Consider the following 53,147-nt stretch of genomic DNA (forward strand, 5'->3'; position numbering starts at 1 on the left):
CTGGTTCAGTTTTCTCTAGAGGGTCAAGTTGCCCTTAGCTATTTCCCCAGGTGGGAGGCGTTGCCCGCTCTCGGTGGAGCCGAATCAGGTCGGCTACCGCGCCCTTGAGTTTCGCGACAAGGACCACTAGGTCGGCTGCTCCGGCGGTTGCGAGGTTGACCTCGTCAGCCTCGGTTAGGTCCTGTTCGGCGAGTGCGATGCGGGCTTCGATCATGTCGGGGGTTGGGGATCCGTGCTTGCTGCTGACGTCGGAGCCCTGCTTGCTGCCATGGTCCGGGCTGGTCACTGTCTTCCTGGTGCGCTGTTGGTGCCCGTGCGGGTGTGCGCTGACGCCGTCGGGGCGCGGTGGGGGTGGCCGCGCTGGTGTGGGGTGTGGTGGGCCGTCAGGTGTCCGATTCTGTCCCCGAGGACTGGGTAGCGGAATCTTGCTTCACCTTGGCAGATCGCCAGGTGGGACGGCTACGGACTTCGTCGAACTGTTGCCTGTTGTTCGAATATGAAGTGACTGGGTGCTACCTGTGGCCCAGTTTGCATCGACGGTAAGTGACGTCTCGGTTGCTTATTGACGCCATGTCTTGCTGATTTACCACCCGGCGGTAGGGACGTGCTCTGATACGTCACCTAAGCGTTAGGGGTGGCGAAAGATGATCAACCGGAGTGGGTCCGACAACACCGTCGAGAGGTCGGCGAGCGCATCGGCCAGGCCCGTCGGCGGCGCGGCCTGACCCAGGAACAACTGGCCGAGCAGCTCAGCGTCGACAGCAAAACCATCTCGCGGGCCGAGAATGGCTGGCACTCGATCGGCCTCGATCTCGTCGCCTGGATCGCCCACGCTCTCGAAGTCCCGTCAGGCGATCTCCTGCCGAGGGATAGGCCGCCCGGCCCTGCCGGGGGGTGAGCGGGGCCGGGCGGCGGTCAGCGGGCGTGACGGTAGAACTGGGGCGGCAGCGGGCCCGGGGCCGGCCACGGGTCGGGAGCCTCGTCCTCGAGGTCGTCCGGAGTGGGGTCGGTGCGTCCGATGACGGTGCGGCCGGCACGGTGTGCGGCGCCATGCTGCCAGGGCCGTGGCGGGTCAGCGTCGGCCACGGGACGTCTCCTGGTCGAGCTGGTGCTCGCGGTCGATCCACGCCTGGGCGGTGGCGCGGTCGGGGTAGAGGAGGGGGCGGCCGTCGGCGACGTGGACGGTGAGGGTGCCGTCGCTGCGGTCGCGGACGGCCCACTGCCCGTCGCGGAGTTCCTGGGGCTCGTACCGCTGGACCTGGCATGGGGTGCAGCGGTGGACGCGCTGGTCGCGGACGACGCCGTCGGCTACGCGGGTCGTCCGGATCTCCCCGCGGTGTGGGGCGTCGGGGCTGCCGCAGTTGATGCATGTGGCCGGCGTGGTGGTGATCTCTGCCATGGGCAGGACGGTAGGGCCGTCCCGGTCGGGCTGGACGAACTGTCAGCTCGGGTGAACTGTCAGTACGGCATTGCTCTCACAGGACACCGACCCTGCCGGCCAGCGCCTCTGCCTGTCGGGCGTGCATCGCCCGGGCCCGCCGGATCAGGCCGAGGAGCATGTCGCGGGCCATCGGCTGCCTGGCCAGGTCCTCGGGGGCCATCTGCTCCAGCTCCAGGAGGTGAAGGAGGACGGCGGAGTCCTCACGGCGCAGGTCGTAGCAGCGGGCGACTTCGAGGAGGAACGTGAATTCGCGCTCCATCGACGGCAGGCCGCTGGTGTCGACGGCATCGGCCATTCGCAGGGCCTCCCCTGCTTCGCCGGCCTCCATCTCAATCGAGACGCGGTGCAGCTCGACGTTGACGGGTCCGTAGACGGTCCAGGCGACGTTGCCTTCGCCGACGTGTTGGGCGGTCGTGCGGGCCTTGTTGAGTCGATCGCGGGCGGTCCACCAGTCGCGGCGGCGGGCCGCGGCGACGACGCTGACGAGCTGCAGGGCGCCGGCCATGGCGGCGCGCTTCTCCTCCTCGATCGCCTCCTGCTTGATGGCCTCCGCGGCTCGCAGGACGACCTGTTCGGCACCGTCGGGCTCATCAGCGGCGAGGAGGACATGGCCCAAATTCCACTGAGCGGCGGCGATCCGCAGCGGGTCGTCGGCATCCTCGGCGGCGCGGACGGCCCGGTCGGCGGCCATGAGGGAGAGGTCGACGCGTCCGGTGCGGCGGAGATAGGAGCGGAGAAGGAAGTAGAGGTCGGCGGAGATCCGTAGGGCGTTGCGGTGCTGTCCCGGGTCAGCGCGGTGGGCGCGGACGGCGTGTTCGGTGTCGGCGATGAGTGCGGGCAGCACGGTGGCGGCGTCAGTGAATCTGGTGCGCGAGGTCTGCCAGCTGCGCCAGGCTTGCTCGACGCGTTCGCGCAGGGCCGGGGTGGGAACGGGTTCGGCACTACGGGGCGGCCCGTAGCCCATGAGGGCCTGGGCGATGGCCGGTTCGGTGCTGTCGCGGGGCGTGCTGGCCAGCACGGGCGCCTCGGCTAGCAGGGCTGCTGTGGGCACTCCGAGCTCCTGGGCGATGGCATGCAGGACCTGGATGGTGGGGGTTTTGAGGCCGCGTTCGATCTGGCCGAGGTAGTCCGGGGTGATCCCGACGAGGCCGGCGATGACGTCCTGGCGGCGGCCGCCGCGGGTTTGCCGGTAGTGCCGGATGCGGTCACCGATGGGGAGATCTGGGGCGACCATCGCGGCTCCTGTCGTGGTGGTGGGTTCTCTAGGGTAGGGGCGGCCGGGGGTGGTTCGTGGCAGGCTGTTGAACTCGGGCCGGGCTGACTTGGGGAGCGGGTATGGTGCTGGTGCTTTGGGATGTTGACCACACGCTGATCGCGACGCGCGGGGTTGGACGCGACGCGTTCGCGGGTGCGTTCGAGCGGGCGACTGGGCGGCCGTTGGTGCATCAGGCGGAGATCACGGGCCGCAGCGAGTTGGTCATTTTCCGGGAGACGCTGGCGCTGCATGGCCTGCCTCGGGATCTGGTCGATTTCCCGACGTACACGGCGCTGCTCGCGGATGAGTACGGGCGGCGGGCGGCGGATTTGCGGGAGCGCGGGCATGCGCTGCCGGGGGCCGCGGCCGCGCTGGATGCGCTCGCGGCGGTGCCGGGGGTGGTGCAGACGGTGGGGACGGGGAATGTGCGGCCGGTTGCGGAGGTCAAGCTGGCTACGTTCGGCCTGGATCGGCACATTGACTTCGAGGTGGGCGGGTATGGGGAGGACGCGGAGGTGCGGGCGGACATGATCCGGGTCGTGCTCAGGCGGGGTGGCGTGAAGCCGTTCGAGGCGATCATTTTCGGGGACACGGTCGCGGACGTTGAGGCCGGCTGGGAGACGGGCGTGGGCGTCGTGGGGGTGGCCACCGGGCGGACGAGTGCGGAGGAGCTGGCGGCGGCCGGTGCCGACGTGGTGCTGCCCAGCCTGGAGGACACGGCGCGGGTCGTGGAGCTGGTCCAGGCGCGAGGCTGACCCCGGGCATGCAGAAGCGCCCCGCCTCCTTCGGGAGGCGGGGCGCACAACCCGCGAGCGCGGGGCCAACGTGCAGGTGAGACGGAGCTATGGGCCATCCCCGCAGATGCGGGGCCAAGCCGACCCCCGCTTGCGCGGGGCGTACGCACTGAACCTCTCCAACCGGTCAGCTAGAGGAGGCTCACCCCCGCTCGCGCGGGGAGGGCGTCATGCCGAATGAGATTCTTACACCCCACGCGGCTCACCCCCGGCTTCCCGGGGACGGCTTCACCGTAGCACCGGCCACCGTCAGTCGGTGGCCGGTTCACCCGAAAGGCGGAGTTCTGCCGCGACCCGCAGCCACTCCGCACGCGATGTGCTACCGCGCGCAGTGTCCACACGCTCGCGCAGGTCGTCCGGGAATTTGATGCTGAACGCCTTGCCGACCTCGGGCCGGCCGCCGAGGTTCGGGCCGGCCTCCTCGTCCGGCTCCCCGAAGTACTTCAGGAGTGCCTCTTCGGCTTCCTCGCTGTCTGCGGTCATCAGCCAGTGACGCGCCTCGTCGTCGGCCAGGAATTCCCATGTCTCGGGCCCGTTGAACTCGGAGCGGGCGTCGGTGTGCTGGACCCATCGGCCCTGCTTGGTGCGGATCAGCTCGCTGTAGCCGATCTGCAGGCCGGACTTGACGCCGCGGTGGTTGTTGCCGTCCCACCGCTTGCCCTCAGGAATCTCGGCGGTGGTGACGTTGGGGTTGAACCAGCCGAGGCTGCCGTCGGGCTGCTGGACGGTGATTCGGGCCATGGTGGCGCTCCGTTCCGGGGTCAGTTCGTTGCGGCGGCGCGGATGCCGGCCACGACGAGGGCGAACAGGTTGATGGTGTCGCGGTCGCCGTTGAGGTAGCGGATGGAGAGCTCGGTGGACCCGTTCTCGTAGGCGTAGAACTTGCCGTCGGCGACGTCGAACCAGACCTTGTCGATGCTGGCCAGGATGGCGCCGATGCGGCCGTTGGCGATGCCGCGGCCGCCGAGGCTGGCGCCGTTCACGCCGCCGCTCTGGTAGCGGCTGATGTCGAGCCCGGCGAACTGGGCCCAGTCGTTGAAGTAGATGCGGTCCTTGCCGTTCTTCTGCCAGCGGCTGCCGCCGATGGCGACGAGGCGCTCGGGGGTGAGGGTCACGGGCTTGGCCTTCCGGGTGCGGCGGATGCTGAGGGCGATCCGGTGGGTGAGGGAGGCGGTTTCGATGGCCCAGCGGCGGCCGACCTTGGCGGCGGTGACGGCTCCGTAGCGGCACCAGTGGCGGATGGTGGCGATGGTGACGCCGGCCTGGTGGGCTGCTTCGGTGGTGGTGATGGTGGCCATCGTGTCCCCTCCTCTGACGTTTCCGATACCGAAAACTATAGCCGCCCTGCCCGAGGTTTTCAATACCGACAACCCAGCTGGACGCACAGAAGCGCCCCCGCCCGGCCCGAAGGCCAGGCGGGGGCGTGGCTACTACTGGTGGGGTTCCTTCATCGGGTCGCGAATCGGCTCGACCTTGCCGCGGCGCCCGTCGGCGACCATGCGGGCCCGCTGGTGCATCAGCACGGCGAGGACCATCAGGACGACGACCCGGACAACCCGCAGCACAGTCGAGACCGGACCCGATGGCCACAGGGTCGCGGCGACGGTGTAGGCGCCGAGCAGCCCGATCGACACCGTGACCGTCATCATGTGCCGGCCGACCCTGCTGCTCCTCCACGGTGCCCGCCGGTACACGGCCACCGTGCGCGTGCACGCGATGGCGATTAAAGCCGACGCCGAGACGTTCGCGAGCTGCGACCAATCAAGGCGTGACAGATCCGCTAGCGCCAGCATCAGCGGCCTCCTTCCAACGCCCCCCGGATTGCGTCTGCGAAATGGTTGCGCTCGCGGAGCACCCGGAGGACACCCGCGACCTCCCCGACTTCGCTTGCCTGCCCTTCGCAGGCGATTCGCCCCGCCTCAGCCCGACGCAGGGCCGCCTCCGCATCCCTCTGACCCTGCGTCGTGCGCGGCACCATCCGCACCAGCGACACCGGGTCAGGGCGGCGACGCCACAGCCTGCGGATCCACTGCGGCACCGGCGGTCACCTCCCGAGTAGGGCGAGGCAGCGACGTCAGGACGTGCGCCGCGGTGCGGGACAGCTCCAGCAGCTCGCCAGTCTGAGACTGCGACAGATGCCGGCCGGCCTCACTGGTCTCGTACGCGGCCCGCCAGGTGTCCCGCTCCGCCATCAGCTCTTTTATCCTCGCGTCCCGGTCGGCGATCCGCGCGTCCCGGTCCGCCCTGAAGTCCCTCACGGTGGAGCGCGGCACGAGCGCGCCGCGCAGTACCAGCACAACGAACAGCGCAACCAGGCCGGCCGCGCCGCCCGGCCACAGGGATACAGCCATCACATCCGGAGCCCCCTCCGCAGCCAGAGCCCAGATCACAACCCCCAGCGGGTAGACAAGTGAGCGGTCACGAGCGGGCGGCTCACGTCACCGGATCCGCCCAGGCCGCCGCCCACGTGGCCGGGCCGACCACGCCGTCCACGGTGAGCCGCTTCTCCTGCTGGAACTGCCGGCACACCGCGGCGGACGCCGAGCCGTACCAGCCGTCCACGGTCAGCGACCAGCCGCGGTCAGCCATCTGCTGCTGCCAGGTCCGTACGTTCCCGTCGTGCAGCATCGGGGACTGCAGCCGCAGGTACTCGCCCGGCCACGCCGGGGCCGGAGCGAACGACCGGGCCCAAGCGCTCAGCGCCGCGGTGCTGCCCAGGTGGCAGTAGTCGTGGTCGACACCCGAGCTGGAGTACTGGTGGAACAGCCAGCTCGCGCTGATGCCCGGCTGCCCGGCGGGAAGACCCGAGGTGGCGATCCACAGGAAGTCCTGGAAGTACCCCGTGGTGTCGACGTGCTGCCAGTACTCCGTGTTGCAGTACAGGCCGACAGGGCTGTGCGGGGCAGCGCCCTTCAGGTGCCGGAGGAACGCCTCCTTGTAGGCGAGCTGCGTGGCGTGCGACACCGCGGTGTTCGCCGCGTCGTAGCCCTCCCAGTCCAGACACACCAGCTCGCCCACCTGCGGCTGCGCGAGCGAGAGGAAGTGATCGGCCTCCTGCTGCGGCGAGTTGGCCATGTCCGGGTAGTGGTAGTACCCCACCACCAGGCCGGCGGCGCGGGCGTGGTCCCGCTGCGCCGTCCACTCCGGGTTGGTGTAGGTCAGGCCCTGGCTCACCTTGATAAACGCGAAGCTCAAGCCGGTCGTATCCGGTGTCGCCGACTGGTAACTCGCCCAGTCCTGCCCGTAGATGCCCATGTCAGTGCTCCTTGTCGGTCTTCGCGGCGATCGTTGACGGGCGGGCCGCCCGAGCGGCGGCCAGCATGTGTGCATGGATCGCGTCTACCCGGGCCCGCGCACGCGTCGCGACCTTCTCGTTCCTGATCACGACCAAGTGGTTGTCCTGCAGCGTCTCGCCGGACGTCGACCAATTCGTTGAGCCGGTGACGACATCCTGACCGTCGACGATCAGCAGCTTGAGGTGCTGAATGGCGCCCTTCTCGGACCGGCCGACCGCGACACTGCTCGCCGGGTATGACTCGCGTGCCAGTAGGACGCGTTCGTGGACGCCGCCTGCCTGACTTGAGTCGAGCGTCAACTGGACGAAGACCTTCTCGTCGGCGAGCTTCTCGTGAAGAGCATCGGCGAGCTCGTCGTCGTCAAAGCCGTACTGGGCGAGAATCAGGCTCGTATCGGCCGACTTGATCAGGTCGAGGAGGACTCCGTGGACATCGTCAACCGGGGAGTAGAAGTCGCGCAGGCCTGGCTTGTAGCCGGGGAAGCCGCCGACCCGGTGGCCATCGAGCGCGCTCAGATCGGGGAGGGCCATCACAGGCCCTTCGCGGTGAGCCAGGTGTGCACCGCGGCGGCGAGCGTGGCGTCCACGGAGGCAGGGGCCGGCGTGGGTGCCGGGGTGGGGCTCGGGGTCGGCTGCGGGGTGGGGATCGGGTTGGGCTTGCCGGTCAGCGCCGCGAAGTCCTGGCCGAGCTGGTACAGGTTGATGCCCTGCGGGTCCAAGCCCTTCGCCGACAGCCAGTCCTGGGTGATGACGACCCACGCCTCGTCCACGTACGTGGACCAGAACGCCGCGGTCAACTTCTGTACCGCACCCCAGGTGACGCAGGTCAGGGTCCCGTCGGCGGCGTAGGCCCCGACCGGGACGCTGTGGCCGCCCTCGATCTTCGAGCCCTTGACGACGTCCCAGGGCTGCCCGGCGTTGAACTGGGTCATGGCGCTGGCTGGGAAGTTGAAGCCGACGTCAACGGATCCGAACAGGTCGATCGCAGCCCGGATCTCGGCGGGGTTGCCGACGTCAACGGACGCGTACGCCAGGATCTTGTGGCCCGCGATGCCGGTCTTCTGCCAGTAGGCGAGGACGTCCTGGATCACCGCGCCCTGATCGGTGGAGGGGTCAGCGGGGTTGTAGCCGCTGACCTTCTCGTAGGTGGTGAGGATGTCCTGGTCGGCGACGGTGACGGTGGTGCCCTGGCCGTAGGTGGTCTCGGCCTGGATCATGTGGCCGACCGCGGCACAGGTGCAGTCCCCGATCTGGTCGTTCAGGTACATGGGCCAGCTGGTGACGCGGGACTGCCAGTCGGCTGTGGTCGGTGCCGGCGGCACTGTGCCCGCGGTCAGGTAGTCGCGAAGCCGAAGTTGCGGTCGGGCAGGCTGGGCGGGGAGCCGGCCGCCACGGAATGTGAGGGTCATGCGATTGCCTCCGGGCATGCGAAAGCCCCGCGCGGTGGCGGGGCTTTGAGGGAGTCGGTGAGGTGGTTGTTAGGCGGGCTCGACCAGGAGCCACGCCACGACGCTCGTGTCACTGGCAGACGTCGACTTGATCGTGAACGAGGTGGAGGCCGTACGGGCGTTGACGTACGGGGCGCCCACCGTGCCGCCAGGGGACTGGATCGTCAATTGGATCCGGGTGTTGGCCGTCACGCTCGTGTTGGAGACCGTCACGGTCCCAGCAGCCAGGGTCGCTGTGCCGGAGCGGGCGTTGCTGCCCTCCGCGATTGCCAGTCCTGCGCCTGCCGAACCGCAGATGAGAGCCTTCGCGCTGCTCGACCACGAGGTCCAGGTCCCGTTGGACTGACCAGCACCCACCACGAAATACGAGTCGGTCTGCAGTTGGGCGCTGCTGGACCGGTACAGGTCGACGTCCTGGCCGGCGTTCCCAGGGCCCCACTGGAGTTTGCCGTCCGAGCCGACCGTGAACCGCTGCTGCGTGTCCCCGGTGACCTGGGCCTGCAGAAGCACCGTCGAGGTCGCCGCCCCGACGGGCGACGCCGTCCCTGACCATGACCAGGTGCTGATGCCCGTTCCGGTCAGCATCGCGCCGCGCCGGGCAACTGTGTTGCCGCCGCCGTCGTACCAGCCCGCCGTGACAGCGGTGAGGATCCCGGAGGACACGGTGACGTAGGCGGAGCTGGTGACGGACACGCCGTACTGCGGGGTGGTGAGGCCACTGCCGTCGTCGTTCGCGCCGGTGACGGTCTGGAAATTGTCGACGATCACCTTGCGGGTGGTGCTGGCGACTGCGAGGCCGGCGTATCCGGCGGAGGTGCTGGCGCTGCCGTCGCGGGTGGCGCGGCAGCCGACCATGGTGATCAGTCCAGTGTTGGTGGACGCGGTGACGGACCAGCCGTTGTGCGCGTTGCGGTCTGTCGAGCAGCTGATGTAGCTCTGGATGCCGTTGCCGCCGGCGAGTTGAAAGCCGTCGCTGCCGGACCACTCGGCGCGGCACCCGACGAACGTGGTGCTGTCGGCTCCGGAGATGTACCAGCCGGGCCCGGTACAGCCCAGAACGTACACATCGTTCAGGAAACTGTCGGTGGAGTTGTTGAGGACCACGCCGTAGCTCGCCGCCCACAGGACGGACACCCGGTCGAAGTGCAGGCAGTACGGGGCCTGCGGCCCCGACGAAACACCCATGTTGTAGGTGGTGTTGATGCCGACCCCGGTCGCACTGCGGACCTGCACTTCGCGCAGAACCAGATGCTGGATCTGCCCGGTGGCGCGAATACCGTCGACCGCGGTCGCCCCAGGGACCGCGGAGCCATCGATCGTCAGGTTGCGGATGGTGATCTCGCTGGCCAGCGTCGCGTAGCTGCCGAGCTGCTGGTCCAGGACCTGAATGGCCGCCACACCGCTGAACGTGGCGAGCGGCTTGATGCAGGACGGCGCGACCCAGGCCGTGGACTGGGCCTCGCCCCCGCCGTGACTGCCCTCCAGGGTGGTTCCCGGCAGGACCTTGATCGGTGCGCTGGTGCGGTAGATGCCCTTGGGCAGGTAGACGACGCCCCCCACCGGGCATGTGTTCAGCGCGCTCTGGATGGCCGCGGTGTCGTCGGTGGCACCATCCCCCAGGGCCCCGTATGCCTTGACGTTCAGGTAGTCCAGGCCGGACACAGCCCCCGGCGTCTGCCAGGAGGCGTTGCCGGCGGAGTCGGAGGTGAGGACGCTGCCGTTGGCCGGGCTGGTCGTCACTTTCAACGCCGGGAGGTTGAGCGGGCCGGTCATCGTGTCACCGGCTTTCGAAACTTTGTCGGTGGCGCCGTACATGGAGACCACGTGGGTCCTCCCAGGTCGAGGGTCAGACGAGTTTGCCGAGGACCACGTAGGTCCGGGACGCGCCTACCGGCACGACCAGGACGCTGTCGCCGGCCGCGGGCGTGTAGGGCGCGAGGCGCTGGTAGGGGCCGGTCAGGGTGGTTGCCCCGTTGAGGTAGGCCTTGGGGTCGCCGCTGCTGTAGCCCGGGTCGATGGTGGCGGGCAGCGCTGCGAGGGGCCAACCCGAGTCGATGGACGCCGTCCGCGTCTCCAACCTCGAGACGCGCTGCAAAAGGGCCCTGAACGTCGTCTCGAAACGCCGTTGCAGGTCCGTCGGATAGAGGGTCACGACAGCCTCCTAGGCGGCGATCACACTGGACGTTGTCAGCTGGTACGACTCCGCTTGCTGCGGGCCGGGCGGGTAGGCGGTCCAACCGGTGACCCGGACCGCCACCTGCAGGCCAGGGGAGCCGTCAGCCTTGGCCGGGTGCAGCGCGGACGTCGCGGTGAGGACCGTGGAGTCGCCGAGGGTGATGTCCCGCAGTCGCGGGAGGGAAGAGCCACCCACGGTGATGACGGGCAAGGTCATCGCCTGAGTCTTCAGGGCGACTTGGCCATCCGCCCAGGAGTCGATCTGGGCTTGCGTGGTGACAACTGAGCCCTGCCAGGACGCGGTGGACTCCATCAGCGGATACCCGCCGGCCAGGTCCGCGAGGTCAGCACCGTGCGGGTACACCGACTGCCACTGCTGCGCCGAGCCGTTGGGTGGTGCGGTGGCCCAGACGATGTTGCTGGACTGCGAGCCGGTGCGCTGGTAGCCGTAATCCAGGCAGTTGCCCGGGTAGCTGAGCGTGTACCCGGCTTGCGCGGCGGGGCGCCCCAGTTGCAGGTAGGCGAGCCGCAGGAACACCACGAGGTTGCCGCTGCTGTCCAGGCCGGGCACGAACGCGTACTCCAGTTGGCCGCTGGCGCACATGTCGGACCAGGCGCTGGATATCTGGGTGAGGTCTGACCACACGTATGACGCGGTCCATGGGACCCCTGCGATCGCCGCGGCCCCCGTCGGGAGCACCAGGCGTGCGACCGGCCCGTTGGTGGCAACCGTCTGCAGGTATGCGGCGGTGCGGGTGGCGGCCGGTGAGACGCCGGTGGCGATGTACGCCGACTGCTTGCTCTGCCCGTAGACGATCAGGTCGGTGAATGCGGTGCAGAGGTCGACCTGCTGGTACTCGATCGTGTCCGTGATCAGCCGGTGCGACCAGATGCTGTCGAAAGTGTGCGCCTGGATCGGCAGCGTGCCCTGGGCGCGGCTGGTGTCCGGCCAGTCCCACACCGGGCCGGCCCACACCGGGTAGCCGTCCTCGAGGACCCACAGGACGGCCCGTCGGCATTCCAATGCCCGGACAAACGGGGCGTTGACCGCGTAGATCTCGTCCAGGGTCAGCTGTCCGGACAGCGTGCCCGACCCGTTGAGTTGGGCGCTGAAACTCTGGACGTTCAGGGGGATGCTGTCGGCCAGGACCCGGCCGCTGATCAGGTCGGTCGCCTGATACGTGAAGACACCCATCAGGTCGACACTGGCTTTACGCGCAGGATGATGCTCGCCGCGGTGCTTGTTGTGGCGAACTGGCTGAACTGGATCGATGACAGCGTGTTGGTGATGCTCACCGATACGGTGTGCGTTCCGGCGGACGGGGTGTCGGCGGTCGACGGGGAGGTGTAGTAGCTCCAGGCCACCCCCGACTGGATGTAGGAGTCGGCTGTTGCCTCGGCAGCGTAGATGCTGTCCAGCAGGGTGCTGTCCAGATAGAGCCGGTAAAAGGGCCGGATCTTCGATGAGGATGTGGTGGCGGACTGCACGCCGGGGCTCTTGAAAAAACACTCGATGTCGGTGTAGCCGTCGGTGGTGACGGTGGTGCTGATGATGGTGTGCTCGGCCGAGTCACTGACCGTGTACGGGGTCGTCAACTTCGTCATCGCGGGCTGCCACGGCAACACCTTCAGCTGGGTGGCCGCCGTCAGATTGTTGTTGTGGTAGAACGCGCCGGACGTAGGATCGTAGGCCAACTGTCCGAGGTACCCGGAGGCGGACCCCTTGACGGCGACCAGGACACCACCCGCGGCCGTCGTGAAAACCCGTTTTTCCGTCAGCAGACCCGACGTGATGGTCGACGTCCCCGCCGGGACCGACAGCTGTGACAGCGTCAGCGAGTTCGCCGGTGCGGACGGGGCGGAGGGGGCCGGGCCGGGTGTTCCGGTGATAATCGCCACAGCCCCGAAAGACGCTGAGGTACCCACGTCGGAGACATAGGCGACGATCAGGTCGATTCGTGGATTCGTCGGGTCCGCGGTGGCCACCGACAGAGTCGCCTGCGAGGCGAGCGTCGAAGCGTACCCGCCGTACAGGACGTTCGAGGAATTCGCGACAACGAAACTGCCGGGCTGCACCAGCACGTTCATGCCCGTGCCGGGCTGCACGTACAGGCCGGCACCACCAACGACCCCGGAGCGTAGACCGATCGTGCTGCCGGTGGTAATGCCCGGGTCGAAGAAGAAAGCAGTGACCCCGCTGTTACGCAGGTCATTTCCGCCGCTGCCGTCGTAGGTGCAGCCGGTCAGCCACATCGGCAGGCTGGTGGTCACAGATGTCGCCATGCGGCCCTCCTAAAGGTACGCGTCATGCCAATACGCTGTCGCGGTGCTGCCACTGGAGATCGACGCGCCGCCGTACTGCAACGTGTTGGAGCCCGGAGCCAGTTGCCACCAGGACGAGGTCAGGTCGGCGGGCCAGTACGTGCCGCCGGTGGACGGAAAACCCGGACTGGTGGAAACCATCGTGGGATTCACATAACCCTGCCGGTTGAGGAAATCCACCACCAGCACATCACCCGAATTGAGCGTCACCGACGACCAGGACACGGTCTGACCGGTTGTCACGTTCGAGATTCGTGGCCCGCTTGCCGGCCCAGAAATGACAACGACCGGTGGTGAGAGGAAACTTCCGCCGTTGACCGCGTAACCCCCACCCGGTGGCGGTGACGAATGCAACGTCACGGGGACGGTGAAAGGTGTCACCATGGTGCCGCCGCCGCCGGACGGCAGCAGACCGACGGACAGGGACCGTTGAGCCACCGCGTATTTTCGCGGATCCGGTGCCACGAGACCGACGGTGAACGTCACATCAGTGAGCGTCGGATACGCCTCGGTCAACTTCCCCGACCGGCGCACCCATGCGTATTTCGGCACCGGCTCGTCATACCGGAGCATCGCGAGATCCGACACGGGAACCGCCTGCTGCAGCGTCGCACGGGCCACATCCCGCAGCGCCTGTGTCGGGGCCGACGCCGTCACGGTGAGAGTCATCGTGCGGGCCGCGACGTACTGGGGGGAGGCCCAGGCGCCGTGGTCACCGGCGCGGGCGACCAGCCCGCCGCCCTGCACGTCCGGGCCGTCCCAGCCCTCGATCTTTCGCCAGATCCAGGAAACCCCGCTGGCATCTGTCTGGCCGAACTCCACGTCCTGGGACCCGTAGAGCAGGCCGCCGGTCCAGTAGCCGACGTCACCGGCCGGCACCGCCGGTGTGACACCGCCGGTGACCGTGAAATCCTCGACGCCCAGGAACGTGCTAGTGCCGTACCCGCACGTCCAGTTGGCGACGTACACGCCTTGCGGGGAACCCGCCGGGATGATCCAGATGCACGAGTACTGGCCGACGCCAGTGCGCCAAACCTGCCCGTAGGTCGGGGAGGAGGCCCCCGAGTAGGTGAACGGGCCGGCGACGTCAGGGACGAAGCCGACTTGCTGGCCGTAGGTGATGTCCAGGGTGATGGTGGACGGGTCGGCCAGGACGCCGGCGGTCGCCGAGTAGAAATTCAGGTTGAGCTGGTACGGCTGCCCCGCCTGCGCTGTTGACACTCACTCGCCTCCTCCGTCGTGCTGGGCATTGGTCAGCCGAGTGCGAGAGCCATGTCCCGTTTGATCGCGGCGAGTTGCTCAGGATTCGGGTACTGGGTGCCGGTGAAATTGATGACGACGCCCTTCGATCCGAGGGCGGTGCCGGCCCCGCCCTGTTGGGTCAGTTGCCGCACGATCGCTACGAATGCTTGCGATTCGTCCGGGGTCAGGACTGCCTCGGGCCGGCCGAGCCCGTTGACGGGCATCCCGGACGGCATGAGCCAGCCCCCGGAGTCGTAGCCGACGTAAGGGCCACCGCGGGCGAGTGACTTGATGCCGGGCACGTTGGTGACGTCGTGGTAGCGGGCCTTGATGTAGTTGATCGCGGAGGCGATGTTTGCCGTCGGATCGAAAATGTTGTTGGCGGTCCCGGCCTGGTGATAGGCAAGAAACGTCGACATGATCGTCTGCATGATGCCGCGCGACGGGTCCCCGGCTGCGGCGTTGGAGTCCCAGTTGTTCGCCGCGTTGGGGTTGTTGCTCGACTCGTGCATCCCGATCGTCTCCAGGTCCGGGATCCACGACGTCGGAACGCCTGTTGCCTGCACGGCGGCTGCGAACCAGTCGGCGACGGTGCCGCTGATCGGCCCCGGGGACGAGGCGCTGCTGCTGCCCTTGCCCGATGAGCCGCCGCCGAAGAGGGACGCAACAGCCTGAACCGCGTCATGGATGAGTGTCGTCGGCATGCCGAGCATCAGCTTGCCGAGATTCCCGACCGCATTCGTCCCGACCAACTTCGTCAGTGCGTTGTCCAGCGCGGTGGTGTTTCCGGTCGTCACCGCTGCGACGATCTTGCCGAGGTCGACAGCTTTGCTGATACCCCCGGTGACGTCACCCCAAAGGTTGCTGATGATGCCGCCGCCCTTGTAATGGCCCGGGGTTGAGACCCGCCCACCGCCGTAAGCAGCGTTCAGAGCCAGGACCGTCTGCGGCCCGAGCGCCCGAACAGCCTCCGGCACAAGGACACCCTCACCCGGGCTGAGCATCGCCGGCACAGTGTCCTCACCCGGCGCATAACCGGGAACCACACCGCCAGTCGCGAACGGCTTGATGTCCGGCAGCTTCAGGGAGTCCTGCCCGATCGCCCCGACAACACCGTTCCACAGGGCCTCAATACCGTCGGTGTAGACCGTGGAGATCAGAAAGTTCACTGGCGACTTGAAGACGTCCTCCAGCTTTCCCCACGCCGTCCCGAAAGTGCTGACGAAGGACTCAGCCCCTTTCTGAATGTCCGAGAAAAACGGCGCGAAGACATGGTCCTTCAGCCAACCGGCGCCGGACTCGATCTTGTCGAAAGCTTCGGTGAAACCGGTGACTAGCGGCTGGATCCCGTGATCGTAAAGCCACATTGCCCCCCACTCGATCGCCTGCCAGAACGGGTCCAGCACGTTGTGCCACAACCACAGTGTCCAGCTCTCGATATCCGCGAAGACTTGCTTCCAGTGCGTCGCCAGATAGATAACCGCGGTGACAACCAGGGCGATCCCGGCAACGATGCCCATCGTCGCCAGGTTCTCCGCGATGAACGCTGTCGTCGCAGCCGCCGCCTCGGCGACGTTCTCCGCAATGAACGTCGCCGCAGCCACGGTCTGTTCGGCGATCCACGTGCCGGTAGCGACGGCGGCCGCAGCCAGTTTGGAGCCGAAGTCGGCGACAAAAGCCGCGGTGCTGGACGCCGCACTGCTCATGGCAGTGCCAACGGACGACCCCCAACCGGCGATGGTCTCGCCCGCGCTCGACGCGAACGTCCCCAGGGAACTCATCCCCGAGCGGGTCGCCGCCGGCAGGGTTGTCGTGAACCAGGTGCCGACCGAACTCGCCGCACTCATGAAACGCGACGCCAACTGCGAACCGGCGTCTTTCGCGGACTGCAGCAGGAGTTGCGCGTCCAGCTTGGTCGGCATGACGCCCTTCACCGCGTTGGCGATGTTCGAGCCCCACCCAGAGACGGCCTTGGAGACGTTCTCGCCGGCATACATGGCCTGCAGTCGGATCCCGTCCCACGGGCCCCCGGGAGCGGCGAATCCCTTGACGGACTGCACCAGGTAGTCCCAGCCGCCCCCAGGACCGAGCGAGTCCTTGAACAGGCCCGGTATCGACTTCAGGGTGCTCTTCAGCGGGCCGAGGAGCGCCTTGTCGCCGAGCTTCTCCAACGGCCCGAGCAAGACATCGGGGATGATCTTCTTCAGGCCCTGGAGGGCGAGCATCCCGGCGACGATGTCACCGATCACTTTGACGACCGTGCCGTTGGGGTGCTGGTTGAGGTATGTCGCGAGCGGGCCCAGGGCCTTGGCCACCTGACCGATGATCACGCCGAGCGGAGGGCCGATCTGCGCGATGATCACGCCGACAGCGCTCAGGAAATTGTTGATCTGCGGCGTGTACGTGCCGATGCTCGCCGTCAGCCCGGTCAGAGCATGCCCGATACCGGCCAGCACGTTCGCTATGCCGCTCGACGCTCCCGGCGCCGAACCGATCTTCAGCAGCTCGCCGGCGAACCCGGCGAACGCTGGCACCACGACCTGTGCGAACTGCAGACCGTTGGTGACCAGGCCCGCGAAAACCTCCTGCGCGCCCTTGGTCTGCATCGCCCGACCCAGATCGGCGAACGCCCCCGAGATCAACGTGGCCATCTTCGTGACCGCGACCGTGACCTCCGGCATCATCGCCGACACGCCCTGCAAGAACACCAGTAGGCCAGGGGCGATCGCGTTCTGTGCGGCCGTCTCCAGCTCCTTGAAAGATCCCTTCATGCTCAGGATCTGCTCAACGACCTGCTGGGCCGCGGGCGACAAACGCGCCATGTCCTTCGCGAACTCGTTCGCCGCCTCATTGCTGGTCGACATCGTCGCGGCCATCTGCAGCTGCTGCTCCCGCAGCGTATCCGTCACATTCCGCTCGGCCAGCGCAACGTTCCGGGCGTCCATCTCCCGCTGGAAAGCGGTCTGCTCCTCCGTCGCGGCCAGCTGCATCTGAGCCTGCTTGATCTGGTCCGCATTGTTCAGCTGCGTCAACGTGGCCTGCGACTGCGCCTCCGTGAGGCTCGCGTGCGAGTCCGCCTGCCCGTACTGCGCGGCGGTCACCGCCTGCTGAGCCTGAATGACGGTCTGGGAACCGGACACACCCTGCTGATGCGCCAGGTTCGCCGCATACGCGGACGCCGTCTGCTGATCCTGGGCGTCCGTCAGCTGCTGCTGGGCACGGGCCACCGCAAGCGCCGCCTGCTGACGGTCCAGGCTGGTCGAGTAAGCGTTCTGGTTCGTCAGGCGCTGCTGATACATCGCCTGCTGAATCGCCAACTCAGCTGACTGCACGTTCAGTTTCGAGTCGGCCAGCTGGTCATCGAGCTGCCGGACCTGCTCGCGGGCGGCCTCCCACGCCTGGTTGAGGTTGTACTGCGCCTCACTGAGGCTGTAGTCCGCCTCCTCCACGCCCTGCTGCGCCTGCTTCACGGCCTGCAGGGCCTGGACCTGCTGCTCCGCCGCGTTCCGCTGCACCGACGCCAAGTTCATCTGCGACTGCTCGATGCTGTTCGCCGAGGTGATCGCGTCCTGCGACGCCTGCATCCGGGCCTGCGTCACCTGGTCCTGCGCCTGCTTGTTCTGCACCGAGTTCGAGAACTGGGTGGACGCCAACTCCTGCGGAGTCAGGCCGACGTTCAGGCTCGCCTGGTGCGCGGCGGACAGCGCCTTCCCGATCCCACCCAGGCCAAGGAACCCGGCGGCACCCCCCAGACCAACGGCCGCGGCAGCACCACCCAGACCCGGCAACATGGCACCCAAACCCAGGGCCAGCGCGCCGCCCAGGCCGCCGCCCTCACCGCCACCACCGGACGAGCCCCCACTACCACCGGACGCACCCAGCCGGGCCGAGGCGGACTTGGAGCTGAAAGCATCGAGCTTCGCCCGAGCCTCATCCAACTTCGCGTCGAACTCCGCCGTGTCCAGCGAAACCACCGGCGCGGTGCGCTTGCCGTCGAGCTGATCCAACTTCTCGCGGGCCCGATCAACCTGCTCGTCCAGCTCCGAGCTTTCCAGGCCGATATCCGGCCGCGCGCTCTTGCTGTCCAGTTCGTCGATCTTCGCCCGAGCCTGATCAGCCCGTGCACCCAGGTCCGCGTCGTCCAGGTGCACCGACGGCTCAGCCCTGGCGCCATCCAGCTCATCGACCCGCGCCCTGGCCTGGTCTGCTTTCGCGTCCAGCTCGGACGTGTCGAGGGTGACCCGAGCCCGCGCCTCAGTGCCAGCCACCGCCTCATCGAGCCTCGCCTTCAGCTCCTCCTTGAAACCCTCCATGTCGGGGCTGACCTGCACAAACGCGCTGGCAACGCGGAAACCCTCAGGCATCGAGGCCCCCTTTCACCAGTCAGCCGTCAGGGGCCCCGAAAGAGAAAACACCGGCGAACGCCGGCTCCGCCTGCAAGGTGGCTCGTATCCCAGGGTTGATATCGCGTCGGCCTGTACCGGCCTCGTGACGCGGGCCGGCGGCGGGAGACTGCTGCTGCTCGTCGCGCGCCGCGAGCGTGCGGGCCTGCATCACGCCCTGGTAGGCGGCCAGCCGCCACACCAACCGGAAATACCGCGGACCGTCGAGTGCGGTCGGGTCGTCGATGCGGTGGAACACGGACAGGTCGGACTCAATGTCGTCCAAGTAGTCCAGAATCCACGCCAGTTGGGCGACCCGCTCGGTCAGGCTTTTGGGAGTTCCAGGGCGCCCACAGTCAACCTTGAGGCGATCTCGCAGATCCCCTGGAACTGCTCCTGCGTCAGGTCGTCGTAGTCCATCAGCGCCTGGTAGCCCTCGGCGCCGAGGAGCTTCTCCAGCAGGTAGTCCATGGCCTGCGCCTCGCCGATAGTCCGCGACAAATGCAGGTACTTGAGGCCGACGTTGACACCGGGCTTGAGCGTGACCGAGTACTCGCGGTCATCGATGTAGAACAGCGGCACACGCTCCGCCGGCGCTGTGCTGCTCGTCAGGCGCGGCGGCTCGAAGGCGACCGCCCCGCCGGCCGCGGGGGTGGGTGTCGGATCCGGCGCGGTGCGGCTGGGGCGCTTCGCGGGGGCCTTTGCTCTCACGGTTGCTGCCATGTGAATCTCGCTTGAGGGTTGAGGGTGATTGGCTGGGTCCCGGCACGGGCTCACGTGCCGGGACGGGTCACGCCGTTTGGTCGACGATGTGGACCGGCGAAATGCTGCTGCTCACGAAATACGCCGTGAACGTACAGTCGAGGCTCTGTTGCGTCTTCTTGTCGTACGCCAGCGTGGCCTTGACCTGCGACAGCACCTTGCGGACGATGATGCGCCGCAGCGCCGGAGCGCTCGTCGACAGCGTCGGCGCCCACCCATCGATCATCAGCGCCGCGTACGTCGGCTGCGTTGACGACGAGCCCACAGGAATGTCCAGCGTGCTGTAGCCGGTGCCGCCACCCGTCGTACCGATGCTGTTGAGCGCGGTGTTGAGGTTGGCGAGAGTCATCTCCGACAGCTTCGCGGTCACGGTCATCTTCATGGCCGTCAGCCGGGAGCCGACCATCATGGTCAGCTGATCGACCTGGAGGTCCTGGTACGTGTTGTCGACCTCGAAGGTCACACCGCCGTCAGTGCCGCCCACATCCGTCCACGGCGCCGACGGCGGATTCGACGGGCCATTGGGGGTCACGGCGGAGTCGAGTGGCTCGGTGGCACCGAAAGGGGCGACGTAGAGCCTGGCCGGACCTAGTACCAAATTTGCCGCATTCACGGTCAAGGCGATCAATCCTTCTGGATCAGGCGCCGCAACTGGGCGCGGGCATGCGAAAGGCCCGCACGTGGCGGGCCCGGACGTGGTGCGCAGGGAGGGTCAGATGACGCCGATGTACTGCACGAGCGCGACGGTCACGTTGGCCGCCGTCCCGAAATTCACGGTCATCACACCGCCGAGGGTCTCGTCGCTCGGGAACGGGCCGATGACGTTCGTCGCTGACGCGGTCAGCGTCGGCGTGAGCGGGGCGACAGCCTGACCCTCGATCGTCGTGCCGATCGGAATCGAGCACGTCGACCCGCCGGAGGCGACAGCGATGACCAGGAACTCCCGGCCGGTGTTCGCCCACGTCACACCGGTGTTTGAGCCGAGCGTTCCGGCTGCCATGAGCGTCGTGAGATTGAGAGGCGCGGAAGCGCCCGTCCTGGGGAGCTGGGTGGGGGAGAGACTGAGCAGGCTCATGGCGTCATGTCCTTCTGCGCGCTCCCCCTCGGGGCCGGCGCAAGGTCGGGGTCGGTGGGTGCAGCGGCCGGTTCGACGAGGAGGCCCTGCGAGCGCAGCACCTGCACCTCGTCCAGTGGCACTTCAATCGGGCCGGGGAAAATCGTCGTCTGAACGGTGGCGTACTCGGCCACAGCGGGTCCTCTCACTCGAAGACATCGGTGGGTGCTACCCAGGACAGGACCAAGTCCCCCTGGTAGCAGGCGTAATCACCCTGGTCGTCATAAAGCCGCCGGAAAGCCGTGGCCAGGTAGGCGCCTTGCACCACGGCCTGCGGGTAGGTGACGCCCGCGGCGGACAGCGCCAGCGGACGCGGAATGCGGCGCCGGTCCCACGTCGCGTACCTGATCGCCGAAGCGAGCGCCGCGGCCTTGTGCCAGGGCGGTTTGTTGCTGCCTGGCACAGCAGCCCAACAGTCGACCTGCAGCACCGGCCGGTTGATGGGCAGCAGCGGGTCCGGGGTCCCCCCGATGACCGACACGGTGATGAAGCCGGTCGCGATCCACGGTGCGACCAGGCCCTGCGGATCAACATCCGGGGGCAGTTGGGTGCCGACCATGGTTGGTGTGAGGCCCGGGATCGAGCCGAGCCATGCGGCCGCGACGAGTTCATCGTTCGGCAGTAGCGGCAGGGAAGGAGTCGTCACAGGTCACCCCCTGCTGTGCTACTCGCCGCGCTCCTTGAAAAGCGCCGGACGTAGAAAGGGCTGGGGGCGTGTGCCCGGGTGGTCGACTTTTCCGACTGGATGGCCAGCACCCGGCCAGAACAGCGCCCTACGGTCCCGGGGCAGGATGACGTGCGGCCGCGTACCCAGCTCCACGTACGCCGCGTACGTGCGACCGTCGTCACCGCCCGTCGCGGAGACGATCAAGTCGCCGTCCTCGAGGTGGTGCTCGATGCTCTCCTGCAGTGCCCCGGTGCGCTCCGGGCAGTACCGTTTGGCGTCGCTGACGATGTCCGGGCCGAGCCTGTCCGTGAGGAAAGCCTCCACCGCGGCGCTGACCTCGGCGTGCCACGAGTCGTCAATGTCGACGCGGTTCGTCATGGCGCCCCCTAGTCCGAGGTGACGTTGATACCTGAACGCATGCGCAGGGTGAGGACTTTCGGGGCCGGGTAGTAGCCGATGCCTGGCTGTTCCCGGATTCCCTCGATCATGTAGTAGTAGCCGGTGGACTCGTCCATCAGCGTGTCCGTGGTCTCGACGTCGACCCACGCCGGGACGATGCACTCGATGGCCCGGATGATCTGATTCCGCTGTGAAGCCGCGTCGAAGTAGGTTTGGGAGGTTTCGGCGATCGCTGCCTGCACGCCCGTGTACCGGGGGATCCCGACGTCGGAGAGGTCCCCGTACGGGTTCGCCTCGACACCCCGCATGATCGTGATCGTGCGGTTGAGGAACCGCAGAGCCCCGGCGCCGCCCGTCGCACCACCGCTGCCGCCGCGCGCGGTGCGGGTGCGCGCCATCACGCGACCCGCCGGTAGTCGTCAAGGATCATCTCGACCTCCTCAGCGAGGACGGTCGTGCCGCCGGCCATCTGCCCGGACAGGGACTGCGTGGAGATCGCGTCGATCGTCTCCAACGCCATCACCGAAGCCTGCAACGCGGTGGCCCGGATGACGTCCGGCGGCAGTGCGGACAGGACCGCGTCCGAGCTGTGGTTGAACGTCAGGGGCTGGGACAAGGTGAGCACGCCTGGCCCGGCCTGCACCGCGCCAGCGACCCCGGGCAGCTGCACCGGAACCGTCGCCGCAACCGATGCCACCTCGACCAGCTCCGTCGACACCCCGTCGTACAGGAAGCCGACAGCCCCGGCCCATCCGGTGACATCATCCACAAGCACGGTCTGGGCGCCAGCGGTTGCGGTTGCGGTCAGCCCGGCGTGCGGGTGACCCGACTGGTAGGACGTCATCACGTCCCAGCCGCCACGACCGCGGTCCCAGGTGATGTAACCCGGTGCCACATCAATGACGTTGCCGCCCGACGGGCCGGTGTCCGGCGTCGGTGCTGCCGTCATGATCACCGGCTGCCTGATCTTCCACTGCCCGGCCGGCACCACCGTCCACTGCTGTGGGAACGCAGTGGACGGTGACGTCTGAATGGCCTCGACCGCGGTCACAGGCCAGCGGCGCGTCACGATCGTGCCCCTGCAGGTGGACCGGTCCGAAGCGATCCGCGGCAACCCCGGCCCGGAGCCCGTCTCCGTGTTGATGACAGCCCGCAACGGCTGCCGGCAGTACCGGTCCACCGCCGACGTTGCCTGCCAACACACCTGCGCCAACTGGGCGGCCTGCTGCTGGGTGTTGGCCGTGAGCGTTGGGACAACGGTCCAGGAGATCCCGGCTGGCGCCGAGGTGAGCATCGCCGGTGTGATGTACGGCGTAGCAGGCATCTGCATCACCGCCGTTCATCTGTCTACTCGGCGCCTCGAGAGGAGGTGGTTCGCTTGGACGTTCGCTTGGCCGGGGTCTCAGCAGCCGACTGCTCCCGGAAATTGCTCTGGGCGTTCACCAGCTGCTCGACCGCCTGCAGCAGTGTCGCCGGGTCCTTGCGGCGCTCGACCTCCTCGGCGATCAGCCTGTGCTGCCGCTCGATGTCGGTCTCCCAGATCCGCGCCCCACGCACAGCGAAGCCGTGCTCCCTGGCAGCGAGTGGATCGGGCAGGTCGAAGCCGCCGTCCGCGTCGGCTTCGAAATGACCATATTCGGGGTCGTCGAGCGCGGTGGCGCCCGTGCGCGAGTACAGGCGCATGCCTGCTCTCCAATCGGCAGTGAGGGTGGGTGATGTGCTGTCGGTCAGCGTCCGAACAGGGAGAACGAGACGCCACTGAATACCGGGCTTCCAGTTCCAGTGACGACCCAGCGGATCCTGCCGTTGAGGGTCAGGTTGTAACCGGTCGAGATGTTGCCCCAGACGGGTGTCGCGAAGCCGAGGACGACACCGGAGATCGCGGTGGGGTTTGAGGTGAGGACCCAGTTGCCGAACGCGTCCTGAACGTCGAAGAACACAGCGAGCCCCGGGCTACTCCCTGCCACCGATCCGACGTTGACGATCAGCAAGCCGTTCGAGACCGCCGACACGTCGATGACACCACCGACCTGGTTCGTCAGCTGGTTTTTGACGTTCGCGGTCACGGTGTCCGAGTTGCTGTTCAGCGTCAGGCCGTCGGCGCGGAATAGTTCCTGGGTGCTGGCAAGTGTGGTGAACGGGGCTGTTGCCCGCGTGGGCGCCATCGCACCTCCTGTAGGACTGGCGAGGGAAAGGCGTCACCTGCCACCTGGGATGCTGACACACCCCAGGTGGCAGGAAGCAGGTGAAATCAGTGCCGGTCAGGCCACATTGGACAAGACCGCCATCGCCACAGGCGCTCGGTTCACGAAGGCACCGAGAGACTCGATCTCGTAGTCGACTCGGGGCCCCCCACCTGCGGTGTTCGCCAGACGGGCGCTCGCGTAGTCGTACCGGTAGGTGTCGCGCAGGGCCCGGTACTCCAGCACGTTGGACACATTGGCCTGCGGGAACGGAACCCTGTCCGTTCGCGCGACGATGGTGCCGGGCGGCACCGACGGGTGAACCTCGATCGGCACCTCGATGCCGCCGGCGGGTGCGTTGATGACGCTGCCGACCCGGCCACCCGCGGTGACGTTGAGACGCCCCGAGGAGTCGGTGTTGAGGAACGTCGTCGCGCCGGTCGACCCGAGGATGAGGGTCGCGGTCTCCTGCGCCTGCGCCGCGTTCATCATCAGCGCCGTGGGGCTGCACTTGACGGCGTTCCACAGCGGCAGGAACAGGTACTGGTTGAACTCGTTGATGCTGCCGCCGCCCAGGGTCAGCCCGGCCCCGTCCAGGGAGGAGAACGTCGACGGGTTGGTGTTGGCGGTCCCGGACTGCACCCACTGGCCGGTCGAGGAGTAGTCGCCGGACAGGGAGGCGAGGAGCCCGTCGTACTGGGTGGGGTCACCGGAGTTGTTGTCCGCGGCCGTGTTGATGGTCGGGACCGTGTTCGCGGTGCCCTTCCAGTTCACGGACAGGTCGGGGACGGCGAGGCCGGAGGGGAGGGCGTTGTTGGCGGAGATGACCGAGGTCATGGTGACCGTGTTGACCGTGGTGGTGGTGTAGTAGTACCAGGTGGTGCCGTTCGCGGACTGGAACCAGTCGTAGCAGACGGCACCCCGCACCGCGCCAACCGTCGCGGTGAGGCTGTTGGTTGTGCCGGAACCGAACGTGGTGTTCGCCGAGTTGCCCTGGCTGTTGCCGGTCCCGTAGTAGTAGCCGATCCCGGTGCGAGCAGCGACACCGACGTACACCTGGACAGCACCGATCGATCCGCCGGTGGCGTGCTGGGTCAGGGTGGGCGCGGCCGGCCGGGCCAGCGGGAAACTCTGGGCGCCGACGAGCGCGCGGTCGTCACCGATCAGCACCTGGTTCAGGGTCTGGAAGGTTGCGACGGCGTTGGCGTCGGAGTAGCCCTTGGAGAAATCCTGCGCGTCGAGGGTGACGGTGCCACCCATGCCGGAGCGCATGTACTTCGCCTGAAAATCCTGCTCAGAGACCTTGGAGACGTTCGCCGCGTAGTCCAGGCCCATGAACGGGCTGGGCTGGGCGCTGGTGTTGTTGAGGATGGCCCTCCACACGGCGTAGGGGTTGCCGTCTGTGGCGGTGACGCGCGGGATGGCGTCGCGGGCGGGGGTGACGACCGGGACGAGCTGGACGAGCGGCCCGAGATCGTAGGAGTACAGGCCGGTTGCGGTGGTGATGCCGTTGGTGGAGGCCTTGGCGATCGCCGCGAGGGTGGCCTCCGTCATTTCCTGCTGGGTGTTCATGAGCACCTGCTTCGGGGTATGCGAAAGCCCCCGACGGCGTTGGCCGGTCGGGGGCTTCGAAGTGGGTGGGGCGCTGGGGTTAGCCGCGCTGCTGGAGCTGGTCGAACGCGAGGCGGGCCTGCTGGTTCATGAGGGCCGCGATGTTTCGCTGTTCGACGGCGTCGGTGGAGGCCATGAGGCTCTTCTTGAGTTCCTGGGCCTTGCCGACGTCGATGGCCGGGGCGCCGTGGTTCTGTCCGCGAAGGTGCTGCGGGACGGGACCGGCCCCCTGGGTGAAGACCTTCGGCTCGGCGGGCTGCTCTTCCAGCGTCCCGATGCGGCCCTTGAGCGTCTCGACGAGTTCCGCCAGTTCGAGGACCGCATCGCCGGTCTTGGCGATCTTTTCGGCCTGGGTGGCGCTGTGCTTCGTCATGGCGTCTTCGACCGCGGCCAGGAGGCTGCTCTTGAACATGTCCGAGAGGGTGGTGTCGTCGGTCTGCTTGGTGACTGCGCCGTCGTCGGGGGTGGCGTCGGCGGGGGTTCCGGCCTGGTCCGCGGGCTGCGGGTCAAGGTCGGTGGTCTGGGTGGCGTCGTCCGCCGTCTCGGGGGAGTCGTCTGAGGTGTCGGCGTTGTCGGAGCTATCCATGTCGTCGGGATCGGCTTCCGCGTTCGCGACGGGGGTGATGTCGGCGGGGTCTGCGATGCCGATCAGCCGGCCCTTCTGGTCGTAGCAGACAACCACGGGGGCCTTCTCGCCGTCGGCCTTTGCCATCGGCTCCTGGGTTCCCATCGCGGGTTCCTGGCCGGACGCGTCGATGGTGTCGGAACTCTCGGTCGGTACGGGCATGTTCGGCTCCTCGTGTGCGGTCTTGGCGACCACGGGGCCGCTGCTCTTCTCGACAGGTGCGGCGGGCAGGGATGCGAGCACGTTCTGCAGGCTGTCGACCGCGTCCCGGATCGCCTGCTCGTTCGCCGCGGACAGGCTGCGGCCTGCCTTCGCGATCGGCGCGAGCGCTTCGAAGGTGGCGAGCGGCGCCACGTCGAATCCTCGAAGCGCCTTGCCGACCTGCTCCATAGCCTCGGTGCACAGCTCGGCCTCGGCCTGCTCGTCGACGGCGAATCCGGCGAGGGTGTCGATGACGTAGTCGAGGGCGCACTGGGCGTCCTGCAGGTCCCACGCGTTGTCGGCGTCATCGGGGTCGACGGTGGCAGCTTCGAGCAGCTCACGGTCGGCGAGGACACCCAGGGCGTTCTTGAGCCGGACCGCGATCGAGATCCACTTCTGGGCGGTGGCCGCGTCGACGGCCTCCCAGGCGGGGCTGCCGGGCTCGTTGGGGTCGCCAGGGGCGTCGTCGGTGTCGGGTGCGGCGAGGACCACGGTGGGGTCCATGCCGTCGGCGCTGTCGTCGAGTTCGCCGGTGACGAGCGCCTTGGTGACCCCGTCGTCCTGGGCGTTCCGCTCGCCCGTCTTTGCGACCGGTTCGGCGGGCTCGTGGCGCGCGGCCGCTTCGTGGATGAGCTTCATGAGCGCGCCGGGGCTGCCTGTCATCGTCACGGTCTCCTCCAGGGCGGGGTCAGGTACGGACTTTCCGATGAGCTCACGCACAAGGTCCGAGCCCATGAGCCCTGTGCCATCCGCTCGCTTGGCGATCAGGAACGTGGTGCCGTTGGCGGCCTTGTCGACGAGGTCCACGCGGGGGATGTCGGCGTCGACGAGCTCGGTGAACTCGTCCTCGGCGCGTGAGGTCATTCGGTGCTCCGTCGTGTGATGCGCCGCGCCTGCCCTTGCGGCGAGAAGCCGGTGATCCGGCCGGACTTGTAGAGCCGCCACGCGGTCTCGTCGCAGATGCCACCCAGGAGCCAGTCGCCGGCCTTGACGATGGTGCCGTCGCCGACATCCCAGTCGGGGCCCCGGTAGATGTAGGACTCTGTGACGGTGAAGTGGCCGACGGTTTCCTCGGGTCCGTGGAACAGCCCGACTTCGGCGCCGCCGGGAAGGAAGCTCCATGCGGCCTTCTCCAGCTCGTCCGCCGAGAAGTAGTCGCGGCCGCCGTCGGCGCCGCGCTGGATGCGCGGGTCGGGTCCGGCCTGGTAGGCGACCCCCAAGAGGTAACGCTGCTCAGGCATTTGGCCACCTCCTAGGCGGGGACGAGGGCGCACCGGCAGCGCGGGTGCGCGGGTGGTGAGATGTCGCCGCTCGGGTAGTTGGTCCCGATCGGTCGGGGGCCGGCGGCCGCGTTGGCGTCACAGACGGGGCAGACGCGGCCGTCCGGCTCGGTCAGCCATCGGCCCTCGTGCACCTTCTGCTGCTGGTAGTAGTCGGCGGCCGCTGTCGCGGCGCCGCGAGTGGTTTCGGTCACCGCAACGGCCTCAACTGCGCCCGGGTCGGAGGCAGCATCGCTGACCGCCTCGGCGAGCGCGTCAATGTCAGCCACTGGACCGGTTGCCAGCATGTGGGCGACGGCTTTCATGCGGGTGTCGGCCACCTTGTCGGCCAGTGCGGGGATGGCCGCAAGGACGGCAGTCAGTCCGGCGGCGAGTCCCAGCTCTTCGATCCGGTCTCGCGCGGTGCCGCTCTGGCCGGGCTGCCAGCCGCTTGTCTGCAGATCGCCGCCGCTGACGGTGGCTTGAGCAGAGGCGGCGCCGAGGAGATAGGCGTCAGTGGTCAGCCCGGTCAGGACGGGAACGAGCGGGTCGGTCAGGTCGATGCCCTGCCCGTCCAGCCAGTCGATGGCATCGTCGATGGTCGGCTGTTCCGACTGCTGGGCGGTGTAGCCGTTGACCAGCCGGCGTGCCCTGTCGATGGTGACGACCCCGGCGAGCGCAGCGGCGATAAGCGGAGCCCAGTGCGCGGCGACGGCAAGATCCAGCTCCCATCCGGGCCAGGCCCCGTCAGGGGCCGATCCTTTTGGGCTGGCAGCCGCCTTCAGCAACTCCCCCGGCGCGTCATCCGGTTCGATGCCGAGCGCGGAGAGCACGTCCGGAAGGCTGGCCAGGAGTTCAGGTCGCACGGCGGGGTTGCCGGCGAGTTGGGCCGGGTCCCACCAGGCGATCGCCTCGATGCAGTCGCCATCCGGGTCGTCTGGGTTCGACACCTGGTCGCGGCTGCTGAGCGGCACCCAGTCCTCGGAGTCGACGGTCCAGACGGTGCCCTGGTAGACCCCGTTGGCGCTCGTCCAGGAGCCGGTCTGGCATCCCGGCGGCGGTATGCAGCCGGTCTCCTCTGACCATTCCCGCCAGGCGCCCCGAAGCGGTGTCTCATCTCCTTCAAGGTGACCGCCTGGAATCTCCCAGGTGCCGGCGGCCGGATCCTCGGGGTCGAGGGCCCGCTGCAGCATCAGGACCCGGCCGGTGTCGGCGGCCTGGACAGCGAGGCCGGCTACAGCAACCTGACCGTCGGCCTTACGAAGGGCGAGCCTGCCGTCTTGGTTGAGGCGGCGTGCCCGGACAGGGTCGATGGTGCGGAACTCGAAGTCCCTCCATCGGCCGGCGCGGTGCCGGGACTTGGTGAACTTCCGGAACGCGGCAAGTTCGGCTTTTGCCTCTTGCTCGCGTTGCTGCTGGCCGCTGCCGGCCTTGGCCACTGGGGCAGAACCCGGGGCGGCTGGCTGTGGCGGTGGTGCAGGAGGCAGTGCGGAGGGCCCGTATTCCTGCTCGGCGAGCGGTGCGGTGAGCACCGGGGGGTTCGGCATGACGCCCTCGACGCCGGCGAAAGCGGTGTGCGGTAGCTGTGTGCCGGGGGTTGGTGCGGCGGTTGCCGGGTCGATCTGTCCGGCGACCGCGTACAGGGAGGCGAGCGGGATGGGGCCGCCTCGCGCGTCGAAGATGAACCTTGGCACGGGGATGCCTTCGGGTTCTTCGAGCCCGTACCGCATGGAGCGGATGTCACTGGCGCCGATCACGCCGTTCTGGATGTAGATCTGATCGGCTTGGGCCTGCTGTAGCCGGTCGGCCTGCTCTTCGCCCAGGTCGAACGTGAAATTGAGGGGGAGCCCGAGGTCGTCCTGGAGGAAGGCGCTGAGGATGTGCTGCAGGTGGCGGATCAGTGGGAGGTCACCGACGCGGTGCTGTACGTCGGCCTGGGATTCGCCGGAGGAGAGGTTGACGTTCTCCGTGAACCCCATGTCACTGGGTACGACGTGGAACGCGGCGGCGGTCTTCCTCATCAGGAAGAGGCTGAACTGGTCGGTGAAATCCTTCTCGTTGCTCCACGCGATCGTGGACCCGCCGGGCATCCACTTGATGGTGTGTTTGGCGGCCTGGTCCCCGGCCATGAACGAGTCCCACAGTGTCTGCCACTGCTCGATCTGGTCGGGGGACCACGATTCGGGTGCGGACGCGAAGGCCTGGGGAATGTTGCCTTCGGTGAACCGCTCCAGGAAGTAGACCTGGAAGCGGATGTCCGTGTTGGCGTTGAGGAGGATCGTCTCCAGCGGCGCCAACCCGTACGGTGAGTTCGGGCGCTTCCGAAACGGCTCATAGATCAAGTCACCGCGGGTCAACCAGTTCCACGGCAGGCCGTTGATGTACTGGACGTAGGCTTCTGCGCTGCCCCCGGGAGACCGCCCCCAGTAGTCCAGCAGCGGGGCGATCGTGGTCCCGTCGACGTTCATGAGACCGATCGCGTCACCGCGCCGGTTCCGCAGCCGGTAGAGGGCACCGGCGTCGTAGGCGAGAACGTCGTACAGGTAGGCGGACAGCCAGGTCGAGAACGGGGTTTGACGGTCTGGCCGCGCCAGGGCCGCCATGCCAACGTTGATTGCGTCGGCCACATCACCGTCGAAGTGCGGGGCGGCGACCAGCGACCAGTCCAGGGACCGGATCGAGTCGATCCTGTGCCAGATGCACATCTGGGCGACGTCGTAGGACTCGATGAGACCGCGGAGACTGTCAAAGCTGACCCGCTCGTGCGATCGGGGCCGGGCACTGGTGTTGTAGCTGGTGACGTACTCGTGGGCGCGGGGTGTGCGGGAGTAGCCGTCGTACGGGCTGATGGGTGTGCCGGGTGAGAACGGCGCGGAGGGCGTCATCAGGGCGGCGTTCTCACCGGCGGTCATCGCGGCTGGGGCGCCCGACCCGAACGTTTTGGTGAGGCGGCGGGGGTCGGGCACGTGGACCCCCCTTGGTTATCGGCGTGCGGCTCGAAAGGCGGCGTCTCGGGCGGCTTTGTGAATGTCGGCTGGGTCTTCGGGGTTGCCTGGGGTTGCCTGCTCGAGGGCGGGTTCGGCGGCAGGAGCGGTGGCGGCCTCGGCCTTGCGGCGCGCGTACGCCAGCCAGGCTTGGGCGCCGGTGCCGTCGAGGAGCATTTGCGCGAGGGCTTGGCTGGTGGCGTCGACCTGGTCGTCGTGCGCCGCGTTGGGGAACCCTGCAGCCTCGTCGATGAGTTCCTCGGGGTCGAACAGGGCGATCCCCGCCTCCGGGAGGAACACGTTGCCGGCCTCGATGACCGGGGCGACGGCGTTGGCCCGCGCGTACTTCGACTCGGTCGGGTTGATGGCCACGATCCCGGGGATCTTCGACTTGAGAGTGTCGATGATCGCCGTGCCGTTCGCCTTGTCCTCCACGTACTTGGCGGTGGCTTGCGGCCAGCGGGCGGCCATCGCGGTGAATGCGGTGACCGTGTCCGTGAACGAGAGGCGCTTGTGGACCTGGTCGAGGAGGTACACGTTGGCGCCGCGCCGGGCCCACACCTGGCCGACGACGTAGTCGCTGCTCTTGGTGTCTTTGAAGGCCATGTCCCACGACATGACGATCTCGTCCGCCTCGTCGACCCGGTAGGCGTCCGGTCGGTGAGGGTGCTGTGACCACAGGGGGGTGGTGTAGCGGCGCCACCAGTGGCGCTGCCACACGTTCCCCGCATCAGGAGAGGGGCGGCCCTGGTAGAGGGCGTTGAACACCCGGCTGCCGGCCTGAATACGGATTGCTTCCCATTCGGTGTCGGTGCGGCCTCGGGCCGAGGTGAGCCATTGTCCCGGCTCGCGGCCCAGGGGGTCGCTCTCGCCCTTTGTGGGGTCGTGGTCGGCGAGCGCTGGGATGTTGACGACTCGCCAGCGGTGTCCGTCGTCGGCGGCAAGGAACCGTCCGGCGAGGTCGTCTTCGTGCCACCTGGTGTTGATCAGGATGACGGGGGCGCCGGGGGCGAGGCGTGTTGATCCGACGGACTGCCACCAGCCCCATACCCGGTCCCGGTAGTAGGCGGAGTCGGCCTGTGATTTGTCGGAGAACGGGTCGTCGATAACGAGGGCCTCGGCGGGTTTGCCGGTGAGGCCGCCGCCGATGCCGACGCAGACGATGCCGCCGCGGTGCCCTTCGAGTTGCCACCGTTTAGCGGATCCGTAGTCGCGGGCGATCCGCAGGCCGATGTCGAAAGTTCCTTCGTCGCCGTCGTTGACGGTGATCCAGTTGCGGACGTCGCGGCCGAAACCTTCGGCGAGAGGCTGGCTGTAGGAGACGATCGCGATGCGGAGTTCGGGGTCGCGGGCGAGCGCCCACAGCGATCCGATCTTCGTGACGCGGCTCGACTTGCCCTCTTGGGGCGGCAGGCTGATGATCAGCCGGGCGCCGGGGGTCGAGTAGGCCCAGGCGATCTCACGGTCGATCCGGTCGAGTGCCGGGGTCTGCACTGTGGTGGGGTCGACCAGGGCGGCCAGGTCGCCGGGGGTCGACCACTGTGGTTGCCCGTCGCCGCGTTCCAGCTTGTCGGCCAGCAGTGTCATTGCGTCGAGCCGTGGCACGGCTCACCGCCTATCCGGAGACGGCCCTGAGCTTTCGGGCCATGACCTGCTTGACCTTGACGGCTTGATCGCCGGTGATTCCGATTGCGGCGAGTCCGGCTTGGACGGCGTCCATCAGCAGCTTCGCCTTGCTTTCTTCGATGCGGGCGAGCCGGCCGTCGATGTCGAGGCGGGCGATGGTGGACAGGACGGTGTTGGCCCGGTCCATGGCCCGTTCGTACATTTGCACCTCAGCGCGGAGCTGTTCAGCCCCGGCGTGGCCTTCGTACCGGATTTCGTCTCCGAGGCGGTTGACGAGGGCGGCGGTGGCTTTCTGCCAGGCGACGACCTGGCCTGCGAGCTGGGACAGGGCGGTGAGGGGGTCGTCGACTGGGGTGACGTCGAGTTCGGCGAGTACCACCTGGACCTCCCGATCGGCCTTGATCTTCGCGGCTTTGATCTTCTGCCCGCCGGTGTTCCCGCCGTGGAGGCGGCAATGTCCGATTCCTGGGTGTGGCGTACCCCAGCCTGCGGCGAGGGTGCAGAACTCCTTCGAGTCCTCTTGTCTCGTCTTCGCGCCGCACTTGGGCTTCTCCGACACGGTGCCGCCTTCCTGGGCGGCTCGCCTGCTGGGAGAGAGTCTGGCGTCGTCGCGCCCCATGGTCAGGCGGTGGGCGGGGTGTTGAGGTTCTTGGCGTCGTCGACGGCCTCGGTGACCAGCTGTTCGGCGTCGGTCTTCACCTCGTCGACGACCGGCTTCGCGTCCTGGGCGACCTGCATCTCGTCGGCGTGAGCCTCGGTGGCGAGGGTGGTCTCGTCGCCGTGGAGCTTGTCGAGGACGGCGTGGAATTTGGTGACGAGGGAGTTGAACTCTGCGCGGAGCTCGTCGGCAATCTTGGACATCGTGATCTCCTTGCGGTGAGGGTGGGTTACTTCGTGTCGCCGGCGCACCGCTTGCACGGCGCCTGCCTGTGGTGCACGTGGCAGGACAGGTCGCGCACCGGCTCGTAACGGGGCGCGGGCCCGTTGTAGAACGCGTACTGGCGGGCGAGCTTGCGGGACGCGTAGCGTCGCTGCGAGCGGGTGGGGAGAACGAGCATGAGGGAGTGCTCCTTCGCGGTGAGGGTCGGTCAGTGCCTGGCGTTGCGTACGGCTGCGGCGGTGGGCGGGTCGTCGGGGTGGTGGTGGCGGCAGACGACCCAGTTGGTGCCGTCCACTGGGTGCCGGGCGATTCGCCAGCAACCGCGGACGTGGCAGTTGTGGCGGCGCCACATGCTGATGAGGCCGCCGATGATGGCGAGTTCGCTCACGTCGGAGCCGACACCGGACCAGAGGAGGTATGCGGGGCCGGACGGGTTGTCGAGGCCGAAGAAGTGCGCGAGCCAGTGCACGGCGCCTCCTCAGTCGGGCAGGAAGTCGGCGGTGCGGCCGCGGGATTGGCAGGGTTCCGCGTTGTGCCACCACTTGGTTTCACCAAGCCACGCTGGCTGCCCGCAGCGGGTGCAGGTTCCGGGGATCGGGTCCCAGTCGTCAGGCGGCGTGAACGGGGCGTCGAGGGCGCGGGTGGCCTGGTCGTGCTGGGTCACTCGGCTCCTGCTGATCGTGCGTGGAGGAGGGCGCATCGGGTGGAGCAGTATTCGCCGTCCATGTCTGGTGGGATGCGGTGCCCGCACCACAGGCAGTCGGCCACCGTGTGCTCCTCCCTTGAGGGTTGTGGGGTCCCGTGGTCGGCGTCGGCGCCCTCGGAGTGCCGGACAACTACGGGACCCCCCGGGCCCTGCGCCACCCTCGGGACGCGGGCCGTCCCGCCTCGACGCCCGCAGGGGGTGCGGGCCGGCGGGAGTTAGGCGGCTGCGGCGCGAGGCTGGTAGGACGCTGCGGCCTCGCGGACTTCCGGCAGGGAGTACATGGTCCGGTAGAGGTGGCCCTGGCCAGAGGGGCGGCCGTCACCGGGGAAGCGGTGGATCTTTCCGCGCCGCGCCCACTGACGAAGCACCTGCTGCGGAACGCCGGTCTCCGCCTCGGCCTCGTGTGCGTAGACGAGATGCTCGGGGACGACTTCGAGAAGGACACGGTCCACGGACACCCCCGGACATGCGTGAAGGCCCCCACCGATGGTGGAGGCCTTCCAGGTTCTGGGCGCAGTAGTACTGCTGGATCGGAGTGTGACACCTCCCCGGGGATCTTGTCCACTACGCGGAAAGCGTGGCCTCGTCGTCGGTCCAGCCAGTCCACGGTGCGTTCAGGCGCGCAAGGTACCTCAGGTGGTCGATGTAGAAGAGCTGGTGACCACGAGAGTTGTAGCCGACGGGGGAGATTCGCCCTCGATGAACCCAGCCGTGAAGCGTGCTCTTCTTGACGCCGAGACGCGTGCAACCATCTGCGGCGGTGACCATCTCCGTCGTGGCTGGTGGCGGGAGTTCGACGGCGTAGCGAGGATGCACCCATCCCAGAGTCGGCCACGCCGGGTCGGGAGAGCCGTGTTGGTCCCGCACAGTCGAGATATGGGAAAGGAGATCCGAGGCCGGGGTGAAGTACTCCTGGTTCGCGGCGATCCGAAGGTGCGCGAACTGCGTGTGCCGTTCAGCTTCAAGTGCGTAACCGCCGGGTTCGAACGCCATGATCTCGTCGGGCAGGAGGCTCCGAAAGCGCTTCACGGGCGAAGCAGTGGTGCCGATCTTGATTGCTTCGCTGCGGCGTATGTAGTAGACGATCGCGCCAGTGGTCGGGTGGACAGTGTCAGCATGGCCGGACTGGGTTCCCATCGACCTGCTCCGCACCTGCTTCTGACGTCCAAGCTGGATGGCAATCGCGATGGTCGCCTCGTTCAGCTCGACGCCCCCGCCCTGCATGTCCCGGAGGACGGCCGCGATGTATGGAAAGGCCGGATCCGACGTGTCGACCAGCTCAATTAGGCCCGCCATGCTTGGTCGGACGCCGTAGTTGCCGTCGCTGATTTCGTTGGGGGTGAATGGGCTAGTCTGGCCCACGTCGACTCCTATGCAGTCGGCCAAACCCCGGGACGGTTACCGCCGTCGCCGGGGTACTGTTGTAGGCCAATTATCGCATGTCACAGCACAGTTGGAGTTGAGTGACAGCCACCCAGCTCAGCCCTCCTCGGGTGCCCATTCGCTGCGATAGTCGGGGTAGCTCATCGAGGCAACTGCTTCCCGGTCAGGGCGATCCAGACTTCCGCAGGCGTCATGGTCGGATTGGGGTCACCAGCCAGTGCGCGGAGCATGGCACGGATCCCATTCCTGATCTCGCGGAGGCATGTCCGCGGGAACGCCACCAGATCGCCGGTCACTGATGGGCCTCGGCGACCTCGGCTGCGGCGAGGAGCTGTGCGGCCAGGTCTCGCGCCTCAGCGATGCTGAAGCCGCGGACTACCGCGCCGTGCCGTATCTCCTCGGGGAAGAGCGTGGCGCTCACTCGGACTTCGCCCGCGGGCATCGCATCGACTCGGAACGGGTTCGTGGGTGTCATGCTGTTCATCCTCTCGCGGGTGCGGCCGTTTCGGGGCTGCCCCATTCGCCGAGCACGATGTCTTCGTGGGGGCCGTGGTGGCCGGGCGGCAGGTTGCAGATGGCGGTGCAGAGTTCGCCGCCGAGTTGGATGGTGGCGGTGGCGGGGCAGTCGGTCATGCGGTCCAGGATGTCACTGCCAGGGTGCGGCCCCGGTTCGGCTCGCCCAGCGGGCCAGGGCGTTCCCATCGAGGGTGCGGATGCCGACCTGCGTCGCGTAGGAGCGTGCTGCGGGGGTGAACGTGGAGGTGGTGACGACGGCTGCGATGTCTGCGCCATGGATCTGCCGGGCGGTGCCGCCGACCTTCTGTACGTCACCGGAGCCGACTTTGGTGGTGAGTGCGTAGCGCTTGGCTTGGATGACGAGGCGTCGGCCGTCGGGAAGGGTGGCGATGACGTCGGCACCGAGGTCCCCTGCGCCGCCGACCACTTGGACGTTGGTGCAGCCGTCGCGGCGGCACAGGGCGGCGAGGGCGTGCTCGAACTGGCCCGGTGTCATGGCCTGGTAGCTGCCGATGCTAGCGCTGGCCATGCGCGGCCGCATGGTGGCCGGCCTGCGCGGTGCCCGGACGATGCGCCGAACACGGCGGGGCTTCATGAACCACAGCCCGGCAACGGCCAGGACCAGGATCGGGATCCCGATGGTGGGGGAGCCGATCGCGACCAGCACGCTGGCGGTGAGGATGACGGGCGGGGAGAACAGCCCGTACCTGCGGCGTGGTCGACGGATGGTAGTGCGGCGGCGCCCTGGCCGGTAGTTGGTGCGGCGTCGACGCGGTGCGGCCACAGAGTCCCCCTCGGTGTGAGGTTCCAGTGTGGTGCACCGCGCCGACGGGTGGGCGGTGTTCAGCTGATCGTGCTGCTGGTCGTGTGGTTGCTCGCCGAATTGATGGAGCCGGTTGCCCGGCCGAGCCAGCCGGTAGCGGTGTTCGTGACGTGCTGGTGGTACTCCTCACGGCGGTTGATGTGGTTGACGATCCGCTTGGGTGCCTTGGCCTTCCCGATCGCCATCAGCGCCGCAGCGGCAAGGAGGGTACCGGCCCCGACGCCGGCGGCCGCGACGGCTGACACGAGTTCAGCGGCGCCGACGCCGACTCCGGCGGCGAGGATGCCTCCGCCGGCGAGCATCGCGCCGCGGCCGACCATCTGGGCGGCTTGCGGGTCGGCGAGCATCTGGGGCTGGGCGTAGATGATCGGCGGGTGCCCGTAGTAGGGGGTGCCGTCGACACCGATGATGACGCCGGGAACGGCGGGGCTCGCAGCGGGGATGATCGTGGGCTGCGGGGGTGGCACGTATGGGGCGAGCTGGGCGGGGATCGTGGTGTTCGGCTCGAGCAGTGTCGTGATCGTCGCGGGGGCGGTGTCCTGATACATGAGGGTCTCCTGGTCAGTCATCGGAATCGGTAGCGGTGTCGGGTAGGTAGAACTGCTCAGCGCGGCCGGCCTTGCGGACCTGGACCCCGCGGGTCAGCCACTCCTCGGTGGCCCGGCGCACGGTGTCACGGGAGTTGAACGGCCCCCCGTCCACCAGGTCGTCCTTGGTGGCGTAACCCCGGTCGGCGCACAGGCGGCAGAACACCCGGTACAGGTCGGGCCAGTCGTTGCGACCAACCGCCGAACCGTCCGGGAATACCAGCTCAGGCTCGGCGGGAGCCGCATCGGCCGGCACGGACTTCAGCATCCGCACCTTCGGCTCCGTCACCACCACCGCTGGCCCGCGGTGACCAGCCTGAAAGTAGTGCCCGACGTCCGCACCGATGTCCGCGTCGGTGACGTACTCGGCCCGACACTGCGGAGGGTCCACCAACGGCATCTCCGGAGCACCCAGGTAGAACTCGCCCGGCCTGGTCAGCTCCTCCGGCTTCCAGCCCTTCCCGGTGCAGCCGCTGCCGAAGATGAATTGTGTGTGCCCGGCCTCGCCGACCCGCGTAGAGATCCGGTTGGCGTAGTTCCCGCGCGCATCGGTGTTGCCGCCGAAAACCTTGGCGGAGGGCTGCTGCGTGGCGGAGATGAATTGGATGCCGAGGAAACGGGCCATCGCCAGCAGACTCTCGTAGGTGGTGGAGATCTTCGGCTCGGCAGGCTCGGGGTCCTCACTGACCTTGCGGATCTCTGCTTCCAGCTTGCGAAGCTCCTCGTCCTGGCGGATCAGCTCGGCCAGCTCGTCAGTGACGATCCACCAGGCGGGCCCGTGGACGCCGGGGATCCACTTGCGGACCGGGCCGCGGCCGGAGGCCATCGAGCTGGCGGACAAGTCCGCGAGGAATGCGCCGCGCCGGTCGCACTCTGCCCGGATGAACTGGAGCAGGTCGCGGGCTTCCTCCGGGGTGCGGGCGAGCCTGCGCAGCGTCGGCTCCCATGGGCCGAGTTCGGGGGCGCCCGGCTTCATGTCGATGCCGAACAGTTCGGCGTGCTGCTTCCGGAGGAGCTTCTTGATGATCAGGTTGACGAGGCCGGATTTCCCGAAATCCGAAGCGCCGGCGACGAGGGTGTGCCGGTACAGCATCGTGAGATACACGGGCTCCCCGGTTTCGTCCCAGCCGATCCGGATCGGATCGGCCAGGTCATCGCTCTCGTCATCGGCGTACGGGATGACATCGTCGAAGAACGGGTTGTGCTGAAGCGCCTCGTAGACGCTGTCGACCTCGACCGGCTGGCCACTCTCCGCCAGGGCCTCGTTGTTCGGGTCCTCCGGCTTCGGCGTGCCCGCGAACTGCCGGGCGCGGCGTGTTCCCGTCTCCGGCCCGATGGCAGCCGCTGTCTCGGCGGGGCGCGCCGGGTGCTTGTGGCCCTTGCCGTGCTCGGCCAGCCACGGCACGTACGCCGCATAGGCGAGTGCGGTGCTGATTGCCGCCACGGTGAGCGAGGCCGCGTCAGGCCCGAATCCGGTCCCGGCTGCCACGTCGCCGAACGCCACCGCGAGGCCGGCTCCCGCGCCGTACAGGTGCTGGTGCTTGTGCTTAAGCCCGTGCGCGGCTGCGGTGCCGGAGCCGGCGGCGAGCGCCAGGTAGCCGGCGGCTTCCCAGCCGGCGCCCGGTGTGCCGTGTTGCCACCAGCCGAGTGTGGTGAGGGCGGCGATGGTGGCGGCGGGGGCGAGTTCCCACCGGTGGGCGAGCGCCCAGTTGGTGGCGCGGATGACGACCGTGGTGCAGGAGATGAAGAATCGGGTGCGGCGGGGTCGTGGCGACGATGACGGCGGGTACGGAGAGTTCCCATACGTGTCCCGATTTGTGACGGTCTGTGAGCGATTGCCCCCTGTCGTCGTCGGGGCCGTCGCCACGGTCGTCGAGATCGTCGTACGGGGGCCCGGCAGGTCGGCCGGGGCCGGCGCGTAGCCGATGTACTGGGCCATCAGAAGTACTCCTTCGGTGGTCGCGGCTGATCAGGAGCCGGTCAGGGGGCGGACGTTCTGGGAGCCGAGTGCGGCCAGCGCCGGGTCGTCCTTCTCGATCTCAAGCCGGCGGGCGTTGGCGAACTGGCGGGAGTGCGGGAGCTTCGCTGCCTTCAGTGCGGCGACCATCTCGGATTCCAGAGGGCGCTTCTGGTTCGTTTCGTAGAGCGCTTTGATGGCGTCGCGTGCGGCGTCTCGGAGGTTGCCCTTGGGGCGCTTTGTGGCGGCCGGTCGGGGCGCCTTGGTGGCGGTGGTTGTGGCGGGGGCGGGGCGCTGCGGGGGCGCCACGACGGGCGGTGTTGGGGCGCTCTGGTGGCGCTTCGTCAGGCTCACCGGGGCGCTCTGGGCGGCGCCTTGAGAGCGCTTCACGAGACTGACGGTGGCGCCTTGCGTGGCGCTCTGCGCGGGCGACCAGGGCGCCATCGTGGCGGTTGCCGGGGCGCTCCGGGTGGTGGCCGGGGCGCTGGTTCGGGGCGCCTTGGCGGCGCCTGGCGTGGCGCTCTGGGAGCTGCGCTGGAGCGCCACGCTAGCGGCGTCCGTGGCGCTCGGGAGGTACGCCGATTCATGGTCGACGGGCGTCACTTCGTCGTGATCGGAGAGCAGCGAGTGGACCTGGCGCATCAGTGCGCCGAAGGCCAGCAGAGCGGCGGTCGGTGGGACTGCGGCGGTGACGTACGCGAGCGGGTCGTGGCCGCCGACGCCGAAAACGTTGAGGGCGATGGAGCCGCCGGATCCGACGACGGTGAGTCCGATGGCCCACCAGTCTGTGGCGCGGGCGAGGGAGGCGCGGAGCATGAGGAGTTCGCCGGCGACGATGAACAGGTCGAGGGTGGCGGGCCACGCCCAGGAGCGGGCCGGGGACTGGCCGAGGCCGTGTGCGGCGGCGACGGCGTGCAGGTGGGCGTAGGAGAGCCAGAACGCGGCGACTGTGAGGGCGATGATGACGAGCGCTGCGCCGAGGGCGAGGCGTTCGCGGTGGGCGGTCACGGCGGCGGTTCTCCTTCGAGTGGTTGGTGGTGGGTTAGGCGGGGATCTGGGGGCCGGTGGCCGTGGTGAGCGGTGTGGGCTTGGGTCGGTGGCCGGTGATCCAGGTGGCGATTGCGGCGCCGGCGAGGAACGTGATGATCGGGTGGGCGCGGTGGGGTCGGTGTCGGGCGAGGAGGATCAGGGCGGCGGCGGTGAGGTCGAGGGTGAGGTTGGCGGCGAGCCAGGTGCTGGCGGTGATGGCGGCGGTGCCGAGTGCGGGCCAGGCGATGCTGAGAAGGAGGAAGGCAAAGAGGGCGCGCATGACGGGCTCCTGGTGGGGTGGCTAGAGGTCGATGGGGTCGTGGCGGCCGCAGCGGGTGTTTTCGATGACCGTGTGGACGTGTTCGCCACAGTTGGCGCAGTAGCCGTGGCAGTGGGCGTCGACCCGGCCGGCGCGCCGTTCGCGCCAGGTGCCTGACGGCTCGTAGTCGGTCCAGTTGCCGCGGAAGGCGTAGGAGCCGCAGGTGCAGCGGAGGGCGAGGTCGTTTCCTGCCTTGACGGTGATCACGATTGGTGTCCTTTCGAGGCGGCGCGTCTGAGTGCCTGCGGCTGCCGCACAGAGCAGGGGCTGTGCGGCGCCGGCCGGTGCTCAGGCTTGCTACCTGGAGGTGATGGCGAGGTCGACTACGGCGCCGGGCACGTGGAGCAGGGTGGTGAGTCCGGCGGCAAGTGAGCCCAGGGTGTGGGGGGCCGTGACCTGGGTGGTGATCTGCCTGACGCTGACGCCAGCTCCGATGGTGTCGTGCAGTTCGGTGATGAGGGTGCCGGCGTAGTCGCCGAGCGGGACCGGGGTGTCGGCTCCGTCGCGGGTCAGCGACAAGGTGGGCATGGGGTGGTCCTTTGGGGTTGATGGCGGGGCTGTGCGGCGCCGTACGGCGATCAGTTGCTCAGCTGACGCGGGTGAGGTTGATCTCCCACTGCTGGCCTTCGATGAGGATGCGCTTGATCTCTTGGCGGATCTGCTCGTCGGTGGCCTGGTCGTTGGAGACGGGAATGCCGGGATTGCCGACCTGGAACAGGACACGTCCGTGGAAGTCGCGGACGGTGGCGTGGTAGCTGAAGTGCCTCATGTGTGGACTCCCTGTCAGTGGAGGCGCCGTACGGCGATCAGGCATTGGGCTGAGCGAGCGGGGTGTCGCGGTTGGCCCGGTAGAGCGCAGCGAGTTCAGTTCCGTCGGTCGTTCGGGTGGCGAACCGGGCGGTCACCTCGCCGACGATCTGCTTGCACAGGTCGTCGTCTCCGGCGCGGCGGGCACGGCGGTAGGCGTCGGCTGTCTCTCGGGGGTCCATGTCAGCTCCGGGTCGTGATGGTCGGCCGGGTGATGGCTTCGGTGGCGGCGATCAGCACGCCGAGGGCGATGGCGTAGTAGCCGATCCGGTGCACGTCAGTTCTCCGGGGCCACGCGCCAGTGGGGGGTGAGGCCGTTGGCGCGGATGTTGGCGAGTTTCTGGTCGCGGTCGTTGTCGCCGTAGGCGGACCGGCCGCATCCGGTGCAGGGATAGGGCCCGCCGGTGATCTTGGTGCACAGGTAGTCGTGGTAGGGGCTGCCGTCGGGGTGAGAGGCGGTGACGACGTAGATCGGACGGTCCCGGTGCGGGCCCATGTCAGGCCGCGATGAGCTGGTCGACGGAAGCCGGGTAGAGGCGCCGCATCTCCGCTTCGACAGCGGCGGTGACTCGCTGCTGGGCGGCGGCTGCGGCACCGCCGAATGCCCGGTCGTCGGCGTCCCGGTGGTCGACCGCGGTGGGTAGCCGGGTGGTGGTGAGGGGCCCGTTCTGGTACCAGATCGCCCAGGAGCCGCTGCCGCTGTCGGTGATGAGCTGCCCGGCGCGGATGCCTCGGCCGTGGGCGGTGAACGTGTAGGTGACGTGGACGGGGCGGCCGGGCTGCTCGTCGTACTGGCAGTACGGCTTGATCGTGTAGTAGGTGACGCCGATCTGCGCGTTGCGGACGAACTCGTCGTGCTCGGCGCGGATCCGCTTGACCTCGCGGTCGGCGATGATGCGGCTGGCGCCCTTGCGGATGAGGTGGGTGGCGATGTTCATACTGGCGGTGGCCCTTCTGCTCGATGCGGGTGGCAGGGTTGCCCGGGGAGGTCGGTGAGTTTGGCGACCTGGCGGCCGCCCCGGGGTAGTGCTAGCTGCGGGGCGTGAGCTCCGGGATCTCGACGCCGAGCTCCCGGGCAAGGGCCTCGATCACGGCCTCGATTCGGCCGCTGAGCGAGTGGCTGGGGATGGCGTGCCGACGGATCAGGGCCTTCTCGGCGGGGGTGCCGTACGTCGTGGCCTGCTCCAGGAAGCTGTCGGCCACGTAGCCGCGGCGATCAGCTGCAACCATTTGGAGGAGGATCGGGAAGTCGGCGGGGGTGGCAGTGGCGGCCATCGTGGGTTCCCTTGTCTTGTCGGATTTCTATCGGCTTGTGAGGGTATGGGGGGCCTGGGGAGGCCGGCGTTCTTGGTCGGATGGGCGGCCGCCCCGGGGCGCAGTTACTGCTGCGGGTTGACGACGTCGCGGTTGTAGCCGTCGAGGGCCCGGTCGAGTCGCTGGTCGAGGTTCACCGGTCAGACCTTCTTGAGCTGGTCGGGGCGGTAGGCGCGCTCGCCGAGGAGCCATTCGGTGACCTTGTGGTCGATGCCGGCGACGGCGACGAGTTCGTCTCCGGCGGTGTCGACAACTCGGCCGGTGCGGCCGAGAGTCTTGGTGGGCTGTCCTTCGGTGTCGATCACGGTGACTTCGTCGCCGATTCCGAACATGGGCATGACAGTTCCCTTTCGATGTCTATCGGCTGACAGGTTGGCGATCGGCTAGGTAGCCGAGGATCCGGATCAGGTCTTCGGCGTTGCGCTGGACTTGCGGGTCGTCGTGGTCGTGGTCGTGGGGTGCGGGCCTGCCGAGGGCGCGGTGGCGACGGACAGGTTGTCCTCGGCATGGCGATGAAGGGCGCTCACTGGGCGAGTTCGGCGAGGATCTGGTCGGCGAGCTGCTCGGTGTAGCAGTCGGCCTCGGTCGCCTCGGCCTCGTCCGTCCAGAGCCCGTCGGGCGCGTCCTGCCAGGCCTCGGGGGAGACACTCACTGCTGCTCCTGCGGGGTTTCGGGCTTCGGGGGGTTGCCGCCGGGGGTTCCGGTCTCCAGCCAGTCGAGGTGGATCAGTACCGGGGCGGGCGGCGGCTCAGCGGGCGTGTTGCTGGCGTTCACTGGGGTTCCTCGGTGTCGGGCGTGCCTCCGTAGAAGCCGCTGTGCGGGTCGGTGAGGTGGCGGGCGTGGATCAGGAATCCGTCGAAGCGGGCGGGCGGATCCTGCGGGCCCGTGGGGTTACCGCATGCCTGGCAGGGGCTGCCGACCGGGGCGTTCACCGCTGGGCTCCGTTCGGCCTGGGCCGGGCGCGGCAGGTTTCGGCGTGGGCTTGGGACCACGCTTTCGCGTCGCGGATCGGCTGGTCCTGCTCGTAGAGGTGCGGGCCGAGGAACGTGCGAGTGGATCCGCACGGGCTGAAACACCAGGCCGTGACACGGTCGGGGTCGATGTCCTCGATGTCGACGGTGGCGCCGCCGACGGTCAGGTAGCGGGCGATGACGCCGTCGGGCCAGGTGGTGGTCACTGCTGCTCCTTGAGGTTTTCGCCGAACGCGTTCCAGGCGGCGGGCCGGCCGTAGATGTCGCGGGTGGCCCAGGCGCCGATGTCGGGCGCCCCCCAGCCGAAGCGGGGTGCGGAGGGGTGCGGGTAGTCAACGGGTTCGTCGAGCGGGGTGTCGGTGAGGGCTTCGGCGATTTCCCGGGCGGTGAGGCCCATCGTGCGGGCCCGGTCGACGCTCACCGCGGGGCCTCGTCGGCCTGCCGCAGGTGCTCCTTGATCTCGGCGACGGCGTCGGCGCGCTGCTCGCCGGTGAGAGTGAAGTCGGTGAGCGCAGCGGCCGCGGACTGAGCGGCGGCGAGCGGGTCGGTAGGCGGTTGCTCAGCGGGCTCGGCCATCACGCCACCTCACCCAAGTCGTAGATGGCTTGCAGCTTCGCGGCGACCACGGCAACTGGGATGCGAATCGCTCCGCCTCGGCCGGCCTGGCCACGGGACCACTGCTTCCCGTGGCGGATGGCTTCGAGCTCGCCGTCCTTCACCCAGCGGTAGACGGTCGGAACGCTGACCCGGAGAGCTGTTGCCACCTCTCTCACGGTCAGTACAGGGGGGCTCTCCGGGAGCATCTGTGAGCTCTCCAATCGAGTCGTCTCGGATGGGGACGACTCGACTGTATAGCTTCTCTTGAAAGGTTGCAAGGTTCTCTCGCTATCCACGAGCGAACCTTGTGCCCTACCGTGAAAGGCAACAAGGTCGTTCGATCATGATTCGCACAGGGGAGTAGCTCTTGAGCAGGGAACACTGGGCGGAGGACGCAGAGCCGTATCTCCGTCCGGTTGCCACAGGAGAACCCGGCGCCTGGCAACAGGAAGCACAGCAGCACGGGCACAGGGGGGAGCAGCAGCTCACCGAAGTGGGTGAGGTCGTCCCACCTGCCCGCGTGGCTCGCGCGCTGCGCATATCAGGTGGCACCCCAGTTGTCGTGCGCCGTCGGATCATCTCTCTCGACGGCAAAGCAACAGAGCTGACCGACTCCTATTACCCAGCCCACATCGCACGAGGTACCGCCCTAGCCGAGCCCCGGAAGATCCGTGGCGGCGCCGTCACCCTGCTCGCCGAACTCGGCTACGTCGGACACGCCCGGCACGAGGAAGTGATGGCGCGCGAGCCCAGCGACGGGGAGCGGACAGCGCTCGCACTAGACGACAACGAGTGGGTCCTCGATGTCTGCCGACTTGTAGTCAACGCCGACGACGAGCCGTTCGAGGTCACCACCATGACGATGCCTGCACGCGGGCGCACCCTCCACTACATCGCCAAGATCGGCTGACACATGACTGACGAAGACGACGCCAAGGCGCAGGCGAGGCAGGCGAAAGCGGAAGCGCTGGACCGCCTGGGAGCCAATGAGAGCAGCTGGGCTCAGCACGAGCTCGTCGCTAACTACCTGCGGTACGGCATTCTGACTGGCGACTCCCCGCCCGGAAGCAAACTGCTGTCCACGCCGCGGCTGGTTGAGATGTACGGGATCGCACCGCAGACCATCAAGAACGCCAACGACATGCTCGCCGAGGAGGGGCTAGTCCGCAGCCAGCGCGGGAGCGGCATCTTTGTTCAGCCGCCCCGGCAGCGGACGCTTACGCCCGCCAGGTACAAGGAGCCGGCTGCGCCGGGCCAGACCTACCGCTGGCTCGACGAGGCGGCAAAGCAGGGTGATCGCGCGAGTAGCACGCTGCTGGAGGTGGCGGAGGTAGGGCCGCCGGCAGACGCGGCTGCGGCGATGGGGCTGGGTGCGGGCGGTGTGGCGATCCTGCGAGTCCAGATGCTTTCGATGAATGATGAGCCTGCGGAGCTCGTGAAGTCCTACTATCCGGTCGAGATCGCCCGGGGCACGCAGATCGCCGAGAAGAAGAAGATCAAGGGTGGCACCCCGCGCCTGCTGGCAGACATGGGCTACCCACCCGTCCGCTGCGTTGACAAGGTGATGGCCATCCTGCCGACCCCGGAGCACGTCAAGGCCCTCAAGATGCCGGGCAAGCTTCCCGTGCTGCGCACCCTGCGCGTGGTCTACAGCAACAACGACCGGGTCATTGAAGTAACGGAGATGGTGAAGGCCAGCCACCTTTACGCAGTCGAGTACGAGTTCTGATGCTGGCGGAGTAACAGCTTGGCAACTCCCTGATCGCCCGTCAGTCTCTGCTGCGAGGCTGCTCCTGCCCGTCCCCGACAGCAGGAGCAGCACGATGGCCCTCTTCAAGAAGTCCCAGCCCGCCGACGCCGGGGCCGCCCCCCTCGCCGAGTACAAGGTGGTCTACAAGGGCGGCCTGGCGGAGTTGCCGAAGGCGAAGGTCCGGCTCCTCGGCTGACCCAAAGCGACCTCGCGCGCTTTGCTACCCGGTAGCGTGAGCACATCCCGACAGGGAGCCAACCGCCATCGCCGCAGCGAACGGACGCCATCCATGACCGCACAGCCGATCGAGCACTACGGCTCACCGGACAGCCACAGCCCTCAGACGATCCGCGAGTTCCGCGCGGTCCTCACCGGGACGGACCTGGCCCGCTTCAACCGGGAGATCGACGACGTGCCCCTGCACGAGATCCGCCAGTACCTCAAGGGCTGGCAGCACCTGCTCCACCTGCGCACCGTCCCGGAGATCGGGGAGGCGCTGCGCACCGCGTTCGACCGGCCCGGCACGCCGATCGCCGAGATCTTCCCCGAGTGGGAGGACGTCAGTGTCTGACCTGCCCGACATTTTCCTCGACGACGCAGCGCGGGTAGCGGCCATCGCCATGACTCCGGAGCAGCGCAAGAAGCTGCTGCACACACTTCGCAGCCTCCAGCGGGACTCGGAGATCGGTCTGCCGTACACGGCCGGTGACGACCTGTCGGGACGCATCATCGTGGTGCCTGGGGATGACGCCGTCCCGGGGATGACGCTCTCCTACCGGATCGGCGAAGAGCAGATCCGGGTCGTCAACATCCTGGTCGGTCCGTAGAGGGCCGCCCGTGCTGCGGCGGGCTGACGCGCGCCCCTCGGTGCGCCGGTGCGCTCTAGCGCCGGCCAGCCGCGCGCGATTGAGTAGGGCTGACGCAGACCCTCGAAGAGGAGCAGCAATGCCCGAGACGATCAACGCGGACGGTGGCGGCGACAAGCTACCCGGCCAGCCGTGGCCCGTGCCGAACCCGGAGCCACAGCCCGACGGTGGGCCGCCCCCCGGCGACGGGGGCCACCGCAAGTGACCGCCACCGATCAGGACCGCCCCGGCACTACGGGGCGGTCCTTCCCCGTATCCGGGCCGTGGGCCGCCGCGATGGACGCGCTCCCCCGGGCCCTGTTCCTGCCCGACCTGATGTGGGCGCACGACATGTTTACCGGCGCCAGCGAGCCCGTTGACCGCCGGGCAGATCCCGACGCTTGGGGTGAGGCCGCCGCGGCGGACATCCCGCTCGTCACCCAGTGGGACGACGGCCGGAACTCCGACGCCCAGGCGGGCACGGTGCCGACCAGCTCGGCGAGCATGCCGTCCATCGTCGCCGGCATGCTCGAAGACCTCGACGCGAGCCCAGGCATGCGCGTGCTGGAGATCGGCACCGGCACCGGATGGAACGCCGGCCTGCTTGCGCACCGGCTCGGCGACAACGCGGTGACGACCATTGAAGTGGACCCTGCTGTCGCCGAGGCAGCCCGCGAGCACCTGGCCGCCGCAGGCCTCCACCCCACCGTGATTACAGGCGACGGCTCTGCCGGTCACCCGGCCGGGGCGCCCTACGATCGGATCATCGCCACCTGCGGCATGCGGCACATTCCGCACGCTTGGATCGAGCAGCTCCAACCGGGCGGTGTCATCCTCGCCCCGTGGGGCACGCACTTCGAGAACGGCGACGCCCTGGTGCGTCTGACCGCAGCCCAGGATGGCACCCTGGCGGGCCCGTTCCTGCGCCCGGTGGAGTTCATGAAGATGCGCTCGCAGCGCCTCACGCCGCCGCAGCATCCTGTCGACTTCCCCGGCGACGCCTCCGTCAGCACAACCGCTGCGCGGCCGCCGTTCGGGCCGTGGAAGGCGTTTCCGTTCGTTGCTGGCCTGCGCCTCGCAGGCCTCACTCACGTCACGGACCGGCGCGGTGACGAGCGGGTGGTGTGGTTGTACGGGCTCGCGGACAAGTCGTGGGCCGCCGTCGTGTTCCAGGACGAGGTGGAGCGGTCCACGGTGTGGCAGTCCGGACCGCGGCGGCTCTGGGACGAGATGGAGGCAGCCCACGACTGGTGGCAGGCCGCTGGCCGGCCGGGCATCGACCGGTTCGGCCTGACCGTCGATCGCGACGGCCAGCATCCATGGCTGAACAGTCCCGACAACCGAGTGGAGCCCTGATGCCGGCAGAGGACGAGTGGACCAGCCCCGAGTACGCGGAGCTGGTCGCGCGGTACCGCAAGGCACAGCAGGAGGCCAAGGAGCGCGGCGAGGATCCACGCCTGAGCTGGTTCCTGCGAGCCCCCGCCGAGTAGGCCCGGCCAACGACGATGGCGCCCGCCGCATTTCGCGGCGGGCGCCTATGCACGCCTACTTCAGTCGACTGCCAGCTGGCCAGCATCTGCGACCGTGCCCCTCAAGTACACGGCGCTCACAGAGATCCCACATCAGGGCGGACATGGTCGCCGGTGACGTCTGGTACTTGGCTGCCAGGATGGTTGGGAATGGAAGCATGCGACCACGGGGGAACGCGCCGCTGTCGATGTCGGCGCGGAACAGCTTTGCGATCTTGGCCTTCCGTGGATCTTCATAGCGATCGCCGTCGACCCTGTGAGCGCGGCTTAGGTGCGAGGCGTCGAAACGTGGCTTCTCATGCTCGACGGCCGCCTTCTCGGCAGCTCCGGCCAGCGACCTGTCTTCGTACCACTCGTAGGTCTTGCGCGCGACGAGATGCCACCAGGGCTGGTAGTAGCGGTGCGTTGACCAGCGTGTTCGTAAGTCGTGAGTGATGCCGACGTACAGCAGGGCGTCGTCCGCGTCGTAGAACCGGTAGAGCGCGGTGGGTCGATCGGGGAGATCTTTCTTCACGGGGTCCTCCGGTCCTGGTGCCGTCATGTCGAGCCAGTGTGGCCCATTCCTCCAGAACATTGCAACTTATCAAGAAACCTTGTACGGTCAGGTTGTCCCTAGAAACGGGAACGGCCCCGCAGAAGCGGGGCCGATGACTCGTCATGAGTGCCAGCTGGCCTGGTAACCGAGGCACTCACAGCAGAGATGAGCCCATCATGACAGCTCTGGCTGCCCGAAGCACCACCACCCCCGCCGGTTCGTGCCCGCATCTCAACACCCAGTGCGTTGAACAGGGCCCCCATGACGAGCACTGGGGACCCGACAACGAGGTCGCCGCGATCCGCCCGGACGAAGCCATCCAGTCGCTGGCGTCCGCCCGCCTGTACTCCTACGCGGGCACCGACTTCGCCGCACCCCGCCTCTCGGTCGGCATCTCCGGCTTCGACGGCGACCTCACGTTGGCCGAGGTTGACCAGCTCGCCGCGGGCCTGCGCGACTTCGCGAACCGCCTACAGATCCAGGCCGCGCACCTCGCCGCCGCCCAGCGCCTCCACGAGGTGAACCGGTGAACACGACCGCCCCGCGCCCCACCGAGAACGCTGCGATCGGCCTCGCCATGCGCGCCAAGCCGCCGCGCCTCAACCTCTCCCAGCTCCTCCTCGACCGCGCCGCCGCCCGCCACCGCCTCGACCGCTACGGCGACTGGCTGCTCGGCCTGCGCATCCAGCGAACCCTCGCCGGCACCAGCGGGCTGGGGGAGTGATGGTCGTCAACAGCTACCCCGGCAACAACCCCGACGCGCCCGCCAACGCCACCAGCGAGGCCCGCGAGTACACCCAGGGCGGTGTCCCCGCGCACGTCGAGTACCGGTCGCTGGGCGACGCGTTCGACGTCGTCACCGACCCGCCCGGCCAGCAGCACGCCCGCAACGTGCTCGGCAACATCCTCGGCCGATAGGCCCCCGGGCCGCCTGCGCTTCGCGGGCGGCCCGCACACACCACCCCTGCGCCCAGCTGGAGCCGACGTGTACCCCAACACCCCTGACATGCCGCCCACGGCGGTGAGTTGATGGGGATCAAGCTGGTCGAAGAGGTCATGGACTGGTGCCCGGACGACGTGACGCCAGCCCAACGCTGGTGCCTGACCGTGCTCGCCAGGGACGCCAACGATGCCACCCGGGAGACCTGGCACGGGCCCGAGCATCCGGAGATCCTGCGCCGGATCCGGATGACGGCGAAGAAGTGGGAGGCGATGCGGTCGATCCTGCTGAAGCGCGGTCTGATCGAACCGGTGTCCGGCGGATTCCGCGGTCAAGCGGTTCGGTATCGCATCGCATCGCTGTTTGCGCCGTGCGTCATCCAGGACTGGCGAAAGACCCCCCTGCAGAGGGGGGCTTTCGGTGGGTACGTCGTCAAGGGAGAACGGAAAGACCCCCCAGGAGCGGGGGTCAATCAAGAGGAAAGACCCCCCAAGAACGGGGGGCAATCGGCGGAAAGACCCCCCTACAGAGGGGGTCCTACTCCTCTATCTCCTCCTCTTCAATCTCTCTCCTCCCCGTCCGACCCGTCTGAACCCGACCCCCAGCAGCCTCCCGCCGCACCCAGCGACGAGAGAGAGACAATCGCTGCGCGACCACAAGCAACCCCGACGACTGCTGCCCACCGTGCCGTCCGTGCGGCCGGCGTTGTTCCAGAAGCCGACGAGCCGGCGTTCATCGACTGGCTCACCCGCACCCACAACCCCCGCGGTCCCGGCTGGTGGCGGACCGTCAGTGCCGCCGGAGACCTCTCCGACCTCGCCGCCGTGTGGCGGGCCGAGCAGACCGGAGCCGCTGCCCAGCCCGCCGGGCTCGCACTGCTGGAACCCTGCACCCGCTGCGAGGACGCCAACCCGGCCGCCCGCTTCAATCCCCGGCTCCGCAAGAGCCCGGCCGGCGGCCTCTGCCCGGACTGCCATCCCGACGCCGCGCCCATCGCGGCCTGACCAAGGACTTAGCCAGTGACCCTGTTCGACACCGAACCCGCCGACGCCGTCGCCCAGTCCATCGAACGCGTTTCCCCGCAGAACATCCCCGCCGAGCAGGCCGTCATCGGCGCCATGCTCCTCTCCAAGGACGCCATCACCGAAGTCGTCGACATCCTCACCGCCGAGGACTACTACCGCGGCGCCCACCAGCTGCTGCACCGCACCATCGTCGGCCTGTACCAGCGCGGTGAGCCCGCCGACCCGTTCACCGTCCAGAACGCCCTCGACGCGAACGACCTGGTCCGAGTCGGCGGCGTCAACTACCTGTTCACCTGCAGCAACTCGGCGCCGACCGCGGCAAGCGCCGGCTACTACGCCGACATCGTCAAGGCACAGGCCACCCTGCGCGCCATCGTCGACACCGGCACGAGCCTCGTGCAAGCCGGCTACGCCTCAGCAGGCGGCGATGCGGAAGAGGTCCTCGACCATGCCGCGGGCCTGCTGCAGAAGCTCACCGCGACGTCCAGCACGACCGCGGTCAGCCGCGAGAAGCCCCTGCACGAGGTTTTGGACAACACCATGGCCATGTACTTCAACCCCGGAGACGGATCACTGCCGATCCCGTACGCGGACCTGGCCGAACTGGCGCCGGTCGAGAAGACCGACCTGGTCGTCGTCGCGGCCTCCCCGGGCATGGGCAAGACCACAGTGATGACCGACTGGGCGCGGTGTGTGTCGATCGCCAACGACGGCCGGACCCTGGTTGGCAGCATGGAGATGCCGCACACCCAGATCGGGCAGCGGATCATCTGCGCCGAGGCCAAGGTCAACCTGAAGCGCTTCCGGGCCCGCTGCTTGGACGACGACGAGATGCACCGGGTCGCCATGGCGATCCAGCGGATCCACGCCAAGCAGCTGCGGATCGACGACTCGCCACGGGTGCCGGTGTCACGGATGAAGACCAGGCTGCGGCAGATGCAGGCGGTTGGCGAACTGCCGGACCTGTACGTCGTCGACTACCTGCAGATCGCGAAGGCCGAGGCCGAGGCTGGGGCGAACCGCACGACACAGGTCGACTCCATCGCGGTCGGGTTGAAGGAGCTGGCGCAGGAGTTCGAGATCGTGGTTGTTGCCGCGGCGCAGCTGAACCGGCAGGTGTCGCAGCGTCCGGACAAGGTCCCGATGATGTCTGACCTGCGCGAAAGCGGCGGGATCGAGCAAAACGCCAACGTAGTGATCTTGCTGCATCGGGAGGACTACTACGAGAAGACCTCCCCGCGAGCCGGTGAACTCGACCTGATTGTCGCGAAGAACCGCATGGGCACAACGGGGACCGCCACAGTGGCCTTCAAGGGACATCTGGCCCATGCCTGCGACCTGCCGCACGACAGCTAGCCACCCTCAGTGATCGGAGTGTGCATCCATGGCCAGTGAGTTCACCCCCGACGACATCCACCAGATGGCGCAGCAGGGCGATTTGAGCACCTTCGTACGAAGCCTTATCCAGCGCCCCGGTTCGAAGACCGATGACGAAGTCCCAAGGACCGCCCCGCCGCAGTCGCGCGAGGACGGCCGTCCGGTCGGGGCGTGGCCCGCAGGATGCGGCCGGCCCGGCGACCCGATCCCGCGCCTGCCCGCCACCCATGACCCCGAGGAGTGACCGCATGACCGCCACGATCACCACGACCGGCTTGTGCCCGGTCTGCGAGGAAACCATCCGGATCCGCAACAACGGCACCCTGTACCGGCATGAGCAGCCGTACGACCCTGACGGGCCGATCGTCGGCACGATCACCGACGGCGGTGTCGTCTGGCACACCCAGTGCGGTGGCTCGGGGCGGAAGCCCGCCGTGGCCCTGCCGATGACGTTCGCCCGCTGGCTGCACGGGCACGCCGCCCGCCGTGACGCCCACGAGAACCCGGTGACGTACCTGGCGCAGCGCATGTTCCGCGGCTGCAGCTACTCGCCGAGGAGTGGGCCAGCCGACGTCGACTGGTCGACTGCGGGGGAGCTGCACGAGGTGCTGCACCGCGAGGGCTTCGGCAGAGAGGGCGGCTGTGACTGGCTGTGCGGCTACGTCGAGCAGGCTGGCGAAGACTTCGCACGATCCGTCGGCGGCTGAGTTCGGTTAGCTCCCGGCGTGTCGGCCCGGGGACCGGCCCCGTGCCGCCCACCAGTGACGAGCCGAACTGAGTATGTGAGGCTGGCTGTTCGCTTGCCATCCCCACCACGCTCCCGCTGTCCGCGCATTCGGAGTCATAAGGCGGCATTATGACTAGCAACCCCATTCGAGGAGACCCTCGTGAGCACAGTCGTCCGGACGGTGGCCCCGCAACTCCGTGACTACCAGCGTGCGGCCGTGGCGTCGGTCGCCACCGCCCTTGCTGGCGGTGGCGTCCGGCAGCTGCGAATGGCCTGTGGCACCGGAAAGTCACTGACTGCTCAGCGGGCCGCGGAGGCCCTTCTGGAGGCTGTGCGACAGCGGGGCCAGCAGCCGGGTGTCGTAGCCGTCGTGACGCCGTCTCTGGCGCTCGTGAAGCAGTTCGTCGACGGCTGGCGCCGGGACGCCGAACTCGGCCCCGTCCAGTGCCTCGCGGTCTGCTCCGACCGCACCATCGGCCAGTGCGACGAGTCAGCTCGTGTCGCGGACCTCGACGCGCAGGTGACCACGGACCCCGCCGTGCTCGAGCATCGGCTTCGTGCCCTACCTGCGTCCGGGATACTCCTGATCGTCAGTACATACGCCTCCGTGGCAGTGCTGGCGCGAGGCGTTCAAGCAGCAGGGCGGCCGCTGGACGTCCTTGTGTGCGACGAGGCGCACCACTTGGCCGGCAACCCGGCCGCATCCCTGCGGAGCCTCGTCTCGGACCCAGGGTGGCTCCCCGCA

79 protein-coding genes (1 of these 79 running past the window's edge) are annotated in these 53,147 nt (G+C 68.2%); 18 read left to right on the top strand and 61 right to left on the bottom strand.

All coding sequences use genetic code 11. From position 1 onward, the window contains the following. The first annotated feature begins 634 nt into the window (after positions 1-634). Positions 635-898 (top strand): helix-turn-helix transcriptional regulator, encoded by a 264-nt coding sequence (locus OG455_RS42315; protein WP_353963033.1) that lies wholly within the window; start codon positions 635-637, stop codon positions 896-898. A gap of 174 nt (positions 899-1,072) precedes the next feature. On the opposite strand, the gene OG455_RS41100 is transcribed toward OG455_RS42315, so the two are convergent. Together OG455_RS41100 and OG455_RS41105 are read right to left on the bottom strand one after the other, a co-directional pair. Beyond that, a complete protein-coding gene (locus tag OG455_RS41100; protein WP_266300505.1) occupies positions 1,073-1,399 on the bottom strand; it encodes a hypothetical protein in 327 nt (108 codons plus the stop codon). Between the two features lie 76 nt (positions 1,400-1,475). Further along, positions 1,476-2,675, bottom strand: coding sequence for a helix-turn-helix domain-containing protein (locus OG455_RS41105; RefSeq protein WP_266300506.1), 1,200 nt, complete (start codon positions 2,673-2,675; stop codon positions 1,476-1,478). 101 nt (positions 2,676-2,776) lie between these two features. Between OG455_RS41105 and OG455_RS41110 the strand changes: the two genes are divergently transcribed. After that, positions 2,777-3,451: an HAD family hydrolase gene (locus tag OG455_RS41110; protein ID WP_266300507.1), complete on the top strand. Its 675-nt coding sequence runs from the start codon at positions 2,777-2,779 to the stop codon at positions 3,449-3,451. Positions 3,452-3,739: 288 nt separating this feature from the next. On the opposite strand, the gene OG455_RS41115 is transcribed toward OG455_RS41110, so the two are convergent. The 58 genes from OG455_RS41115 to OG455_RS41400 all read right to left on the bottom strand — a co-directional run bounded on the left by OG455_RS41115 (position 3,740) and on the right by OG455_RS41400 (position 43,970). Next, positions 3,740-4,231, bottom strand: coding sequence for a hypothetical protein (locus tag OG455_RS41115; RefSeq protein WP_266300508.1), 492 nt, complete (start codon positions 4,229-4,231; stop codon positions 3,740-3,742). Positions 4,232-4,251: 20 nt separating this feature from the next. Further along, positions 4,252-4,788 (bottom strand): helix-turn-helix domain-containing protein, encoded by a 537-nt coding sequence (locus OG455_RS41120; protein ID WP_266300509.1) that lies wholly within the window; start codon positions 4,786-4,788, stop codon positions 4,252-4,254. 132 nt (positions 4,789-4,920) lie between these two features. Further along, entirely contained in the window at positions 4,921-5,283 is a 363-nt protein-coding gene (locus OG455_RS41125; protein WP_266300510.1) for a hypothetical protein, read from the bottom strand. Positions 5,284-5,487: 204 nt separating this feature from the next. Beyond that, complete coding sequence (locus OG455_RS41130) at positions 5,488-5,841, bottom strand: hypothetical protein (protein WP_266300511.1); 354 nt, start codon at positions 5,839-5,841, stop codon at positions 5,488-5,490. Positions 5,842-5,923: 82 nt separating this feature from the next. Then, positions 5,924-6,745 carry a GH25 family lysozyme gene (locus OG455_RS41135; RefSeq protein ID WP_266300512.1) on the bottom strand — a complete coding sequence of 274 codons (822 nt, stop codon included), beginning with the start codon at positions 6,743-6,745 and terminating at the stop codon, positions 5,924-5,926. A 1-nt stretch (position 6,746) separates the two neighbouring features. After that, positions 6,747-7,316 (bottom strand): phospholipase D-like domain-containing protein, encoded by a 570-nt coding sequence (locus OG455_RS41140; RefSeq protein WP_266300513.1) that lies wholly within the window; start codon positions 7,314-7,316, stop codon positions 6,747-6,749. Next, positions 7,316-8,194 (bottom strand): hypothetical protein, encoded by an 879-nt coding sequence (locus tag OG455_RS41145; RefSeq protein WP_266300514.1) that lies wholly within the window; start codon positions 8,192-8,194, stop codon positions 7,316-7,318. Before OG455_RS41145 ends, OG455_RS41140 begins: the two co-directional genes overlap by 1 nt. 69 nt (positions 8,195-8,263) lie before the next feature. Further along, complete coding sequence (locus OG455_RS41150) at positions 8,264-10,048, bottom strand: right-handed parallel beta-helix repeat-containing protein (RefSeq protein WP_266301086.1); 1,785 nt, start codon at positions 10,046-10,048, stop codon at positions 8,264-8,266. Between the two features lie 31 nt (positions 10,049-10,079). Then, on the bottom strand, positions 10,080-10,385 hold the full coding sequence (locus OG455_RS41155; RefSeq protein WP_266300515.1) for a hypothetical protein: 306 nt from the start codon (positions 10,383-10,385) through the stop codon (positions 10,080-10,082). 9 nt (positions 10,386-10,394) lie between these two features. After that, entirely contained in the window at positions 10,395-11,603 is a 1,209-nt protein-coding gene (locus tag OG455_RS41160) for a hypothetical protein (RefSeq protein ID WP_266300516.1), read from the bottom strand. Continuing rightward, the gene (locus OG455_RS41165; protein WP_266300517.1) at positions 11,603-12,691 is read right to left on the bottom strand and encodes a hypothetical protein; all 1,089 of its coding nucleotides are present in this window, start codon (positions 12,689-12,691) and stop codon (positions 11,603-11,605) included. The genes OG455_RS41160 and OG455_RS41165 overlap by 1 nt, the downstream gene beginning before the upstream one ends. Positions 12,692-12,700: 9 nt before the next feature. Next, complete coding sequence (locus OG455_RS41170; RefSeq protein WP_266300518.1) at positions 12,701-13,951, bottom strand: phage tail domain-containing protein; 1,251 nt, start codon at positions 13,949-13,951, stop codon at positions 12,701-12,703. Positions 13,952-13,983: 32 nt separating this feature from the next. Continuing rightward, positions 13,984-18,336: a hypothetical protein gene (locus OG455_RS41175; protein ID WP_266300519.1), complete on the bottom strand. Its 4,353-nt coding sequence runs from the start codon at positions 18,334-18,336 to the stop codon at positions 13,984-13,986. Between the two features lie 19 nt (positions 18,337-18,355). Further along, positions 18,356-18,640, bottom strand: a complete 285-nt coding sequence (locus OG455_RS41180) for a hypothetical protein (RefSeq protein WP_266300520.1) — start codon at positions 18,638-18,640, stop codon at positions 18,356-18,358. Between the two features lie 38 nt (positions 18,641-18,678). Next, positions 18,679-19,077: a hypothetical protein gene (locus OG455_RS41185; protein WP_266300521.1), complete on the bottom strand. Its 399-nt coding sequence runs from the start codon at positions 19,075-19,077 to the stop codon at positions 18,679-18,681. 67 nt (positions 19,078-19,144) lie between these two features. After that, positions 19,145-19,729, bottom strand: a complete 585-nt coding sequence (locus tag OG455_RS41190) for a hypothetical protein (RefSeq protein ID WP_266301087.1) — start codon at positions 19,727-19,729, stop codon at positions 19,145-19,147. 99 nt (positions 19,730-19,828) lie between these two features. Next, on the bottom strand, positions 19,829-20,191 hold the full coding sequence (locus OG455_RS41195) for a hypothetical protein (RefSeq protein ID WP_266300522.1): 363 nt from the start codon (positions 20,189-20,191) through the stop codon (positions 19,829-19,831). Further along, positions 20,188-20,364: a hypothetical protein gene (locus OG455_RS41200; protein ID WP_266300523.1), complete on the bottom strand. Its 177-nt coding sequence runs from the start codon at positions 20,362-20,364 to the stop codon at positions 20,188-20,190. The genes OG455_RS41195 and OG455_RS41200 overlap by 4 nt, the downstream gene beginning before the upstream one ends. 11 nt (positions 20,365-20,375) lie before the next feature. Further along, positions 20,376-20,876, bottom strand: coding sequence for a hypothetical protein (locus OG455_RS41205; protein ID WP_266300524.1), 501 nt, complete (start codon positions 20,874-20,876; stop codon positions 20,376-20,378). Positions 20,877-20,894: 18 nt separating this feature from the next. Beyond that, on the bottom strand, positions 20,895-21,275 hold the full coding sequence (locus tag OG455_RS41210) for an HK97 gp10 family phage protein (protein ID WP_266300525.1): 381 nt from the start codon (positions 21,273-21,275) through the stop codon (positions 20,895-20,897). Between the two features lie 8 nt (positions 21,276-21,283). After that, on the bottom strand, positions 21,284-21,697 hold the full coding sequence (locus OG455_RS41215; RefSeq protein ID WP_266300526.1) for a hypothetical protein: 414 nt from the start codon (positions 21,695-21,697) through the stop codon (positions 21,284-21,286). Continuing rightward, complete coding sequence (locus OG455_RS41220; protein ID WP_266300527.1) at positions 21,694-22,629, bottom strand: hypothetical protein; 936 nt, start codon at positions 22,627-22,629, stop codon at positions 21,694-21,696. Before OG455_RS41220 ends, OG455_RS41215 begins: the two co-directional genes overlap by 4 nt. Before the next feature lie 14 nt (positions 22,630-22,643). Next, entirely contained in the window at positions 22,644-22,979 is a 336-nt protein-coding gene (locus OG455_RS41225) for a hypothetical protein (RefSeq protein ID WP_266300528.1), read from the bottom strand. A gap of 44 nt (positions 22,980-23,023) precedes the next feature. Continuing rightward, positions 23,024-23,461, bottom strand: coding sequence for a hypothetical protein (locus OG455_RS41230; RefSeq protein WP_266300529.1), 438 nt, complete (start codon positions 23,459-23,461; stop codon positions 23,024-23,026). A gap of 96 nt (positions 23,462-23,557) precedes the next feature. Then, entirely contained in the window at positions 23,558-25,051 is a 1,494-nt protein-coding gene (locus OG455_RS41235) for a hypothetical protein (protein WP_266300530.1), read from the bottom strand. A gap of 79 nt (positions 25,052-25,130) precedes the next feature. Continuing rightward, positions 25,131-26,723, bottom strand: coding sequence for a hypothetical protein (locus tag OG455_RS41240; protein ID WP_266300531.1), 1,593 nt, complete (start codon positions 26,721-26,723; stop codon positions 25,131-25,133). Positions 26,724-26,776: 53 nt separating this feature from the next. After that, entirely contained in the window at positions 26,777-27,157 is a 381-nt protein-coding gene (locus tag OG455_RS41245; protein ID WP_266300532.1) for an XkdF-like putative serine protease domain-containing protein, read from the bottom strand. Between the two features lie 11 nt (positions 27,158-27,168). After that, positions 27,169-30,141, bottom strand: a complete 2,973-nt coding sequence (locus OG455_RS41250; RefSeq protein WP_266300533.1) for a phage portal protein — start codon at positions 30,139-30,141, stop codon at positions 27,169-27,171. Between the two features lie 15 nt (positions 30,142-30,156). After that, positions 30,157-31,764, bottom strand: coding sequence for a phage terminase large subunit (terL, locus tag OG455_RS41255; RefSeq protein WP_266300534.1), 1,608 nt, complete (start codon positions 31,762-31,764; stop codon positions 30,157-30,159). Positions 31,765-31,774: 10 nt separating this feature from the next. Next, positions 31,775-32,344, bottom strand: a complete 570-nt coding sequence (locus OG455_RS41260) for a hypothetical protein (RefSeq protein ID WP_266300535.1) — start codon at positions 32,342-32,344, stop codon at positions 31,775-31,777. A gap of 62 nt (positions 32,345-32,406) precedes the next feature. After that, the gene (locus tag OG455_RS41265; RefSeq protein ID WP_266300536.1) at positions 32,407-32,646 is read right to left on the bottom strand and encodes a hypothetical protein; all 240 of its coding nucleotides are present in this window, start codon (positions 32,644-32,646) and stop codon (positions 32,407-32,409) included. Positions 32,647-32,672: 26 nt separating this feature from the next. Then, on the bottom strand, positions 32,673-32,843 hold the full coding sequence (locus OG455_RS41270) for a hypothetical protein (protein WP_266300537.1): 171 nt from the start codon (positions 32,841-32,843) through the stop codon (positions 32,673-32,675). A 30-nt stretch (positions 32,844-32,873) separates the two neighbouring features. Beyond that, complete coding sequence (locus tag OG455_RS41275; protein WP_266300538.1) at positions 32,874-33,134, bottom strand: hypothetical protein; 261 nt, start codon at positions 33,132-33,134, stop codon at positions 32,874-32,876. A gap of 9 nt (positions 33,135-33,143) precedes the next feature. Next, positions 33,144-33,329, bottom strand: coding sequence for a hypothetical protein (locus tag OG455_RS41280; protein ID WP_266300539.1), 186 nt, complete (start codon positions 33,327-33,329; stop codon positions 33,144-33,146). 257 nt (positions 33,330-33,586) lie between these two features. Continuing rightward, complete coding sequence (locus tag OG455_RS41285) at positions 33,587-33,823, bottom strand: hypothetical protein (protein ID WP_266300540.1); 237 nt, start codon at positions 33,821-33,823, stop codon at positions 33,587-33,589. A 112-nt stretch (positions 33,824-33,935) separates the two neighbouring features. Beyond that, positions 33,936-34,733, bottom strand: a complete 798-nt coding sequence (locus OG455_RS41290; RefSeq protein WP_266300541.1) for a hypothetical protein — start codon at positions 34,731-34,733, stop codon at positions 33,936-33,938. A 313-nt stretch (positions 34,734-35,046) separates the two neighbouring features. Continuing rightward, a complete protein-coding gene (locus OG455_RS41295; protein WP_266300542.1) occupies positions 35,047-35,229 on the bottom strand; it encodes a hypothetical protein in 183 nt (60 codons plus the stop codon). 5 nt (positions 35,230-35,234) lie between these two features. Then, positions 35,235-35,387 (bottom strand): hypothetical protein, encoded by a 153-nt coding sequence (locus OG455_RS41300; protein WP_266300543.1) that lies wholly within the window; start codon positions 35,385-35,387, stop codon positions 35,235-35,237. Between the two features lie 13 nt (positions 35,388-35,400). After that, entirely contained in the window at positions 35,401-36,054 is a 654-nt protein-coding gene (locus tag OG455_RS41305) for a restriction endonuclease (RefSeq protein ID WP_266300544.1), read from the bottom strand. 59 nt (positions 36,055-36,113) lie between these two features. Then, on the bottom strand, positions 36,114-36,641 hold the full coding sequence (locus tag OG455_RS41310; protein WP_266300545.1) for a hypothetical protein: 528 nt from the start codon (positions 36,639-36,641) through the stop codon (positions 36,114-36,116). Positions 36,642-36,654: 13 nt separating this feature from the next. Continuing rightward, positions 36,655-38,619, bottom strand: coding sequence for an FtsK/SpoIIIE domain-containing protein (locus OG455_RS41315; protein WP_266300546.1), 1,965 nt, complete (start codon positions 38,617-38,619; stop codon positions 36,655-36,657). 30 nt (positions 38,620-38,649) lie between these two features. Continuing rightward, on the bottom strand, positions 38,650-39,645 hold the full coding sequence (locus OG455_RS41320) for a DUF2637 domain-containing protein (protein WP_266300547.1): 996 nt from the start codon (positions 39,643-39,645) through the stop codon (positions 38,650-38,652). Positions 39,646-39,679: 34 nt separating this feature from the next. Next, complete coding sequence (locus OG455_RS41325) at positions 39,680-39,946, bottom strand: hypothetical protein (RefSeq protein ID WP_266300548.1); 267 nt, start codon at positions 39,944-39,946, stop codon at positions 39,680-39,682. A gap of 21 nt (positions 39,947-39,967) precedes the next feature. Continuing rightward, positions 39,968-40,192, bottom strand: coding sequence for a hypothetical protein (locus OG455_RS41330; protein ID WP_266300549.1), 225 nt, complete (start codon positions 40,190-40,192; stop codon positions 39,968-39,970). 90 nt (positions 40,193-40,282) lie between these two features. Next, the gene (locus tag OG455_RS41335; protein WP_266300550.1) at positions 40,283-40,513 is read right to left on the bottom strand and encodes a hypothetical protein; all 231 of its coding nucleotides are present in this window, start codon (positions 40,511-40,513) and stop codon (positions 40,283-40,285) included. Between the two features lie 58 nt (positions 40,514-40,571). After that, entirely contained in the window at positions 40,572-40,754 is a 183-nt protein-coding gene (locus tag OG455_RS41340) for a hypothetical protein (protein ID WP_266300551.1), read from the bottom strand. Between the two features lie 37 nt (positions 40,755-40,791). Then, positions 40,792-40,974, bottom strand: coding sequence for a hypothetical protein (locus tag OG455_RS41345; protein WP_266300552.1), 183 nt, complete (start codon positions 40,972-40,974; stop codon positions 40,792-40,794). Positions 40,975-41,069: 95 nt separating this feature from the next. Then, positions 41,070-41,288, bottom strand: coding sequence for a hypothetical protein (locus tag OG455_RS41350; RefSeq protein WP_266300553.1), 219 nt, complete (start codon positions 41,286-41,288; stop codon positions 41,070-41,072). 1 nt (position 41,289) lies between these two features. After that, on the bottom strand, positions 41,290-41,730 hold the full coding sequence (locus OG455_RS41355) for a hypothetical protein (RefSeq protein ID WP_266300554.1): 441 nt from the start codon (positions 41,728-41,730) through the stop codon (positions 41,290-41,292). 91 nt (positions 41,731-41,821) lie between these two features. Then, entirely contained in the window at positions 41,822-42,067 is a 246-nt protein-coding gene (locus OG455_RS41360; RefSeq protein ID WP_266300555.1) for a hypothetical protein, read from the bottom strand. 179 nt (positions 42,068-42,246) lie between these two features. Then, entirely contained in the window at positions 42,247-42,444 is a 198-nt protein-coding gene (locus tag OG455_RS41365; protein WP_266300556.1) for a hypothetical protein, read from the bottom strand. A 185-nt stretch (positions 42,445-42,629) separates the two neighbouring features. Further along, entirely contained in the window at positions 42,630-42,758 is a 129-nt protein-coding gene (locus OG455_RS41370) for a hypothetical protein (RefSeq protein ID WP_266300557.1), read from the bottom strand. Next, entirely contained in the window at positions 42,755-42,880 is a 126-nt protein-coding gene (locus tag OG455_RS41375; protein WP_266300558.1) for a hypothetical protein, read from the bottom strand. The genes OG455_RS41370 and OG455_RS41375 overlap by 4 nt, the downstream gene beginning before the upstream one ends. Further along, complete coding sequence (locus tag OG455_RS41380) at positions 42,877-43,038, bottom strand: hypothetical protein (RefSeq protein ID WP_266300559.1); 162 nt, start codon at positions 43,036-43,038, stop codon at positions 42,877-42,879. Before OG455_RS41380 ends, OG455_RS41375 begins: the two co-directional genes overlap by 4 nt. Next, on the bottom strand, positions 43,035-43,283 hold the full coding sequence (locus OG455_RS41385) for a hypothetical protein (RefSeq protein WP_266300560.1): 249 nt from the start codon (positions 43,281-43,283) through the stop codon (positions 43,035-43,037). Before OG455_RS41385 ends, OG455_RS41380 begins: the two co-directional genes overlap by 4 nt. Then, positions 43,280-43,498 (bottom strand): hypothetical protein, encoded by a 219-nt coding sequence (locus OG455_RS41390; protein WP_266300561.1) that lies wholly within the window; start codon positions 43,496-43,498, stop codon positions 43,280-43,282. Before OG455_RS41390 ends, OG455_RS41385 begins: the two co-directional genes overlap by 4 nt. Then, positions 43,495-43,653, bottom strand: a complete 159-nt coding sequence (locus tag OG455_RS41395) for a hypothetical protein (RefSeq protein ID WP_266300562.1) — start codon at positions 43,651-43,653, stop codon at positions 43,495-43,497. Before OG455_RS41395 ends, OG455_RS41390 begins: the two co-directional genes overlap by 4 nt. Next, the gene (locus OG455_RS41400; protein WP_266300563.1) at positions 43,653-43,970 is read right to left on the bottom strand and encodes a helix-turn-helix domain-containing protein; all 318 of its coding nucleotides are present in this window, start codon (positions 43,968-43,970) and stop codon (positions 43,653-43,655) included. The genes OG455_RS41395 and OG455_RS41400 overlap by 1 nt, the downstream gene beginning before the upstream one ends. Positions 43,971-44,041: 71 nt before the next feature. Here OG455_RS41400 and OG455_RS41405 point away from each other — a divergent pair, with 71 nt between their 5' ends. The 8 genes from OG455_RS41405 to OG455_RS41440 all read left to right on the top strand — a co-directional run bounded on the left by OG455_RS41405 (position 44,042) and on the right by OG455_RS41440 (position 47,759). Next, complete coding sequence (locus OG455_RS41405) at positions 44,042-44,584, top strand: UTRA domain-containing protein (RefSeq protein ID WP_266300564.1); 543 nt, start codon at positions 44,042-44,044, stop codon at positions 44,582-44,584. 3 nt (positions 44,585-44,587) lie between these two features. Continuing rightward, positions 44,588-45,403, top strand: coding sequence for a GntR family transcriptional regulator (locus OG455_RS41410; RefSeq protein ID WP_266300565.1), 816 nt, complete (start codon positions 44,588-44,590; stop codon positions 45,401-45,403). Between the two features lie 94 nt (positions 45,404-45,497). Continuing rightward, entirely contained in the window at positions 45,498-45,620 is a 123-nt protein-coding gene (locus OG455_RS41415) for a hypothetical protein (RefSeq protein ID WP_266300566.1), read from the top strand. A gap of 93 nt (positions 45,621-45,713) precedes the next feature. Then, positions 45,714-45,995 (top strand): hypothetical protein, encoded by a 282-nt coding sequence (locus OG455_RS41420; RefSeq protein ID WP_266300567.1) that lies wholly within the window; start codon positions 45,714-45,716, stop codon positions 45,993-45,995. Further along, positions 45,988-46,251, top strand: coding sequence for a hypothetical protein (locus tag OG455_RS41425; RefSeq protein WP_266300568.1), 264 nt, complete (start codon positions 45,988-45,990; stop codon positions 46,249-46,251). Before OG455_RS41420 ends, OG455_RS41425 begins: the two co-directional genes overlap by 8 nt. Before the next feature lie 118 nt (positions 46,252-46,369). Further along, a complete protein-coding gene (locus OG455_RS41430; RefSeq protein ID WP_266300569.1) occupies positions 46,370-46,495 on the top strand; it encodes a hypothetical protein in 126 nt (41 codons plus the stop codon). Beyond that, on the top strand, positions 46,492-47,625 hold the full coding sequence (locus OG455_RS41435) for a methyltransferase domain-containing protein (RefSeq protein ID WP_266300570.1): 1,134 nt from the start codon (positions 46,492-46,494) through the stop codon (positions 47,623-47,625). The genes OG455_RS41430 and OG455_RS41435 overlap by 4 nt, the downstream gene beginning before the upstream one ends. Continuing rightward, entirely contained in the window at positions 47,625-47,759 is a 135-nt protein-coding gene (locus OG455_RS41440; protein ID WP_266300571.1) for a hypothetical protein, read from the top strand. The genes OG455_RS41435 and OG455_RS41440 overlap by 1 nt, the downstream gene beginning before the upstream one ends. A gap of 55 nt (positions 47,760-47,814) precedes the next feature. Here OG455_RS41440 and OG455_RS41445 read toward each other — a convergent pair whose 3' ends face one another. Beyond that, positions 47,815-48,312, bottom strand: coding sequence for a GIY-YIG nuclease family protein (locus tag OG455_RS41445; protein WP_266300572.1), 498 nt, complete (start codon positions 48,310-48,312; stop codon positions 47,815-47,817). A 197-nt stretch (positions 48,313-48,509) separates the two neighbouring features. On the opposite strand from OG455_RS41445, the gene OG455_RS41450 reads away from it, so the two are divergent. The 8 genes from OG455_RS41450 to OG455_RS41485 all read left to right on the top strand — a co-directional run. Then, positions 48,510-48,863 carry a hypothetical protein gene (locus tag OG455_RS41450; protein WP_266300573.1) on the top strand — a complete coding sequence of 118 codons (354 nt, stop codon included), beginning with the start codon at positions 48,510-48,512 and terminating at the stop codon, positions 48,861-48,863. Then, on the top strand, positions 48,860-49,057 hold the full coding sequence (locus OG455_RS41455) for a hypothetical protein (RefSeq protein WP_266300574.1): 198 nt from the start codon (positions 48,860-48,862) through the stop codon (positions 49,055-49,057). Before OG455_RS41450 ends, OG455_RS41455 begins: the two co-directional genes overlap by 4 nt. Further along, positions 49,057-49,251, top strand: a complete 195-nt coding sequence (locus OG455_RS41460) for a hypothetical protein (protein WP_266300575.1) — start codon at positions 49,057-49,059, stop codon at positions 49,249-49,251. Before OG455_RS41455 ends, OG455_RS41460 begins: the two co-directional genes overlap by 1 nt. Before the next feature lie 111 nt (positions 49,252-49,362). Next, positions 49,363-50,277 carry a hypothetical protein gene (locus OG455_RS41465; protein ID WP_266300576.1) on the top strand — a complete coding sequence of 305 codons (915 nt, stop codon included), beginning with the start codon at positions 49,363-49,365 and terminating at the stop codon, positions 50,275-50,277. 15 nt (positions 50,278-50,292) lie between these two features. Further along, complete coding sequence (locus OG455_RS41470) at positions 50,293-51,654, top strand: replicative DNA helicase (RefSeq protein WP_266300577.1); 1,362 nt, start codon at positions 50,293-50,295, stop codon at positions 51,652-51,654. 28 nt (positions 51,655-51,682) lie between these two features. After that, complete coding sequence (locus OG455_RS41475; protein WP_266300578.1) at positions 51,683-51,919, top strand: hypothetical protein; 237 nt, start codon at positions 51,683-51,685, stop codon at positions 51,917-51,919. A 4-nt stretch (positions 51,920-51,923) separates the two neighbouring features. Next, a complete protein-coding gene (locus OG455_RS41480; RefSeq protein WP_266300579.1) occupies positions 51,924-52,382 on the top strand; it encodes a hypothetical protein in 459 nt (152 codons plus the stop codon). Positions 52,383-52,562: 180 nt separating this feature from the next. Beyond that, positions 52,563-53,147, top strand: partial view of a DEAD/DEAH box helicase gene (locus OG455_RS41485; RefSeq protein WP_266300580.1) — the 5' portion only. 2,091 nt of this gene lie beyond the right edge of the window; 585 of the gene's 2,676 nt are visible here — the first part of the coding sequence; the start codon lies at positions 52,563-52,565; its stop codon lies beyond the right edge, outside the window.

Source organism: Kitasatospora sp. NBC_01287, from assembly GCF_026340565.1.
Lineage (GTDB): Bacteria > Actinomycetota > Actinomycetes > Streptomycetales > Streptomycetaceae > Kitasatospora.

Excerpts from the sequence above, each read along its gene's own strand:
- OG455_RS41100 (WP_266300505.1), bottom strand. The coding sequence starts at position 1,399 with ATGGCAGAGATCACCACCACGCCGGCCACATGCATCAACTGCGGCAGC.
- OG455_RS41105 (WP_266300506.1), bottom strand. The coding sequence starts at position 2,675 with ATGGTCGCCCCAGATCTCCCCATCGGTGACCGCATCCGGCACTACCGG.
- OG455_RS41110 (WP_266300507.1), top strand. The coding sequence starts at position 2,777 with ATGGTGCTGGTGCTTTGGGATGTTGACCACACGCTGATCGCGACGCGC.
- OG455_RS41115 (WP_266300508.1), bottom strand. The coding sequence starts at position 4,231 with ATGGCCCGAATCACCGTCCAGCAGCCCGACGGCAGCCTCGGCTGGTTC.
- OG455_RS41120 (WP_266300509.1), bottom strand. The coding sequence starts at position 4,788 with ATGGCCACCATCACCACCACCGAAGCAGCCCACCAGGCCGGCGTCACC.
- OG455_RS41125 (WP_266300510.1), bottom strand. The coding sequence starts at position 5,283 with ATGCTGGCGCTAGCGGATCTGTCACGCCTTGATTGGTCGCAGCTCGCG.
- OG455_RS41130 (WP_266300511.1), bottom strand. The coding sequence starts at position 5,841 with ATGGCTGTATCCCTGTGGCCGGGCGGCGCGGCCGGCCTGGTTGCGCTG.
- OG455_RS41135 (WP_266300512.1), bottom strand. The coding sequence starts at position 6,745 with ATGGGCATCTACGGGCAGGACTGGGCGAGTTACCAGTCGGCGACACCG.
- OG455_RS41140 (WP_266300513.1), bottom strand. The coding sequence starts at position 7,316 with ATGGCCCTCCCCGATCTGAGCGCGCTCGATGGCCACCGGGTCGGCGGC.
- OG455_RS41145 (WP_266300514.1), bottom strand. The coding sequence starts at position 8,194 with ATGACCCTCACATTCCGTGGCGGCCGGCTCCCCGCCCAGCCTGCCCGA.
- OG455_RS41150 (WP_266301086.1), bottom strand. The coding sequence starts at position 10,048 with ATGTACGGCGCCACCGACAAAGTTTCGAAAGCCGGTGACACGATGACC.
- OG455_RS41160 (WP_266300516.1), bottom strand. The coding sequence starts at position 11,603 with ATGGGTGTCTTCACGTATCAGGCGACCGACCTGATCAGCGGCCGGGTC.
- OG455_RS41165 (WP_266300517.1), bottom strand. The coding sequence starts at position 12,691 with ATGGCGACATCTGTGACCACCAGCCTGCCGATGTGGCTGACCGGCTGC.
- OG455_RS41175 (WP_266300519.1), bottom strand. The coding sequence starts at position 18,336 with ATGCCTGAGGGTTTCCGCGTTGCCAGCGCGTTTGTGCAGGTCAGCCCC.
- OG455_RS41185 (WP_266300521.1), bottom strand. The coding sequence starts at position 19,077 with ATGGCAGCAACCGTGAGAGCAAAGGCCCCCGCGAAGCGCCCCAGCCGC.
- OG455_RS41195 (WP_266300522.1), bottom strand. The coding sequence starts at position 20,191 with ATGAGCCTGCTCAGTCTCTCCCCCACCCAGCTCCCCAGGACGGGCGCT.
- OG455_RS41210 (WP_266300525.1), bottom strand. The coding sequence starts at position 21,275 with ATGACGAACCGCGTCGACATTGACGACTCGTGGCACGCCGAGGTCAGC.
- OG455_RS41225 (WP_266300528.1), bottom strand. The coding sequence starts at position 22,979 with ATGCGCCTGTACTCGCGCACGGGCGCCACCGCGCTCGACGACCCCGAA.
- OG455_RS41230 (WP_266300529.1), bottom strand. The coding sequence starts at position 23,461 with ATGGCGCCCACGCGGGCAACAGCCCCGTTCACCACACTTGCCAGCACC.
- OG455_RS41235 (WP_266300530.1), bottom strand. The coding sequence starts at position 25,051 with ATGAACACCCAGCAGGAAATGACGGAGGCCACCCTCGCGGCGATCGCC.
- OG455_RS41245 (WP_266300532.1), bottom strand. The coding sequence starts at position 27,157 with ATGCCTGAGCAGCGTTACCTCTTGGGGGTCGCCTACCAGGCCGGACCC.
- OG455_RS41265 (WP_266300536.1), bottom strand. The coding sequence starts at position 32,646 with ATGTCCAAGATTGCCGACGAGCTCCGCGCAGAGTTCAACTCCCTCGTC.
- OG455_RS41270 (WP_266300537.1), bottom strand. The coding sequence starts at position 32,843 with ATGCTCGTTCTCCCCACCCGCTCGCAGCGACGCTACGCGTCCCGCAAG.
- OG455_RS41295 (WP_266300542.1), bottom strand. The coding sequence starts at position 35,229 with ATGACACCCACGAACCCGTTCCGAGTCGATGCGATGCCCGCGGGCGAA.
- OG455_RS41300 (WP_266300543.1), bottom strand. The coding sequence starts at position 35,387 with ATGACCGACTGCCCCGCCACCGCCACCATCCAACTCGGCGGCGAACTC.
- OG455_RS41310 (WP_266300545.1), bottom strand. The coding sequence starts at position 36,641 with ATGTATCAGGACACCGCCCCCGCGACGATCACGACACTGCTCGAGCCG.
- OG455_RS41315 (WP_266300546.1), bottom strand. The coding sequence starts at position 38,619 with ATGGCCCAGTACATCGGCTACGCGCCGGCCCCGGCCGACCTGCCGGGC.
- OG455_RS41325 (WP_266300548.1), bottom strand. The coding sequence starts at position 39,946 with ATGCGCGCCCTCTTTGCCTTCCTCCTTCTCAGCATCGCCTGGCCCGCA.
- OG455_RS41335 (WP_266300550.1), bottom strand. The coding sequence starts at position 40,513 with ATGCCCACCTTGTCGCTGACCCGCGACGGAGCCGACACCCCGGTCCCG.
- OG455_RS41340 (WP_266300551.1), bottom strand. The coding sequence starts at position 40,754 with ATGAGGCACTTCAGCTACCACGCCACCGTCCGCGACTTCCACGGACGT.
- OG455_RS41345 (WP_266300552.1), bottom strand. The coding sequence starts at position 40,974 with ATGGACCCCCGAGAGACAGCCGACGCCTACCGCCGTGCCCGCCGCGCC.
- OG455_RS41350 (WP_266300553.1), bottom strand. The coding sequence starts at position 41,288 with ATGGGCCCGCACCGGGACCGTCCGATCTACGTCGTCACCGCCTCTCAC.
- OG455_RS41355 (WP_266300554.1), bottom strand. The coding sequence starts at position 41,730 with ATGAACATCGCCACCCACCTCATCCGCAAGGGCGCCAGCCGCATCATC.
- OG455_RS41360 (WP_266300555.1), bottom strand. The coding sequence starts at position 42,067 with ATGGCCGCCACTGCCACCCCCGCCGACTTCCCGATCCTCCTCCAAATG.
- OG455_RS41365 (WP_266300556.1), bottom strand. The coding sequence starts at position 42,444 with ATGCCCATGTTCGGAATCGGCGACGAAGTCACCGTGATCGACACCGAA.
- OG455_RS41395 (WP_266300562.1), bottom strand. The coding sequence starts at position 43,653 with ATGGCCGAGCCCGCTGAGCAACCGCCTACCGACCCGCTCGCCGCCGCT.
- OG455_RS41410 (WP_266300565.1), top strand. The coding sequence starts at position 44,588 with ATGACTGACGAAGACGACGCCAAGGCGCAGGCGAGGCAGGCGAAAGCG.
- OG455_RS41415 (WP_266300566.1), top strand. The coding sequence starts at position 45,498 with ATGGCCCTCTTCAAGAAGTCCCAGCCCGCCGACGCCGGGGCCGCCCCC.
- OG455_RS41420 (WP_266300567.1), top strand. The coding sequence starts at position 45,714 with ATGACCGCACAGCCGATCGAGCACTACGGCTCACCGGACAGCCACAGC.
- OG455_RS41430 (WP_266300569.1), top strand. The coding sequence starts at position 46,370 with ATGCCCGAGACGATCAACGCGGACGGTGGCGGCGACAAGCTACCCGGC.
- OG455_RS41440 (WP_266300571.1), top strand. The coding sequence starts at position 47,625 with ATGCCGGCAGAGGACGAGTGGACCAGCCCCGAGTACGCGGAGCTGGTC.
- OG455_RS41450 (WP_266300573.1), top strand. The coding sequence starts at position 48,510 with ATGACAGCTCTGGCTGCCCGAAGCACCACCACCCCCGCCGGTTCGTGC.
- OG455_RS41460 (WP_266300575.1), top strand. The coding sequence starts at position 49,057 with ATGGTCGTCAACAGCTACCCCGGCAACAACCCCGACGCGCCCGCCAAC.
- OG455_RS41465 (WP_266300576.1), top strand. The coding sequence starts at position 49,363 with ATGGGGATCAAGCTGGTCGAAGAGGTCATGGACTGGTGCCCGGACGAC.
- OG455_RS41475 (WP_266300578.1), top strand. The coding sequence starts at position 51,683 with ATGGCCAGTGAGTTCACCCCCGACGACATCCACCAGATGGCGCAGCAG.
- OG455_RS41480 (WP_266300579.1), top strand. The coding sequence starts at position 51,924 with ATGACCGCCACGATCACCACGACCGGCTTGTGCCCGGTCTGCGAGGAA.